This window comes from Methylobacterium sp. WL119 (assembly GCF_008039875.1).
Taxonomy (GTDB): Bacteria; Pseudomonadota; Alphaproteobacteria; order Rhizobiales; family Beijerinckiaceae; genus Methylobacterium.
Window position 1 is genome coordinate 169,331 of the sequence record NZ_VRUU01000002.1, and the last position, 51,516, is coordinate 220,846.

The 51,516-nt window shown below is 70.6% G+C and carries 51 protein-coding genes, 1 tRNA gene and 1 pseudogene (1 of these 53 running past the window's edge); 28 read left to right on the forward strand and 25 right to left on the reverse strand.

Going from position 1 to position 51,516, the window contains the following annotated elements:
• The 5 genes from FV227_RS01920 to FV227_RS01940 form a co-directional block, all read right to left on the reverse strand.
• Window positions 1–1,119 carry the 5' portion of a DUF4167 domain-containing protein gene (locus tag FV227_RS01920; protein ID WP_147858187.1) on the reverse strand. It extends 114 nt beyond the left edge of the window, so 1,119 of the gene's 1,233 nt are visible here — the first part of the coding sequence; the start codon lies at window positions 1,117–1,119; its stop codon lies beyond the left edge, outside the window.
• A 442-nt stretch (window positions 1,120–1,561) separates the two neighbouring features.
• Complete coding sequence (gene prmC / locus FV227_RS01925; protein ID WP_246686570.1) at window positions 1,562–2,404, reverse strand: peptide chain release factor N(5)-glutamine methyltransferase; 843 nt, start codon at window positions 2,402–2,404, stop codon at window positions 1,562–1,564.
• 53 nt (window positions 2,405–2,457) lie between these two features.
• Window positions 2,458–3,543 carry a peptide chain release factor 1 gene (gene prfA, locus FV227_RS01930; RefSeq protein ID WP_147726318.1) on the reverse strand — a complete coding sequence of 362 codons (1,086 nt, stop codon included), beginning with the start codon at window positions 3,541–3,543 and terminating at the stop codon, window positions 2,458–2,460.
• 60 nt (window positions 3,544–3,603) lie between these two features.
• The gene (gene ptsP, locus FV227_RS01935; protein WP_147726317.1) at window positions 3,604–5,868 is read right to left on the reverse strand and encodes a phosphoenolpyruvate--protein phosphotransferase; all 2,265 of its coding nucleotides are present in this window, start codon (window positions 5,866–5,868) and stop codon (window positions 3,604–3,606) included.
• Between the two features lie 85 nt (window positions 5,869–5,953).
• On the reverse strand, window positions 5,954–7,189 hold the full coding sequence (locus tag FV227_RS01940; RefSeq protein ID WP_147726316.1) for an aspartate kinase: 1,236 nt from the start codon (window positions 7,187–7,189) through the stop codon (window positions 5,954–5,956).
• A 280-nt stretch (window positions 7,190–7,469) separates the two neighbouring features.
• Between FV227_RS01940 and ubiG the strand changes: the two genes are divergently transcribed.
• Genes ubiG through FV227_RS01955 form a run of 3 tightly spaced genes read left to right on the forward strand, consistent with a single transcriptional unit; the run spans window position 7,470 to window position 9,888 of the window.
• Window positions 7,470–8,258, forward strand: coding sequence for a bifunctional 2-polyprenyl-6-hydroxyphenol methylase/3-demethylubiquinol 3-O-methyltransferase UbiG (gene ubiG / locus FV227_RS01945; RefSeq protein ID WP_147726315.1), 789 nt, complete (start codon window positions 7,470–7,472; stop codon window positions 8,256–8,258).
• A gap of 45 nt (window positions 8,259–8,303) precedes the next feature.
• Entirely contained in the window at window positions 8,304–8,864 is a 561-nt protein-coding gene (locus tag FV227_RS01950; RefSeq protein ID WP_147726314.1) for a YbhB/YbcL family Raf kinase inhibitor-like protein, read from the forward strand.
• 49 nt (window positions 8,865–8,913) lie between these two features.
• On the forward strand, window positions 8,914–9,888 hold the full coding sequence (locus FV227_RS01955) for an NADPH:quinone oxidoreductase family protein (protein WP_147726313.1): 975 nt from the start codon (window positions 8,914–8,916) through the stop codon (window positions 9,886–9,888).
• Window positions 9,889–9,892: 4 nt separating this feature from the next.
• On the opposite strand, the gene FV227_RS01960 is transcribed toward FV227_RS01955, so the two are convergent.
• The 4 genes from FV227_RS01960 to FV227_RS01975 all read right to left on the reverse strand — a co-directional run bounded on the left by FV227_RS01960 (window position 9,893) and on the right by FV227_RS01975 (window position 12,851).
• Complete coding sequence (locus tag FV227_RS01960; RefSeq protein ID WP_147726312.1) at window positions 9,893–10,906, reverse strand: adenosine kinase; 1,014 nt, start codon at window positions 10,904–10,906, stop codon at window positions 9,893–9,895.
• 67 nt (window positions 10,907–10,973) lie between these two features.
• Entirely contained in the window at window positions 10,974–11,528 is a 555-nt protein-coding gene (locus tag FV227_RS01965) for a Uma2 family endonuclease (RefSeq protein WP_147726311.1), read from the reverse strand.
• Window positions 11,529–11,571: 43 nt separating this feature from the next.
• A complete protein-coding gene (locus FV227_RS01970; protein ID WP_147726310.1) occupies window positions 11,572–11,892 on the reverse strand; it encodes a hypothetical protein in 321 nt (106 codons plus the stop codon).
• 77 nt (window positions 11,893–11,969) lie between these two features.
• Window positions 11,970–12,851 carry a protein-methionine-sulfoxide reductase heme-binding subunit MsrQ gene (locus FV227_RS01975; protein ID WP_147858188.1) on the reverse strand — a complete coding sequence of 294 codons (882 nt, stop codon included), beginning with the start codon at window positions 12,849–12,851 and terminating at the stop codon, window positions 11,970–11,972.
• Window positions 12,852–13,054: 203 nt separating this feature from the next.
• On the opposite strand from FV227_RS01975, the gene FV227_RS01980 reads away from it, so the two are divergent.
• Complete coding sequence (locus FV227_RS01980; protein WP_147726309.1) at window positions 13,055–14,074, forward strand: aldo/keto reductase; 1,020 nt, start codon at window positions 13,055–13,057, stop codon at window positions 14,072–14,074.
• A 131-nt stretch (window positions 14,075–14,205) separates the two neighbouring features.
• Complete coding sequence (locus FV227_RS01985) at window positions 14,206–15,327, forward strand: DUF2336 domain-containing protein (RefSeq protein WP_147858189.1); 1,122 nt, start codon at window positions 14,206–14,208, stop codon at window positions 15,325–15,327.
• Between the two features lie 70 nt (window positions 15,328–15,397).
• On the opposite strand, the gene FV227_RS01990 is transcribed toward FV227_RS01985, so the two are convergent.
• Window positions 15,398–15,736: a hypothetical protein gene (locus FV227_RS01990; RefSeq protein WP_147858190.1), complete on the reverse strand. Its 339-nt coding sequence runs from the start codon at window positions 15,734–15,736 to the stop codon at window positions 15,398–15,400.
• Window positions 15,737–16,058: 322 nt separating this feature from the next.
• On the opposite strand from FV227_RS01990, the gene FV227_RS01995 reads away from it, so the two are divergent.
• From FV227_RS01995 to FV227_RS02005, 3 genes are read left to right on the forward strand one after another with little or no spacing between them, the layout of a single operon-like run.
• Window positions 16,059–17,954, forward strand: a complete 1,896-nt coding sequence (locus tag FV227_RS01995) for a PAS domain-containing sensor histidine kinase (protein ID WP_147858191.1) — start codon at window positions 16,059–16,061, stop codon at window positions 17,952–17,954.
• A gap of 32 nt (window positions 17,955–17,986) precedes the next feature.
• On the forward strand, window positions 17,987–18,706 hold the full coding sequence (locus tag FV227_RS02000) for a peptidoglycan-binding domain-containing protein (protein WP_147858205.1): 720 nt from the start codon (window positions 17,987–17,989) through the stop codon (window positions 18,704–18,706).
• Window positions 18,707–18,762: 56 nt separating this feature from the next.
• Complete coding sequence (locus tag FV227_RS02005) at window positions 18,763–19,104, forward strand: DUF1491 family protein (protein WP_147728606.1); 342 nt, start codon at window positions 18,763–18,765, stop codon at window positions 19,102–19,104.
• A gap of 43 nt (window positions 19,105–19,147) precedes the next feature.
• Here the strand turns inward: FV227_RS02005 and gltX are convergent, their stop codons facing one another.
• Window positions 19,148–20,491, reverse strand: a complete 1,344-nt coding sequence (gene gltX / locus FV227_RS02010) for a glutamate--tRNA ligase (protein ID WP_147858192.1) — start codon at window positions 20,489–20,491, stop codon at window positions 19,148–19,150.
• 173 nt (window positions 20,492–20,664) lie between these two features.
• On the opposite strand from gltX, the gene FV227_RS02015 reads away from it, so the two are divergent.
• On the forward strand, window positions 20,665–20,973 hold the full coding sequence (locus tag FV227_RS02015) for a hypothetical protein (RefSeq protein ID WP_147728608.1): 309 nt from the start codon (window positions 20,665–20,667) through the stop codon (window positions 20,971–20,973).
• 176 nt (window positions 20,974–21,149) lie between these two features.
• A tRNA-Val gene (locus FV227_RS02020) sits at window positions 21,150–21,224 on the forward strand.
• 129 nt (window positions 21,225–21,353) lie between these two features.
• Here the strand turns inward: FV227_RS02020 and FV227_RS02025 are convergent.
• Window positions 21,354–22,265, reverse strand: a complete 912-nt coding sequence (locus FV227_RS02025; RefSeq protein WP_147728610.1) for a neutral zinc metallopeptidase — start codon at window positions 22,263–22,265, stop codon at window positions 21,354–21,356.
• Window positions 22,266–22,352: 87 nt separating this feature from the next.
• Window positions 22,353–23,249 (reverse strand): uracil-DNA glycosylase, encoded by an 897-nt coding sequence (locus FV227_RS02030; protein WP_147858206.1) that lies wholly within the window; start codon window positions 23,247–23,249, stop codon window positions 22,353–22,355.
• 228 nt (window positions 23,250–23,477) lie between these two features.
• Here FV227_RS02030 and FV227_RS02035 point away from each other — a divergent pair, with 228 nt between their 5' ends.
• Both FV227_RS02035 and FV227_RS02040 read left to right on the forward strand, forming a co-directional pair.
• Window positions 23,478–25,151, forward strand: a complete 1,674-nt coding sequence (locus FV227_RS02035) for an electron transfer flavoprotein-ubiquinone oxidoreductase (protein WP_147725416.1) — start codon at window positions 23,478–23,480, stop codon at window positions 25,149–25,151.
• A 277-nt stretch (window positions 25,152–25,428) separates the two neighbouring features.
• Entirely contained in the window at window positions 25,429–27,297 is a 1,869-nt protein-coding gene (locus tag FV227_RS02040) for a tetratricopeptide repeat protein (protein ID WP_147725415.1), read from the forward strand.
• A gap of 7 nt (window positions 27,298–27,304) precedes the next feature.
• Here FV227_RS02040 and FV227_RS02045 read toward each other — a convergent pair whose 3' ends face one another.
• Entirely contained in the window at window positions 27,305–27,745 is a 441-nt protein-coding gene (locus FV227_RS02045; protein ID WP_187274647.1) for a HEPN domain-containing protein, read from the reverse strand.
• Window positions 27,729–28,073 (reverse strand): nucleotidyltransferase domain-containing protein, encoded by a 345-nt coding sequence (locus FV227_RS02050; RefSeq protein WP_210246688.1) that lies wholly within the window; start codon window positions 28,071–28,073, stop codon window positions 27,729–27,731. Before FV227_RS02050 ends, FV227_RS02045 begins: the two co-directional genes overlap by 17 nt.
• 119 nt (window positions 28,074–28,192) lie before the next feature.
• On the opposite strand from FV227_RS02050, the gene FV227_RS02055 reads away from it, so the two are divergent.
• Window positions 28,193–29,068 carry a 4-(cytidine 5'-diphospho)-2-C-methyl-D-erythritol kinase gene (locus tag FV227_RS02055; RefSeq protein WP_147725413.1) on the forward strand — a complete coding sequence of 292 codons (876 nt, stop codon included), beginning with the start codon at window positions 28,193–28,195 and terminating at the stop codon, window positions 29,066–29,068.
• A gap of 59 nt (window positions 29,069–29,127) precedes the next feature.
• Here FV227_RS02055 and FV227_RS02060 read toward each other — a convergent pair whose 3' ends face one another.
• The gene (locus tag FV227_RS02060; RefSeq protein ID WP_147858193.1) at window positions 29,128–30,150 is read right to left on the reverse strand and encodes a polyprenyl synthetase family protein; all 1,023 of its coding nucleotides are present in this window, start codon (window positions 30,148–30,150) and stop codon (window positions 29,128–29,130) included.
• Between the two features lie 161 nt (window positions 30,151–30,311).
• On the opposite strand from FV227_RS02060, the gene FV227_RS02065 reads away from it, so the two are divergent.
• Window positions 30,312–30,542 carry a DUF2007 domain-containing protein gene (locus tag FV227_RS02065; RefSeq protein WP_147725411.1) on the forward strand — a complete coding sequence of 77 codons (231 nt, stop codon included), beginning with the start codon at window positions 30,312–30,314 and terminating at the stop codon, window positions 30,540–30,542.
• 2 nt (window positions 30,543–30,544) lie between these two features.
• Window positions 30,545–31,294 carry a methyltransferase gene (locus FV227_RS02070; RefSeq protein WP_147858194.1) on the forward strand — a complete coding sequence of 250 codons (750 nt, stop codon included), beginning with the start codon at window positions 30,545–30,547 and terminating at the stop codon, window positions 31,292–31,294.
• A 73-nt stretch (window positions 31,295–31,367) separates the two neighbouring features.
• Here the strand turns inward: FV227_RS02070 and FV227_RS02075 are convergent, their stop codons facing one another.
• Window positions 31,368–31,622, reverse strand: coding sequence for a hypothetical protein (locus FV227_RS02075; RefSeq protein ID WP_187274648.1), 255 nt, complete (start codon window positions 31,620–31,622; stop codon window positions 31,368–31,370).
• A gap of 228 nt (window positions 31,623–31,850) precedes the next feature.
• Between FV227_RS02075 and FV227_RS02080 the strand changes: the two genes are divergently transcribed.
• Entirely contained in the window at window positions 31,851–32,705 is an 855-nt protein-coding gene (locus FV227_RS02080) for a S49 family peptidase (protein ID WP_147725408.1), read from the forward strand.
• Window positions 32,706–32,750: 45 nt separating this feature from the next.
• On the opposite strand, the gene FV227_RS02085 is transcribed toward FV227_RS02080, so the two are convergent.
• Window positions 32,751–33,014 carry a hypothetical protein gene (locus FV227_RS02085; protein ID WP_147725407.1) on the reverse strand — a complete coding sequence of 88 codons (264 nt, stop codon included), beginning with the start codon at window positions 33,012–33,014 and terminating at the stop codon, window positions 32,751–32,753.
• 211 nt (window positions 33,015–33,225) lie between these two features.
• On the opposite strand from FV227_RS02085, the gene FV227_RS02090 reads away from it, so the two are divergent.
• The 5 genes and pseudogenes from FV227_RS02090 (at window position 33,226) to FV227_RS02105 (ending at window position 37,482) form a co-directional block, all read left to right on the forward strand.
• Complete coding sequence (locus FV227_RS02090; RefSeq protein WP_147725406.1) at window positions 33,226–34,164, forward strand: glycine--tRNA ligase subunit alpha; 939 nt, start codon at window positions 33,226–33,228, stop codon at window positions 34,162–34,164.
• The gene (locus tag FV227_RS29610; protein WP_246686516.1) at window positions 34,161–34,325 is read left to right on the forward strand and encodes a hypothetical protein; all 165 of its coding nucleotides are present in this window, start codon (window positions 34,161–34,163) and stop codon (window positions 34,323–34,325) included. Before FV227_RS02090 ends, FV227_RS29610 begins: the two co-directional genes overlap by 4 nt.
• A gap of 30 nt (window positions 34,326–34,355) precedes the next feature.
• Window positions 34,356–34,607 (forward strand): annotated as a pseudogene (locus FV227_RS29615) (DUF3828 domain-containing protein); the annotation flags it as partial.
• A gap of 93 nt (window positions 34,608–34,700) precedes the next feature.
• Entirely contained in the window at window positions 34,701–36,911 is a 2,211-nt protein-coding gene (gene glyS / locus FV227_RS02100) for a glycine--tRNA ligase subunit beta (protein ID WP_147858195.1), read from the forward strand.
• A gap of 217 nt (window positions 36,912–37,128) precedes the next feature.
• On the forward strand, window positions 37,129–37,482 hold the full coding sequence (locus FV227_RS02105; RefSeq protein WP_147725403.1) for a DUF559 domain-containing protein: 354 nt from the start codon (window positions 37,129–37,131) through the stop codon (window positions 37,480–37,482).
• Between the two features lie 9 nt (window positions 37,483–37,491).
• On the opposite strand, the gene FV227_RS02110 is transcribed toward FV227_RS02105, so the two are convergent.
• Complete coding sequence (locus tag FV227_RS02110) at window positions 37,492–38,493, reverse strand: magnesium transporter CorA family protein (RefSeq protein ID WP_147725402.1); 1,002 nt, start codon at window positions 38,491–38,493, stop codon at window positions 37,492–37,494.
• 209 nt (window positions 38,494–38,702) lie between these two features.
• On the opposite strand from FV227_RS02110, the gene groES reads away from it, so the two are divergent.
• Window positions 38,703–38,990, forward strand: coding sequence for a co-chaperone GroES (gene groES / locus FV227_RS02115; RefSeq protein WP_055886789.1), 288 nt, complete (start codon window positions 38,703–38,705; stop codon window positions 38,988–38,990).
• Between the two features lie 83 nt (window positions 38,991–39,073).
• Entirely contained in the window at window positions 39,074–40,726 is a 1,653-nt protein-coding gene (gene groL, locus FV227_RS02120) for a chaperonin GroEL (RefSeq protein ID WP_147725401.1), read from the forward strand.
• A 328-nt stretch (window positions 40,727–41,054) separates the two neighbouring features.
• Here the strand turns inward: groL and FV227_RS02125 are convergent, their stop codons facing one another.
• On the reverse strand, window positions 41,055–41,738 hold the full coding sequence (locus FV227_RS02125; RefSeq protein ID WP_246687867.1) for a peptidase inhibitor family I36 protein: 684 nt from the start codon (window positions 41,736–41,738) through the stop codon (window positions 41,055–41,057).
• A gap of 318 nt (window positions 41,739–42,056) precedes the next feature.
• Between FV227_RS02125 and FV227_RS02130 the strand changes: the two genes are divergently transcribed.
• The 3 genes from FV227_RS02130 to FV227_RS02140 all read left to right on the forward strand — a co-directional run bounded on the left by FV227_RS02130 (window position 42,057) and on the right by FV227_RS02140 (window position 45,068).
• Window positions 42,057–42,350, forward strand: coding sequence for a hypothetical protein (locus tag FV227_RS02130; RefSeq protein ID WP_147725400.1), 294 nt, complete (start codon window positions 42,057–42,059; stop codon window positions 42,348–42,350).
• A gap of 129 nt (window positions 42,351–42,479) precedes the next feature.
• Entirely contained in the window at window positions 42,480–44,594 is a 2,115-nt protein-coding gene (locus FV227_RS02135) for an ABC transporter ATP-binding protein/permease (RefSeq protein ID WP_147858196.1), read from the forward strand.
• 174 nt (window positions 44,595–44,768) lie between these two features.
• Window positions 44,769–45,068 carry a hypothetical protein gene (locus FV227_RS02140; protein ID WP_147725398.1) on the forward strand — a complete coding sequence of 100 codons (300 nt, stop codon included), beginning with the start codon at window positions 44,769–44,771 and terminating at the stop codon, window positions 45,066–45,068.
• Between the two features lie 80 nt (window positions 45,069–45,148).
• Here the strand turns inward: FV227_RS02140 and eda are convergent, their stop codons facing one another.
• The 3 genes from eda to FV227_RS02155 all read right to left on the reverse strand — a co-directional run bounded on the left by eda (window position 45,149) and on the right by FV227_RS02155 (window position 48,879).
• Complete coding sequence (gene eda, locus FV227_RS02145) at window positions 45,149–45,763, reverse strand: bifunctional 4-hydroxy-2-oxoglutarate aldolase/2-dehydro-3-deoxy-phosphogluconate aldolase (RefSeq protein WP_147858197.1); 615 nt, start codon at window positions 45,761–45,763, stop codon at window positions 45,149–45,151.
• Between the two features lie 22 nt (window positions 45,764–45,785).
• On the reverse strand, window positions 45,786–47,609 hold the full coding sequence (gene edd, locus FV227_RS02150; protein WP_147725396.1) for a phosphogluconate dehydratase: 1,824 nt from the start codon (window positions 47,607–47,609) through the stop codon (window positions 45,786–45,788).
• A gap of 160 nt (window positions 47,610–47,769) precedes the next feature.
• The gene (locus FV227_RS02155; protein WP_147725395.1) at window positions 47,770–48,879 is read right to left on the reverse strand and encodes a type II asparaginase; all 1,110 of its coding nucleotides are present in this window, start codon (window positions 48,877–48,879) and stop codon (window positions 47,770–47,772) included.
• A gap of 178 nt (window positions 48,880–49,057) precedes the next feature.
• On the opposite strand from FV227_RS02155, the gene FV227_RS02160 reads away from it, so the two are divergent.
• Window positions 49,058–49,273, forward strand: a complete 216-nt coding sequence (locus FV227_RS02160; protein ID WP_147725394.1) for a hypothetical protein — start codon at window positions 49,058–49,060, stop codon at window positions 49,271–49,273.
• Window positions 49,274–49,412: 139 nt separating this feature from the next.
• Window positions 49,413–49,661 (forward strand): hypothetical protein, encoded by a 249-nt coding sequence (locus tag FV227_RS02165; RefSeq protein WP_147725393.1) that lies wholly within the window; start codon window positions 49,413–49,415, stop codon window positions 49,659–49,661.
• Between the two features lie 21 nt (window positions 49,662–49,682).
• Here FV227_RS02165 and FV227_RS02170 read toward each other — a convergent pair whose 3' ends face one another.
• On the reverse strand, window positions 49,683–49,958 hold the full coding sequence (locus FV227_RS02170) for a hypothetical protein (RefSeq protein WP_147725392.1): 276 nt from the start codon (window positions 49,956–49,958) through the stop codon (window positions 49,683–49,685).
• Between the two features lie 9 nt (window positions 49,959–49,967).
• The gene (locus FV227_RS02175) at window positions 49,968–50,852 is read right to left on the reverse strand and encodes a DNA/RNA non-specific endonuclease (RefSeq protein ID WP_246686519.1); all 885 of its coding nucleotides are present in this window, start codon (window positions 50,850–50,852) and stop codon (window positions 49,968–49,970) included.
• Window positions 50,853–51,516: the final 664 nt, after the last annotated feature.

Consider the following 51,516-nt stretch of genomic DNA (forward strand, 5'->3'; position numbering starts at 1 on the left):
GCCTTCGGCCGTGGGCGGTCTCGGCGGCTGCGCCTCCGCCACGGGCGCTTCGGCGGCCGGCGGCAGGCGGGGCGGCGTCATCAGGAAGGCCGGGAGGCCGGCCGCATCCTCGGCGACGGGCCCCGGCTCCTCGCGGCGACGCTCGCGCCGGGCCGGAGCCTCGGCCCGGGCCGGCGCTTCCGCACGCACCGGCGCCTCGGCGCGGGCCGGCATCTCGGTCCGGGCCTCCTGGCGCGGCTCGCGGCGCGGCTGCTCCGTGCGTCCGTTCTCGTTACGGTTCTCGCGGGGCGCTTCGGCGCGCGGCTGCTCCTGACGAGACGGATCCTGGCGCGAAAGGTCCTGGCGCGGAAACTCGTCCCGCGACTGATCGCGGCGGTTGAACTCGGCGCGGTTCTCCTGCCGATTGTCCTGGCGCGGATACTCCTGCCGCCCGTTCTCCTGCCGCCCGCTGTCCTGGCGGTTGAAGGTCTGCCGGGGCGCGTCCTGGCGATCGTAATCGGCGCGCTGGCCGTGCTCCTGGCGGCCCTGATCCTGCCGGCCGCCGTCCTGGCGGTTGCCGTCGGGACGCTGGTTGTCGAAGCGGGCGCCGTTGTCGAAGCGCGGCCGGTCGTTGCGGTTGTTCTGGAACCGGTCGCGGCGCTCCTGGCGGTCGCCGCGGTTCTGGTTCTGGCCGAACCTGTCCTGCTGGTTGCGATCCTGGCCGCGATCCTGGCGCCCGTCCTGCTGGCCGCCCTCGCTGCGGTTGTCGTAGGGCTGCGGCTGTTGGCCCGGATCGCCGTATTCGGGCGCGTAGCCGGCATAGCCCTGGCCGTTGGCCTCGCCGCCCTGCTCTTCGTCGCCGTCCTCCATGTCGTCGTCGTACGACCGCGAGGCGTAGCCGGCGCCGGCCTGCGGGCGGCCCTGCTCCTGCGCGCCGGAGATGATCCGGAAATAGTGCTCGCCGTGCTGGAAGTAGTTCTCCGCCGCCACCGGGTCGCCCGCCGCCTGCGCGTCCCGCGCGAGCTGAGCGTACTTGTCGGCGATGTGCTGGGCGGTGCCGCGGACTTTGACGTCGGGTCCGTTGGATTCGTAGGACCGGGTTAGCGGGTTCGGGCCCTTCGGCCGGTTCCGGCCGCGCACCCGTCGGTTCTGGTTTGGTCTCATCGGTCTCAGATGACCCTCGTTACTGCGAAAGGCGCGTCTGGTCGGGGGGAAGGCTGGGGGCCGGGCTCCCGAGGCGCCGCAGTGCGGGTCCTCGCCGGCGCCCGCGGACGGATCATCGGAATTGATCCACGAACCGCTCGCCTACCAGCCGTCTGTCCCGATCCCTCGGGGCCTACGCTTGCGTCCAAGACGCCCGTCGATTGTCAGGTTCGAAAACCGCCGCGCCGCTGCTCGAACCCGAGCCTGCGTCTGATCGACGGTGGAGCGATCGGCCGCCACCCCGTAAAGGATGCGCTATACCGAACCTACGGCTTTCCGTCTTAACGGATCGTCCGCGAACCGCAAGTCGAGACGGGGGATCCAGCGCGAAGTTGATGGGGATTCCGGCGAATTTTGCGTGATCGGTGCCATAAATCCCCTATGCGGGCGCCTTGTCGGGCCGACCGACGAACGACGCGACCCGCGTATGCCCGGCGAGATCGCGCGTGATGCCGCTCTGTCGAAGGCCCGCCTTCCGGCCCAGCTCCGTCACGGCGTCCGCCTGATCGTAGCCGATCTCGAGGTGGAGCGAGCCGCCCGGCGCGAGCAACCCGCCTGCCGTCGCATCGACGATCCGTCGATAGGCCGCAAGCCCGTCGCCGCCGCCGTCGAGCGCGGCCATCGGATCGTGCTCGCGCACCTCGCGATCGAGGCCGGCGATCACGGCGCTGGCGATGTAGGGCGGGTTCGAGACCACCCGGTCGAACCGGCCCACGAGCGCCTCGCACCAATCGCCGGCGACGAACAGGGTGCGATGAGCGACGCCATTGTCGAGCGCGTTCGCGCGCGCCGTGCGCAGGGCATTCCAGGAGCGATCGAGGCCGATGCCGGTCGCGTTCGGCAACGCGCTCAACAGCGCGACCAAGATGCAGCCGCTGCCGGTGCCGAGGTCGAGGATGCGGAGGGGGGCCGCCGTGTCCGAAACCGTTTCCAGCGTGGCGTCGACCAACGTTTCGGTGTCGGACCGCGGCACCAGCGTTTCCGGGGACAGCCGGAACGGCAGGCCCCAGAACTCCCACGTTCCGAGAATGCGGGCCACCGGTTCTCCGGCAACGCGCCGGCGCGCGGCGGCCTCCAACCTGTCCGCGCCCTCCGATCCGAGGGCTCGGCCGCCGTGCAGCGCGAGGTCGACGGCGCGGAGATCGAGCACGCCGAGCATCAGGAAGCGGGCATCGCCCTCGGGTATGCCTTCCGCGGCGAAGCATTCGGCGAGGCGCCGCAGGGCAAGGCTGCGCGTATGATCCGGGCGGACGATGCGCGCGTCGGCCCGTCCGCTCACGCCATGCCTTCCGCGGCGAGCAGCTCGGCCTGATGCTCCGTCACGAGCGCGTCGACCAGCTCGTCGAGGGCGGTGCCGGCGAGCATCTCCTCCAGCTTGTACAGGGTGAGGTTGATTCGGTGGTCGGTCACCCGGCCCTGCGGGAAGTTGTAGGTTCGGATGCGCTCCGAGCGGTCGCCGGTGCCGACCTGCGACTTGCGGTCGGCGGCGCGGACCGCATCCTTGGCCGAGCGCTCGGCATCGTAGAGCTTGGCCCGCAGCAGCGACATCGCGCGGGCGCGGTTCTTGTGCTGGGAGCGCTCCTCCTGGACGAAGATCACGATCCCCGACGGCAGGTGGGTGATGCGGATCGCCGATTCGGTCTTGTTGACGTGCTGGCCGCCGGCCCCCTGCGAGCGCATGGTGTCGATCTTCAGGTCGGCGTCGTTGACGACGATGTCGACCTCCTCGGCCTCGGGCAGGACCGCGACGGTGGCGGCGGAGGTGTGGATCCGCCCCTGCGCCTCGGTGTCGGGCACGCGCTGGACCCGGTGGGCGCCGCTCTCGAACTTCAGGCGGGCGAAGACGCCGCGGCCCTTCACCTCCGCCACGACCTCGCGATAGCCGCCGACGGTGCCCTCGCTCTCGGAGATGACCTCGACCTTCCAGCCCTTGGTGTCGGCGTACTTGGCGTACATCCGGAACAGGTCTCCGGCGAACAGCGCGGCTTCGTCGCCACCGGTGCCGGCGCGGATTTCGAGGATCGCGCTCTTCTCGTCGGCCGCGTCCTTGGGCAGCAGCATCAGCTGCAGGTCGCGGTGCGCCTTGATCAGCGCGTCCTCGGCGTCGGGCTTCTCGGCGGCGGCGAGCGCACGCATCTCCGGGTCGCCGCCGGGCTCGTCGATCAGCGCCTCGACCTCGGCCAGGTTGGCGGCCGCGGCGCGATAGGCGTGGATGCCGGCGACCACGGGATCGAGATCCGACAGCTCGCGGGAGAGCTGGACGATGCTCTCCGAGCTCGCATCGCCGGCGGCGAGGGTGCCGGTGACGATGTCGTGGCGCACGAGGATGGCGTCGAGGCGGTCGGGGGGAAAGGGGATCATCGACCGGGGTCTACTCTGGGACGCTGACGGAAACGAGCCTGGTCTTCACGCTGGGCGGGGTCAGACCGGGATGCCGTGGGCCTTGGCGAAGGCGGCGAGCGCCGGGCGGATCGAGGCGCCGTCATGGGCGCGGGCCATCTCGGCGTCGATCACGTCGGCGATCGCCCGCGCATCGAGGCTCAGCACCATCGCCTTGATCGGGCCGATCGAGGCGGGCGACATCGAGAGGTCGCGGAAGCCCATGCCGATCAGCGCCATCGCCTCGAGCGGCCGTCCGCCGATCTCGCCGCACACCGTCACCGGGCATCCGGCCGCGTTCGCGCGCTCGGCGATCAACCGGAAGGCGCGGATCGCCGCGGCGCAGAGCGGATCGAACCGGTCCGCGACGCGGCGGTTCTCGCGGTCGACCGCAAACAGGAACTGCATCAGGTCGTTCGAGCCGACCGACAGGAAGTCGGCCACCTGCGCGATCTCGTCGATCTGGAACAAGAGCGAGGGCACCTCGACCATCGCGCCGAGGCGGCAATCGCTCGGCAGCGGATGGCCGTGGCGGCGCAGATGCGCCTTCTCGCGATCGACGATCGCCTTGGCCCGGACGAACTCGTCGACCGTGGCGACCATCGGGAACATGATCTTGAGCGGGCGCCCGGCCGCCGCCCTCAGCAGCGCGCGCAGCTGCACACGAAGCAGCGCCGGTCGGTCGAGGCCGATCCGGATCGCGCGCCAGCCCAGCGCCGGGTTCTCCTCCTCGAGCTTGGGCATGTACGGCAGGATCTTGTCGCCGCCGATGTCGAGCGTGCGGATCGTCACCGGCCGGTCGCCGGTGGCGGCGAACACCGCCTCGTACAGCGCCTGCTGCTCGGCCGCCGAGGGCATCCGCTGCGCCACCATGAACTGCAGCTCGGTGCGGAACAGGCCGATGCCCTCCGCGCCGGTCTCGTTGAGGTGGCCGAGGTCGACGAGCAGGCCGGCATTGAGGTGCAGGCCGATGCGGATGCCGTCCCGGGTGATCGCGGGGACGTCGCGCAGCGCCCGGTACTGCTCCTGCCGCTTGGCGCGCAGGCGCACCATCTCGGCATAGGCCGCCTCGATCTCCGGCCCCGGGCGGACCTGGACCTCGCCGGAGACGCCGTCGACGATGATCGCGTCGCCCGAATCGCACAGCGCCGTCGCGTTCTCGACCTCGCCGACGGCAGGGATGCCGAGCGCCCGCGCGACGATCGCGATGTGGCTCGTCGGACCGCCCTCCTCCAGCACGACGCCGCGCAGGCGCGATGGATCGTAGTCGAGCAGCGCCGCCGGGCCCATCGAGCGGGCGACCAGGATCGCGTTGTCGGGCAGGTAGGCGCCCGCGCCCGCGCCCTCCTGCCCGGTCAAGCGGCGCAGCAGGCGGTTGGCGAGGTCGTCGAGGTCGTGCAGGCGATCGCGCAGGTACGGGTCGCTCTGGCGCATCATCCGGGCGCGGTTGTCCGACTGGACGCGCTCGACCGCCGCCTCCGCGGTCAAGCCCGAGACCACTGCCTCGCGCATCCGGCGCAGCCAGCCCTTGTCGTGGGCGAACATGCGCACCGTTTCCAGCACCTCGCGAGATTCGCCGGTGCCGATCTTGTCGCCGCGCTCGACCAGGTCGTCGATCGCCGAGCGCACCGCCTCGATCGCGGCCTCGAGCCGGGCGATCTCGGCCTCGACGTTCTCGGCGATCAGCGTCTTCACGACGATGCGCGGCTCGTGCAGCACCACGTGGCCGAGGCCGATGCCGTCGGCGAGCACGACGCCGCGGGCGTTGACGGCGCGGCGCGCCGCGGTGCCGGCGTCGGGAGCCAGCCCCTGCAGCTCGCCAGACGCGATCATCTCCGAGAGCACCATCGCGGTGGTCTGGAGCGCCTCGATCTCCTCGTCGGAATAGACGCGGTAGGTCTTGTTCTGGACGGTGAGCACGCCGAGCGTGTTGCCGGCCCGGAGCAGCGGCACGCCGAGGAAGGCGTGATACGCCTCCTCGCCCGTCTCTGGGCGGTAGGAGAAGGCCGGGTGGGTCTGCGCGTCGGAGAGCGACAACGGCTCGGCCGTCTGCGCGATCAGGCCGACGAGGCCCTCGTCGGCGCGCATCCGGGTCAGGTGGACCGCCTCGCGGTTCAGGCCCTCGGTGGCGAACAGCTCGAGCGTGTTGTCGTCGCGCAGGACGTAGACCGAGCACACCTCGGCGATGACGTTGGCGGCGATGACCACGACGATGCGGTCCAGGCGCGCCTGGGGGCTGACCGGCTCCGCCATGGCTTCGCGGAGGCGGCGCAGCAGCAGGCGCGGGCCTCCGGGCGCAGCGGGCATCGTCTGGTCAATCCCCTGTCAGCGCGACGCCGGGTGTCGGCGCCGGGCAATCTCAGGTCGCACCCGTCGGACGGGCCTGCAAGCCTCAGGCCTGATCCAGGCCGTATAGCGAGTGGAGCGTGCGGACGGCAAGCTCGGTATAGGCCGCGTCGATCAGGACGGAGAACTTGATCTCGGAGGTGGTGATCGCCCGGATGTTGATGCCCTTGTCGGCCAGCGCCCGGAACGCCTTGGCCGCCACGCCGGCATGGCTGCGCATCCCGACGCCGATCGCCGAAACCTTCACCACGTCGGTGGCGCCCTCGATCTGCGCGAACCCGATCGTGTCGTGCGCCCGGTCGAGCACCGTGCGCGCCCGGTCGTAGTCGGCGGCCGGCACCGTGAAGGTCATGTCGGTGGTCGACTGGTCGCCCGACACCGTCTGGATGATCATGTCGACGTTGATGTTGGCGTCGGCCAGCGGCCCGAAGATCGCGGCGGCGACGCCGGGGCTGTCCTTGACGCGGCGAAGCGTGATCTGCGCCTCGTCCCGCGCGAAGGCGATCCCGGTGATGATCTGCTGTTCCACGTCTGTGTCCTCGTCGCAGATGAGGGTGCCGGGGCGCGCGGCGTCCGGCGGATCGAAGGAGGAGCGGACCGTGGTCGGCACCCGATGCACCATGGCGAGCTCGACGGAGCGGACCTGCAGCACCTTGGCGCCGAGCGAGGCCATCTCCAGCATCTCCTCGAAGGTGACGCGCTCCATGCGCCGCGCCTTCGGCACGACGCGTGGGTCGGTGGTGTAGACCCCGTCCACGTCGGTGTAGATGTCGCAGCGCTCGGCGCCGATGGCGGCGGCGACGGCCACCGCGCTGGTATCCGACCCGCCGCGGCCCAACGTCGTGATCCGGCCGGTCTCGGCATGGATGCCCTGGAAGCCGGCGATCACCGCGACCTCGCCGCGCTTGAACCCTGCGTCGAGCCGGGTGCCGTCGATCTCCTCGATGCGGGCCGAGCCGTGCGCGTCGGACGTCAGGATCGGCACCTGCCAGCCCTGCCAGGAGCGGGCCGGGATCCCGGCTTTGCGCAGCGCGATCGCCAGGAGGCCCGAGGTCACCTGCTCGCCCGAGGCGACCACGGAATCGTACTCGGCGGCCTCGTATTCGGGGTCGGCGTCCTTGACCCAGCCGACGAGCTCGTTGGTCTTGCCCGACATCGCCGAGACCACGACCGCGACCTCGTAGCCGGCCGCGACCTCGCGTGCGACGTGGGCGGCCACGTTGCGGATGCGCTCGACGTTGGCGACCGAGGTGCCGCCGAATTTCATCACCAGACGGGGCATGCAGCGTCCGCGTTTCTCAAACTTCGTCGAACGACCGATCCGGGCTCAGATGTCCGGGCGTGTTCGGCGGCCTCCAACGATTCGCGAACGGCCGCGCCGCCGGCTGTACCGGACCGGCGTCCGGCGGGTACAAGCGGGGTCGGGGGCTGTCAACACGCCGCCAAGCTCCACTTACCCGGAATGCAGGGTCGGCAGCACCCGCTCGGCCGGTCGCCCGTGCGCGGTCGGCGCGGGACTGCGACCACCGAGCGCGCGCCGTCCCCGAATGGAAAGAGATCGGATGACCATCGACGAGACCGCCGCCGGGATCGAGGCAGGTGCGAGCAGCAGCGCGGGCCTCGGCTTCGTCGACCCCGGCGAGGTCGCCCGGTTCGATGCGCTCGCCGCGACGTGGTGGGATCCGCGCGGTCCGATGCGGGTGCTGCACCGCTTCAACCCCGTCCGCCTCGCCTACATCCGCGACGCGGTCTGCCGTCATCACGGGCGGTCGGTCGAGACGCCGTTCGCGCTGCAGGGCCTCTCGATCGTCGATGTCGGCTGCGGCGGCGGCGTGCTGTCGGAGCCGCTCGCGCGCCTGGGCGCCGACGTCACCGGCCTCGACCCGGCGGCGCAGAACATCGCCGCCGCGCGACGCCACGCGGAGGCCGAGGGCGTGCCCGTCGACTATCGCGCCGAGACCATCGAGTCTGTGGTCGCCGCGGGCGAGACCTTCGACGTGGTGCTGATCATGGAGGTGATCGAGCACGTGACCGACATGCCGGCCTTCGTCCGCACGGCGGCGTCGGCGGTGAAGCCCGGCGGCCTGCTCTTCGCCGCGACGCTCAACCGGACGATGCGCTCCTTCGCGCTCGCCATCGTCGGCGCCGAGTACGTCCTCGGCTGGCTCCCCAAGGGCACCCACGACTGGGAGAAGTTCGTGACGCCGTCCGAGCTGTCGGCGGCGCTCGGCGGCGGCGGCCTGTCGGTCACCGACACCACGGGCGTCGTCTACAATCCGCTCACCGACGGCTGGCGGCTGGGCCGCGATACGGCGGTGAACTACATGCTGGCGGCCGAGCGCCCGGCCTAGCACGCAGGGCACTGTTCGACCGGCGTCAGAATCGAAGGAGACCCGATGCTCGAGAAGATCCCCGCAGCGGTCGGCCAGGCCCTGTCCGGCCTCAAGGCCGGCCTCGAGAAGACCGTCTTCCACGCCGATTTCGCCGATGCCCCGGAGACGATCGCGCTGACGAGCCCGGCCTTCGCCGACGGCGCCGGCATGCCGGTCCGCTTCACCGCGGATGGCGACGGGACGTCGCCGCCGCTCGCCTGGAGCGGCCTTTCCGCGAGCACGGCGAGCGTCGCGATCCTCGCCGAGGATGCCGGCAGCCCGACGCCGCAGCCGCTGGTGCACCTCATCGTCTGGAACCTCGCGCCGGACGTTTCGGATCTGGCCGAGGGGGCGGCCTCTGCGAACGCGCGCGTCGATCTCGGCAAGAACAGCTTCCTCAAGGACGGCTGGCTTCCGCCCGACCCGCCCACCGGCCACGGCCCGCACCGCTACCTGTTCCAGGTCTACGCCCTCGACCGCCTCCTCGACCTGCCGGCCTCGCCGGGCCGCGGCGCCCTGGTCGATGCGATGCGCGGCCACGTCCTGGCCAAGGGATCGCTGGCGGGAATCTACGAGCGGCGCTGAGGCGATCGGCTGGCCTTGGGCAACTGGTGAAACGAACGGAAGGCGCGCGATGAAGGCTCTCCTGTGCACCCGGCTCGGCGGCCCGGACGACCTGTCGATCGCGACGCTGCCCGATCCCGTCCCCGGCCCGGGCGAGGCCCTGGTGCGGGTCACCGTCGCCGCGCTCAACTTCTTCGACACGCTGATCATCGCCGGGCGCTATCAGGTGAAGCCCGAGCTGCCGTTCTCGCCCGGGGGCGAGGCCTGCGGCGTGGTCGAGGCCCTGGGACCGGGCGCGGACGGCGTGCGGGTCGGCGATCGGGTGATCGTGCATGCCAAGCACGGCACCTGCCGCGAACGGCTCGCGGTGCCCGCACGCATGCTGACGCCGGTTCCGGCCGGGGTGAGCGACGAGCAGGCTGCCGGCCTCACGATCACCTACGGCACGTCCCTCCATGCCCTGCGCAACCGCGCGAAGATCCGGCCCGGCGAATGGCTCGCGGTGCTCGGGGCGTCGGGCGGGGTCGGTCTCGCGGCGGTCGAGCTCGGGGCGCTGCTCGGGGCCCGGGTGATCGCCTGCGCCTCCTCGGAGGACAAGCTCGCCATCGCCCGGCAGCACGGGGCGGAGGTGGGCCTCGTCTACGATCCGGCCACCCTGCGCGACACCCTGAAGGACGCGACCGGGGGCAAGGGCGTCGACGTGGTCTACGACGCGGTCGGCGACGCCTTCTCGGAACCGGCCTTCCGCGCGCTGACCTGGCGCGGCCGCTTCCTCGTCGTGGGTTTCGCCGCGGGCGAGATTCCCCGCCTGCCCCTCAACATCATGCTGCTGAAGGAGCTCGACGTGATGGGCGTCCACTGGGGCGTCTTCACCGAGCGCGAGCCGGAGGTGCACCGCGAGAACCAGCGCCAAATGCTCGCATGGGTCGCCGAGGGGCGGCTGACCGCGCGGGTGCACGGCGCCTACCCCCTCGAGGACTACGCCGCGGCCCTCGGCATCCTCAGCCGGCGCGAGGCGGTGGGCAAGGTGCTGCTCCGGCCCTGATCCTTCAGATCAGCCCCTGCGCCTTGGCGAGCGCGACGAGGTCGCCCTGCGGCCGGGCGCCGATGTGCTGGATCACCTCCGCCGCCGCGAGCGCGCCGAGGCGGGCCGAGGTGACGTAGTCGAGGCCGCGGGCGTGACCGGCCAGGAAGCCGGCGGCGAAGAGGTCGCCCGCGCCGGTGGTGTCGATCACCTCGCGCACCGGCGAGGCCTCGACCGAGCGGATCTCGCCGCCCTTCACCACCATCGCGCCCTCGGACGAGCGCGTGACGAGGCCGAGCAGGTGCCGCCCGCGGGCGTCGCGCTCGTCGCGGAGCGCCTTCAGCGCCACGTCCGCGTCGTCGGTCTGGTAGAGGCTCTGCAACTCGCCGATGTTGGCGAACAGGATGTCGACGCTGCCGTCGCGGATCAGCCCGAGGAACTCGTCGCGGTAGCGGCCGACGCAGAACGCGTCCGACAGGGTCAGCGCCACCGCGTTGCCGGCGCCGTGGGCGATCGTCACCGCCTTGCGGAACGCGTCCTTGGCGGCCGGCGGGTCCCAGAGGTAGCCCTCGAGGTAGACGACGCGGGCGCTCGCGACCGTCGCCTCGTCGAGGTCGGCCGGCGACAGGCCCTGGCAGGCGCCGAGATAGGTGTTCATCGTGCGCTCGCCGTCGGGCGTCACGAGGACGAAGCAGCGGGCGGTGGCCGGCCCGTCGGTCGCCACCGGCACGTCGAACGCGACGCCGGTCGCCTTCAGGTCGTGGCTGAACAGGCCGCCGAGCTCGTCGTCGCGGACCTTGCCGACGAAGCCGGTCTTGGCGCCGAGCAGCGCCGCGCCGACCGCCGTGTTGGCGCCCGACCCACCCGACACGATCGTCGCCGGCCCCATCGCGGAGAACAGCGCCTCGGCGCGCGGCTCGTCGATCAGCGCCATCGCGCCCTTCGGCACGCCCTGGTCGGCGAGGAAACCCTCGTCCGTGCGGGCGATGACGTCGACGATGGCGTTGCCGAGCACCAGTAGGTCGAGGCGAGCGGTCATGCGGGCGTCCCTTCGGAAATTCGCTCGCGCTCTCGCACCGGCGCCCGGCAGGGTCAAGCGAGGCGGCTCAGGCGTCGTCGTAGAGTTCGGCGAGCGGGACGGTGATGCCGGGAGGATCGAAGGTCAGCACGCCGTCCGAGACGATACGCGTCTCGATGACGTCGTCGGCGCGACGATGATGGTGGACGGCGAGGCGTTTGACCGTGTCGATGAGGAGGTAATGCATCACGCTCGGGATGCCGAAGTAGCCTGCGAATTTCGCGCCCGTATCGATCGATCGCGTGCTCGGCGAGAGGACTTCGACCACGATGACCGGATCCGTCACTTCCACCGTGTCCGGATCGAGACGAGGTCCGCAACGCACGAGGGCGTCAGGCTCGAAAGCCGTGGTGCGTTCGATCCGAATCGTCATTCCGTCCGGGAGCACCTGGCAGGGCAAGCCCTCCCGCCGAATGGCAGCCCGCAACGCGAGTTGAGCGGCGAATTTCGTCTCGGCATGCCGGACCCGTTCCGGCGACATCGCGAAGACCTCGCCGTCGAGCAACTCATGCCGCCCCGGTCGTCCCTCGCCCCAGGCCAGGAACTCGTCGACGGTCATGCGCGGTTTCGGCTTCACGCTCATGCGGCGAGCGTAACATGTCCCGATCGGGCCGCGAAGGCGGCCGCTACTGCATCGACTTCACTTCGCACTGCGCGTAATCGGCGCTCGCCTTCACGTAGGCGTTGAGCTTCTGCACGTAGCCTTCCGCGATCGGCCGGAACGCCTGGAGCTGCAGGTTGTAGGCCTTGATCGCGTCGTTGTAGCTGTAGGCCTCCCAGCCCGGGCACCCGCCCTTGGCATCGAGGCAGGCGGGTTTCGCCGGCAGGGCCGGCTTCTCCGGCTTGGCCGAGGCGGGCGGCGGCTCCGGAAGCGGGCAGGCGGCGAGTGCCGCGCCGGGGCAGACCAGCGCAAGGACGAGCGAGGATCGGCTCAGGAAACCGCGCATGGACAGGTCGAGCTCCGTTCGGCCCGCCGCGGGGCCGCGCCGGGTTGTGCGTCAGCGTGCCGGCGGGAGCAAGGCGCCTATGCGGCCGGCTGGACGCGCTGCGGACGGCCCGCACGCGGCGCCGGCGCCTTCGCACCCAGCGGCACGCGCACGAGGGCGACGACGGGCAGCGTCAGGCCGACCGCGAGGACCCACCAGGCCGGGCGGATCACGTCGGAAAAGTCGAGGTTGGCGCCGAGCACGAGGTCGGCCGGGATGCCGCTCTTGATCCTGTACCAGGCCGCCTCGATGCCCGCGGTCGCGAGGGCGGCGGCAACGGCGAGCAGCGCGAGCGACCACGGCCGCATCGGCAGCCTGAACCGTTGCATCAGGCGCCAGCCCATCAGCAGCACGAACAGCCCGGTCCAGAACACCGGATCGGAGACGTCGATCTTCGATTGCAGGAAGTAGTGCAGCAGCCCGAGGATGCCGATCGCGTAGGCCGCCTTGTGGAGGCGCGACCAGCTCGCGCCCATCCGCCGGATCGCGGCGTCCGTCGACGTCGCCCCGAGGGCGATGAGGCCGACGAGCGCGACGAAGCCGATCGTGAGGTAGAACCGCAGCGCGATCTCGGAGACAACCTTGGCGAGGTCGAAGTTCTGGTCGACCACGTACAGCGCGAGATGCGCCAGCGCGTAGGCCGCCGTGGTCACGCCGAGCAGGCGCCGGACGTTGATCAGCTTCGGCCAGTTCGCCACCCGCCGCAGCGGCGTGACCGCGAGGGAGGCCAGCAGGAAGCGGATCGTCCACTCGCCGGTGCCGTGGATCAGCGCCGTGATCGGCTTCGGCCCGAGCGCGTTCGTCGCGTAGGCGCCGGCGAGGTAGACGGCCGGGGCGACGGCGAGCAGGAACGCGACGAGCTTCAGGAGCGAGAGGCGTCCGGCGCGGTCGAGCCAGGGCAGCGGCAGGGCGTGGGACATCTCGGCTCTTCGCATGCGGTGTCGATGATGGTTGGCGGCCTGGTCGGCCGGCACGGCGCGGGGAGCGCACGCGACCCATTCGCCGCGCTGTGCCTCCGGTTACGGGCACGGGCCATTCCCGGTTCCGAACCTGCGACGACGGTTGACCCTCCGCGATCCCGGCCGAGATACCCCCGCAACCCCACGACGCAGGACCGCCTCCGATGGATTACCGCACGCTCGGCCGCTCGGGCCTCAAGGTCTCGCCGATCTGCCTCGGCACGATGATGTTCGGCGGTGCCACCGACGAGGCCGATTCCGCGCGCATCGTCGCGAGCGCCCGGGATGCGGGCGTGAACTTCATTGACACCGCCGACGTCTACAATTCCGGCGCCTCGGAAGCGATCACCGGCCGCGCGATCGCGACGGATCGGCATGCCTGGGTGCTGGCCACCAAGGTCGCGAACCCGATGGGCGACGGGCCGAACGATCGCGGCCTGTCGCGCGTCCACGTCCTCCGCGCCGCCGAGGAGAGCCTGCGCCGGCTCGGGACCGACTTCATCGACATCTACTACCTCCACAAGGAGGACCACGCGACGCCGCTCGACGAGACCGTGCGGGCGATGGAGACCCTGGTCCGCCAGGGCAAGATCCGGCACTTCGGCGTCTCGAACCACCGTTCCTGGCGGATCGCCGAGATCTGCCGCCTGTGCGACGCCTACGGCATCGACCGGCCGGTGGTGAGCCAGCCGTACTACAACGCGCTCAACCGCATGCCCGAGACCGAGCACCTGCCGGCCTGCGCGCATTTCGGCCTCGGCGTGGTGCCGTACTCGCCGCTCGCCCGCGGCGTGCTGACCGGCAAGTACGATCCCGACGCCCCGCCGCCGGCCGACACCCGAGCCGGCCGCCAGGACACGCGGATGATGCAGACGGAATGGCGCCCGGAATCGCTGCGCATCGCCCGCACCCTGAAGGACCATGCCGAGGCGCGCGGCATCACCGCCGGGCAGTTCGCCTTCGCCTGGGTGATGAACAACCGCGCCGTGACCGCGGTGATCGCCGGCCCGCGGACCATGGAACAATGGACCGACTACCTCGGCGGGCTCGACTATCGCCTCACGCCCGAGGACGAGGCCCTGGTCGACGGCCTCGTCGTGACCGGCCATCCCTCGACGCCCGGCTACAACGATCCGGCGTACCCGATCGAGGGCCGGGTGACGGTGAGCGGCACGAAGGTCTGAGGCGGATCGGCCTCGTGCCGATCCGATCTTGGCGCAGGACGACACGTCGCTTCGGCGAGCGGCTTAAAGGTCGATTCACGCAAACGACCCTAGCGTGATGGTCGATCCAGTTCCTGCGTATCCGAAGTGCCATGCCCCCATCCGTCGAGGTCGCGCCCGACCTGTCCGGGCTGATCGAACTGTCGCGCATCGCGCATCTCGACCTGAAGCCCGTCATCCTGCGGGTCCAGACCGATCTGTTCGTGCAGGCGGCCAACCGCGACAAGTCGGAGCTCGAATCCTTCGCCTCGCTCGCCGGCGGTCTGATCCCGATCGTCGACGAGGAGACGGCGGCGATCGTCGCGGAGAAGCTCGCGCCCTTCGCCGACACGCCGCAATCCGTCCTCGCCACGCTGGCCGCCCGCGGCGGACGCGTCCGCGACATCGTGCTGGGGTCGGCGGTGACGCTTTCGCCCGCCCTGATCGATGCCGCGCTCCTCGACGGCGCCGATCTCGGCTCGGCGATGGCCGGCCGACCCGGCCTCCCCCGCGCGGTGATCGCCGAGCTGGCGCAGCGCGGCGATCCGGCGATCGACCGGGCGCTCGCCGGCAATCTCGGGATCACGCTCCGCGGCGGCGACGTCCGGCACCTCGTCGGCCGCGGCCGGACCGACCCGGACCTCGCCGGCTTCCTGCTCGCCCGCCCGGATCTCGCCGCCGGCGAGCTCGCTCCGCTCTACCTGCACGCCGACCCGATCCGGCGCGACGCGATCCGCGAGGCGATCGCCGCCACGGCCGCGCTTCGCCCCTGCCCGCCCCCGCCGCGCGACCTTGGCGGCATGCTGCTCGGCCTCTCGGCCGCCCACGACGTCCCGGGCTTCCTCGCCGCCCTGTCGGACGGGCTCGGGCTTCCGGCGAATTTCCTGCGCAGCGCGCCCGACGCCGGCTCGCGCTACGACCTGCTCACGCTGTGCCTGCGCGCCGCCGACCTCCACGAGGAGGAGGCGGTCTACGTCTTCCTGACCCTCGACGAGGCGGTCTCGCGCTCGGCCGAGCGGGTGTTCGAGCTCGTCCGCCTGTTTCGAACCACCGATCGTCCCGCCGCCCGCGACCTGCTCTCGGCGATCCTCGACCGGCCGCTGCGCGAGCGCACCGGCGCGTCCGACGCCTACCAGCCGCACCATGCGCCGGACACGGGCAAGATCCGGCAGGCTGCGGCCGAGCGGCCGGCGAACCGGACGCCCCTGCCGATGCGGGCTCGGAAGTCGTCCTGAGATCGGCCGCGCCGGCCGCCGGCTGGGGCTCACGCATTCCGCGTCGTCGTATCGTCCAGCACGAACGGCCTCAGCGCCCCTCCGATCCCCGCCACGGAGCCTTGCGATCGGCATCCGCGAGGGTGTCGCGCGAGGCGGCCTGCGGACCGACGTGCCGGCCGAGCTCGGCCATGGCCTCCTGCGCCAGGCGCTGCCGGGACTCCGCCGGCATCGCGCTCCAGGCGGCTGTCGCGGACCCGACCGTGGCGAGCAACGTCGATCCCGTCGCGGGCGCCGGGGACGCCGCGTCGCGCGGACCGGCCATCTCGGGTGCGGACGGAACGCTCGCGCGTGTCCCCGGCTGGTCGCGGGTGGCCGCGAGGTACGACAACGCGCCGATCACCAGGGCGGCTCGCAGCAGGAACGACATGGACGGTGATCCGGGAAGCGTGCGGGTCGAAGACGCCCGAGGGTGGGGCCGTTTTCCTGAATCCAACGTCAACCGATCGCCTAAAAGGCATTCGATGGTGAACGAGCCCCGACGGGGACACCCTGCGCGTAGTCACGGTTACGTTGTGGAAAGCATCCCGGCCATCGCGGGCCGACGCGCAACACTCGTTTAAGCCGGGTCTGCGAGGGTCGGGATCTAGTCGTTCGTCACCGAACCGGGGGGCGCGAAGGCCGAGTATTACCAGGCATGCCGCGTTGTTGGCCGTCCTGGTCTTGGGTCTTGTGCGTTGCGCGTATCTGCCTTGCGTATTCAACACCGGCTGCCCGCGCTGCTCGACGCCCGCCTCGCGAGCTTCGTGCATGAATCAGCGATCGAGGATGCCAGCGTGCGCTTCCGCCACGAGCGCTTCCTCGTGTCGCGCCTCGCCACCGGCGCGGTGATGATGGCCGGCCTGCCGCCCTACCTGCTGTGGCGCGGCGTGCCGTCGGGCATCGAGGTCCTGGCGATCGCCAGCCTGTTCCTGCCCGTGCTCGCCGCCGTCCTGCTCTCGCGCACCGGCTCGCTGTGGATCGCGCACGCCGTCTCGTCGGCCGGCCTCACCGGCCTCGTCGTGTGCCTCGCCAGCCTCACCGGCGGCGTGCAGTCGGCCGCCGCGATCTGGCTCGTGGCGATCCCGCTCGAGGCGGTGGTCTCCGGCTCGAAGCGCGCCACCGTCGCGGCGTCGCTGCTCGCGATGGTCGGCGTCCTCTGCGTGGCGTTCACCGGATCGTGGATCATCACGAGCCCGACCATGGCGCTGTCGGCCTCCGTCGCGATGCCGGTCTTCGCCATCACCGCGATCGGCCACGTCGCCGCGCAGGTGCTGGAGCAGATGCGCAACGAGGGCCAGTGGCGCAAGCGCATGCGGGACAACGAGGCCCGCGACCGGATGCTGCTCGCGGCCATCGACGACCTCGTGACCTGGCACGACGTCAACGGCCGGGTGATCGAGGCGTCGGCCTCGGCCGAGACGCTCGTCGGCACTGATGCGATGCGCCTGCGCGGCCATGGCCTGCTCGAGCGGGTGCACGTGGCCGACCGCCCCGCCTTCCTCCAGGCGATCAGCGATGTCGCGGCTCTGGGCAAGCCGGCGACGGTGCAGCTGCGCCTCAACGTCGACCCGACCGCCCGGCGACAGGACGGCGCGCGGCTGATCCATGTCGAGATGCGCGCCCACCGGATCGCGCAGTCGCCGTCGGGCCCGGTCGGCGTCGTCGCGGTGACCCGCGACGTGACCGAGCATCGCCGCCACGCCGAGGAGCTCGAGCGCGCCCGCGCCGAGGCGGAGCGCGCCGACGAGGTCAAGAGCCGGTTCCTGGCCAACGTCACCCACGAGCTGCGCACGCCCCTGAACGCTATCATTGGCTTCTCCGAGGTCCTGGCCGGCGAAGGCGCGGTCGTGCTCGCACCGGAGCGGGCGCGGGAATATGCCGGCATCATCGGCGCCTCGGGCCAGCACCTGCTCAGCGTCGTCAACACGCTGCTCGACATGAGCCGGATCCAAAGCGGCAACTTCGACTACGCGCCCGAGCTGGTCGACGCGGCGGCGCTGACGCGCAGCTGCTGCGACCTGATGAAGCTCAAGGCCGATGCGGTCGGCGTCGTGCTCGCGCAGGTCGCCGAGCCCGGCCCGATCGAGATCACCGCCGATTCGCGCGCCTGCCGCCAGGTGCTGATCAACCTGATCTCGAACGCGGTGAAGTTCACGCCGGCCGGCGGCCGCGTCGAGGTGGCGCTGCGCCGGACCGCGGCCGGCCTCGACCTGATCGTGTCGGATACCGGCATCGGCATCCGCGAGGCCGACCTGCCGCGACTCGGAACGCCGTTCTTCCAGGCCGGCTCCGGCGGCTACAAGCGCACCCACGAGGGCACCGGCCTCGGCCTCTCGGTGGTGCAGGGCCTCGTCGGCCTGCACGGCGGCACGATCGCGATCGAGAGCGCGCCGGATGCCGGGACCACGGTCACCGTCAGCCTGCCGAGGGCCTGCCGGTCGGCCGAGAGCCCGGTCGGCACCGCGCCGCTCACCGCCCGGGTTCGCCCGGCCGGCAGGGCTTCGGCCCACGGCGCCGTGGTGCGGCTGCCGCTCGGCCTGTTCGACACCGGGCCGACGGTGGTGCGGGAGATCGACGATCCCGCGCGCCTGCGCCGCGTCGGCTGATCGAAACGCAACGGGGAGACAGAATGTCCGAGATGCGCGACCATCGCGAGATCACCGTCGCCGGAGACGCCCGCAGCGCCCGCCCGGCCAAGGCCCCCCGCCGCCCGGCGCAGCGCCGGCCCGCCGCCGACGTGTCGGAATGGCGGATGATGCTCGGCGCCGTCGCCAGCGGGACGTTCCAGATGTGCCGGCGCAATCCCGGCGCGCTGTTCGGCGGCGTGGTCGCGTTCGGCGCAGTGGTGGTCGTCTCGATGAACGCCCTCGGCTACCAGAACGGGCGCCACCCGGCCCCGATCCTGCCAAAGATCGTGATCCGCCAAGATGCGATGAGCAAGGATGCGGTGAGCAAGGATGCCGCGAGAAAGGACCCCGCCGCGAGGTCGGTACCTGAGAAGGTCGCCGATGCCGACCGGCCGGCCGAGACGGCGCGCACGCCTCTCAAGGCAGCAGAGGCCGCCAGGCCCGCCGCCCGCGATCCGATCGCCGACCTGATCCGATCCGACGAGACGACCGCTTCGGTGACGCCCAAGAGTGCCGTCGCGCCGCCCAAGCCGCAGCCGGCGGTGATGCAGGCGCAGAAGGCCTTGTCGAAGCTCGGCTACGGCCCGCTCAAGGCCGACGGGCTGATGGGAGCGACCACCCGCGCGGCGATCGAGAAGTTCGAGCGCGACCGCAAGCTGCCGGTGAAGGGCGAGGCCGCTGGCCGCACGCTTCGCGAGCTCGCCGCCCGCGCGGCCCTGCCCCCGGCCTGATTGCATCGTGGTCCGGCGCTGCGCATGCCCGGCGCGCATCCGCACCGGGAGGGTCCATGCCGCGCCTGCGCTCCGATTTCTGGGTTTCGGCCCATCTGCGGCGACTGGCCGTCGAGGGGATCTCCGCGGTGCAGCGCCGCCGGGGCGCGGCGGAGGCCGGCGCGATCTTCGTCAAGGTCGATCGCCTCGACGGCCGCGCCGACCTCTACGGGCCGGCGCCGCAAGCGCTGTTCGAGGACGAGGATACCGGCGGGCGTCGCTTCGTGGCGATGGTCTCGGAGGGCACGCCGCTCGATGCGGAGGAGCGCCTGACCAAGGAGATCCGGTTCGATTCCGACCTGTGGATCATCGAGATCGACGATCGCGAGGGCCGCCATCTCCTCGATCTCGCCGAGTAGAGCCGGCCGACGTTTTTCCAGGATCCGCCCGGGAGGCGGCGTCTCAGGCGGTCTCTCCGGCGAGCCGTCGCCCGGCGCGGTCCCGGCCGATCAGCGGCAGCAGGCCCGCAAGGTCGGGCCCGTGCTCCAGCCCCGTGAGCGCCAGGCGCAGCGGCATGAACAGCGCCTTGCCCTTGGCGCCGGTCCGCTCGCGGATCGTCGTCGTCCAGGCCTTCCAGGTTTCGGGTCCGTAGGGTTCGGGCGGAAGGGTGTCGAGGGCCGCCGCCGTCACGGCGGCGTCTGCGATCACCGGTGTCACCGGCCCGGCCACCACCCCCCACCAGTCCCGGACCTCGTCGATCCTGTGCAGGTTGGCCCGCACCGCGAGCCACAGCGGCTCGGCGACCGCGGCCGGGATGCCGAGCGCGTCCAGGCGCTCGGCGGCGTCGGCGAAGGGCATAGCGTGCAGGATGCGGGCGTTGAGCCCGTCGAGCTCGTGCGGGTCGAACTTTGCCGGCGCCCGCGAGATGTGGGCGAGGTCGACGAGGCCGGCGAGCTCGTCCAGCGTCGCGACGGCGCGGACCGCCTCCGCCGATCCGGTCAGCACGGCGAGCGAGCGGACGGCGGCCGGCTCGTAGCCCGCCTCGCGCAAGGACCGCAGCGAGAGGTGGCCGAGGCGCTTGGAAAGCCCCTCCCCGTCCGCCGTGGTCAGCAGGTTGTGGTGGCCGAAGATCGGCAGCGTCGCCGCCAGCGCCTCGAAGATCTGCACCTGAACGCCGGTGTTGGTGACGTGGTCTTCGCCGCGGATCACGTGGGTGACGCCGAGGTCGTCGTCGTCGACCACCGAGGGCAGCGTGTAGAGGTAGCTGCCGTCGGCCCGCACCAGCACCGGGTCCGAGAGCGAGGCGCAGTCGACATGGGCCTCGCCGCGGACGAGGTCGTCCCAGGCGACGACGCGCGGCTCGAGCTTGAAGCGCCAATGCGGGATGCGGCCCTCGGCCTCCATCGCCGCCCGCTCGTTGGCGGTGAGGGCGAGCGCGGCGCGGTCGTAGATCGGCGGCAGGCCGCGGCCGAGCTGGCGCTTGCGCCGCCGCTCCAGCTCCTCCGACGTCTCGTAGCAGGGATAGAGTCGGCCGAACGCCTTCAACCTGTCGGCGGCCGCGTCGTAGATCGCGGTCCGGTCGGATTGGCGGGCGCGTAGATCCGGCACGATGCCGAGCCAGGCGAGGTCGGTCTCGATCGCCTCGGCGAAGGCCTCGGTCGAGCGTTCGCGGTCGGTGTCGTCCAGCCGGAGCAGGAAGCGGCCGCCGCGCGCGCGGGCGAACAGCGCGTTCAGCAGCGCCGGGCGCGCATTGCCGATGTGGAGGAAGCCGGTCGGAGACGGCGCGAAGCGGACGAGAGGAGCCATGCTGGGCTCATAACCCCCAATCGACCCGCTCGGCCACAGCCCGTCGGACGGAGGGAGCCGCACGCCCCGCGAGGACCGATGGAAACGCGCGTCGGGTTTCGCGGTTGAAGACCTGTGTCGTTCGACCGGCTGCGCGCAGCGCGGCGTCCACTATCCAGGGAGATCACCCTCCGATGCGATCGATTCTCCTCGCCACCGTCGTCGCCGCGGCGACGCCGGCCTTCGCCCAGAGCAACGCACCGGCACCGATCCGCCAGCCGAACCCGCCTCAGCAGGTCGCGCCGGGCACGCCGCCGGGCACCGTCGCGGTTCCGGGTGGCGCCACCAACAGCGGCTCCGGGGCCGGCGCCGTGGTCGCGCCGACCGGCACCGGCGCGGCGACGGTCACGACGGATTCCGCGGCGGGCGGCAACGCCGACCAGCCCGAGCGCGGCGTTCCCCAGATGGGCCGCGGCGGCGGCGGCAACGCCGGCGGCCAGTAGGGCCCGAGGCGGTTTTCCGATCGGAGCCGGCGCGGCCGTCGACATTGGTGGGCGGTCGCGCCGGTTCTGCAGCTTGACGCCGCCGCCTACCCCGCCCTAGAAGGCCCTCGTCCCGGGATCGAAGGCGCCAGCGCCAGTCGCCCCGGTCGCGGCGACAGCGTGTCGCCGCGCGGTACGGACGGTTAGCACAGCGGTAGTGCGTTCCCTTCACACGGGAAAGGTCGCAGGTTCGATCCCTGCACCGTCCACCATTCTCCCCCGCATTGCCGTCACGGCATGGTTCGACGCGCGGCGAGCGCTCGTGCGTGCCAGCCCGAGCGCTCGGAATCGTCGGGAGCCGCATCGCTTCCCCCGCAGAGGAGGGAGCAAGCTGGCGAGGGTCAGTTGTTCGCGGTCCGGAACGTGTCGCAGGACTTCGTCTGGCCGCTCTTGTAGCCGTTCATGAACCAGCGCTGGCGCTGCTCGGACGAGCCGTGGGTGAACGAATCCGGCACGGCGTAGCCTTGGCTCTGCTTCTGCAGCTTGTCGTCGCCGATCGCGCTCGCCGCGTTCATCGCCTCGTCGATGTCGCCCTGCTCGAGCGCGTTGTACTTGTCGTTGGAGTTCTTGGCCCAGACGCCGGCGAGGCAGTCGGCCATCAGCTCGATCCGCACGGAGAGCGCGTTGGCGTCTCGCTTCGAGGACGCCTGCTGCTGCCGGGCCTGCACCTTGCCGAGGATGCCGAGGACGTCCTGCACGTGGTGGCCGACCTCGTGGGCGATGACGTAGGCGTAGGCGAAGTCGCCCTTCACGCCGAACTTCTGCTCCATCTCCTTGAAGAAGCCCGTGTCGAGATAGACCTTCTTGTCGAGCGGGCAGTAGAACGGGCCCATCGCGGCCTGGGCCGAGCCGCAGCCGCTGCGGGTGCCGCCGGTGTAGAGCACCATCGTCGTCGGGGTGTACTGCTTGCCGGTCTGGTTCGGCAGGATCTGGCTCCATACGTCCTCGGTGTTGCCGAGGATCTTGGAGGCGAAGCGGCCGCTGTCGTCGGTCGGCGCGGTCTTGCGGCGCGTCTGGGTCTGCGGATCGGCCGGCTCCTCGCGCTGGCTGCCGCCGCCACGGGTGATCTGCTCGGCGCCCCCCATCAGGATCGCCGGGTTGATGCCCGTGACCCAGCTGATGATCAGGATGACGACGATCGCGCCGATGCCGAGGCCGCCGGCGCCGCCGCCCGGAAAGCCCATCCCGCCACCGCCGCCCTCGCCGCGACGATCCTCGACGTTGTCCGAACTCCGAAAATCGTCCCAGCGCATGGTCTCGACCGCCACTCGTTCTCACGACGCCGTTATCGCGAGTCGCAGGGTAATGACACAGGCCGAAGGACGGTTCCGCCGGAACGGTCAAGCTTTTCCGTCGAGCGCGGTGCGCAGCAGCCGGAAATCGCGCCAGGCGAGCCGCTTCTGCATCGGCTGCCGCAGCAGGTAGGCCGGGTGCAGGGTGGCGAGGGCCCGCACGGTGCGGTGAGGCATCGCGTAGGGGTAGAACCGCCCGCGCGCCTTCAGGATGCCGTCCTTGGTGCCGGTGATCGCCTTCGTCGCCGGGCTGCCGAGGCAGACGATGATGTCGGGGTCGGCCAGCTCGATCTGGCGCTCCAGGAACGGCCGGCACACGGCCAATTCCTGGATCGTCGGCTCGCGGTTGCCCGGCGGCCGCCAGGGCACCACGTTGGCGACGTAGGCCTTGGTCCGGTCGAGGCCGATCGCCGCCATCATCCGGTCGAGCAGCTGGCCCGAGCGGCCCATAAACGGCTTGCCGATGCGGTCCTCGTCGGCGCCGGGCGCCTCGCCGATGAACATCAGCTTCGCGGCCGGATTGCCGTCGGCGAAGACGAGGTTCTTCGCGGTGAACTTCAGCGGGCAGGCGTCGAAGGTCGCCATCAACGCCTCGAGCTCCTCGAGCGTCCCGACATCCTTCGCCCGTGCCCGCGCATCGATCGCCGCATCCTCGGGCTTCGCCGATGCCGACTGCCCGTAGGTGCGCGGCGCAGCCTTCTCGGGCGCCGGCGGCGGATCGCCTCGCGGCGGCAGCTCGCGGCGCGGCGCTTCCGGCTGTTCCCGGCGCGGCGCGTCCACCTGCGCCTCGCGCACGGGCGCGCTGTGACGCAGGGTCGGCGCCGGGGTGTCGGCTTCCCGGAAGCGGTCGTGGGGCGCCTCGTCGAGGGCGAGGTCGACGCCGCTCTCCACATGGAAATCGAGGTACGCGATCAGGTCGCGCTGTGCGTCCGCCGACGAGGTCATGAACATCATGTGGGGCTTCGCACGCCTGTGGACAACGCGGCATTCCGGTCGGCGTCAGGCCGCGACGCTGCGCAACTTGGCCGCTCCCGCGCCCGATCCCCTGCCAGCAGCGGCTTGCCAACCTACATTGGAACGGGTTCAGAACGACGGCAACGGCGCATCGAACGATCGGACGGCGGGGACGCACGGTCCGCGCGCACGAACGAGACACGGCAGGAGACGACAGGCATGGCGCATCCCGAACGCGAGGGCATGGATTTCGACGTGGTCGTCGTCGGCGCGGGGCCGGCCGGGCTCGCCGCCGCCATCCGCCTGAAGCAGCACGCGCTCGAAAGCGGCGACGAGGTCAACGTGGTCGTCGTGGAGAAGGGCTCCGAGGTCGGCGCCCACATCCTGTCGGGCGCCGTGATCGACCCGTCGGGCCTCGACGTCCTCGTGCCGGACTGGCGCGACGATCCCGAGCGGCCGCTGAAGACCGCGGTGGAGCGCGACGAGTTCCTGTTCCTGACCAAGAACAGCGGCGTCACCCTGCCGAACCTGTTCTTCCCGAAGTTCATGTCGAACCACGGCAACTTCGTCGGCTCGCTGTCGAACGTGACCAAGTACCTCGGCGCGAAGGCCGAGGCGCTCGGCGTCGAGATCTATCCCGGCTTCCCGGCCTCCGAGGTGCTCTACGACGACCGGGGCGTCGTCGTCGGCGTCGCCACCGGCGACCTCGGCATCGCCAAGTCGGGCGAGCCGCGCGACGACTACACCCGCGGCATGGAGCTGCGCGGCAAGTACGTGATCTTCGGCGAGGGCGCACGCGGCTCGCTGACCAAGACGGTGATCGACCGGTTTCAGCTCAACCGGCACAGCGACCACCAGAAGTACGGGCTCGGCGTGAAGGAGCTGTGGCAGCTCGCCCCCGGCAAGTTCGAGCCGGGCCTGGTGCGGCACTCGATGGGCTGGCCGCTGCCGAACAAGGCCGGCGGCGGCTCGTGGCTCTACCACTTCGACGACCACCTGCTCTCGGTCGGCTTCGTCACGCACCTGAACTACGAGAACCCGACCCTGTCGCCGTTCGAGGAGTTCCAGCGCTTCAAGACCCACCCGATGATCCGCGAGGTGTTCGAGGGCGCCAAGCGCATCGGCTACGGCGCCCGCGCGATCATGGAAGGCGGCTGGCAATCGGTGCCGAAGCTCGTCTTCCCCGGCGGTTGCCTCGTCGGCGATTCCGCCGGCTTCGTGAACGTGCCGCGCATCAAGGGCTCGCACAATGCGGTGCTCTCCGGGATGCAGGCGGCCGACGCCATCGCCGCCGCGCTGAAGGCCGGGCGCCAGGGCGACGAGCTCACCGCCTACGATGCCGGCTGGCGCGACAGCGCGATCGGCACCGACCTCAAGGCGGTCCGCAACGTGAAGCCGCTGTGGTCGCGCTACGGCACGCTCGCGGGCGTGGGCTTGGGCGGCCTCGACATGTGGTCCAACACCCTGCTGAACGCCTCGATCTTCGGCACGCTGAAGCACGGCAAGCCCGACCACGCCTGCACCAAGCCGATCTCCGAGGTGACGCCGATCGTCTACCCGAAGCCCGACGGCAAGCTCACCTTCGACCGGCTGTCCTCAGTTTACCTCTCGAACACCAACCACGAGGAGGACCAGCCGGCCCACCTTCAGGTCAAGGACATGGGCCTGCAGAAGACCTCCGAGCACGACGTGTTCGGCGGGCCCTCCGCGCGCTACTGCCCGGCGGGCGTCTACGAGTGGGTCGAGGATGCGGCCGCCGGCGACGGCGTGCGCTACCAGATCAACGCGCAGAACTGCGTCCACTGCAAGACCTGCGATATCAAGGACCCCAACCAGAACATCAACTGGGTGACGCCGGAGGGACCTGGCGGGCCGAACTACCCCAACATGTGATCGGATCAATCCGCCTCGTCCGCTCCGCGCGATCCACGTCGCGGGGAGTGGATTCGCTCGGCGAACCCGCTTCGCGGGAACCGGACGCGCGAGCCGAAAGGGTCGTCCGTCGGGGCCTGGAACGATCGAATCGCGGCGGGTCCGGCGGCGTCCGGCGGTCGGGCCCGCGCCATCCTTTCGCCTTGCGGGCATGGCGGGAAGAGTCCAGTGTCCCCGCCGAATTCGGCGCCGCCTGGCCGCGATGGGCAGGCGCCCGCAGGAGCCGTGAACGGTGCCCATGACCGATGTCCGTCCCCGCCGCACCCGCACGGTGCTCGCCCTGACGCTCGCCGCGAGCGTGTCGCTCGGCGGGCAAGCGTTCGCGATGCAGCCGCGCGAATCCAGCCCGATGTCGGAGTACGAGCCGGCGGAGTCGCTCGAGGGCAATTTCCTCTCGGCCTACATCGCCGGGGCCTCCCGCGACACCGCGGCGGCGGCGAGCTTCTACCGCGAGGCGGTGAAGGCCGACCCGCGCAACACCGATCTGCTGGAGCGAGCCTTCGTCTCGCTGCTCGCCGACGGCGCCCTGCCCGACGCGTTCCGCGCGGCCGAACGCCTCGTCAACCGCGACTCGACCAACGGGCTGGCGCAGCTGTCGCTCGGCGTGCGCCAGATCAAGGCCGGCCAGTGGGCCGCCGCCCGCCAGAACTTTTCGCGCAGCGGACGCGGGGCTGCCGCCGACCTCACCGCGACACTCCTCACCGCTTGGGCCTATGCGGGTGCCGGCGACGGCAAGCGCGCGCTCGAGACCGTGAGCAAGCTCAAGGGCGAGCGCTACTACAACACCTTCCGCGATTATCATGCCGGCCTGATCGCCAGCGTCACCAGCGACCAGGCCGAGGCCGAGCGCCGCCTCAAGGCGGCCTACGACGCCGACAAGAACACCCTGCGCATCGTCGACGCCTACGCGCGGTTCGAGGCCAATGCCGGCCGCACCGACCTCGCGATCCAGGCCTATACCGACTTCGACGCGCTGATGCCGCGCCACCCGATCGTGCGCGACGCCCTCGACAAGCTGAAGGCCGGCAAGCCGCTCGCCCGCCTCGTCACCACGGCGCAGGAAGGCGCCGGCGAGGTCCTGTACGGGCTCGGCTCGGCCGGATCGACGCAGGGCGACGAGCTGCCGGCGGTGGTCTACCTCCGGCTCGCCCTCTACCTCGCCCCCGAGCATGCGCTGGCGCGCCTGACGCTCGCCGACACCCTCGACCGGATGAAGCAGCCGGAGAAGGCGAACGAGGCCTACGCCCAGATCCCGGCGACCTCGCCGCTGAAGCTCAACGCCGACATCCAGATCGGCCTCAACCTCGAGCAGGCCGGCAAGGGCGATGAGGCGCTGCAGTACCTCGACGCCGCGATGAAGGCGCATCCCGACGACATCGACATCATCACCGCGCTCGGCAACGTGCAGCGCTCGCGCAAGAAGTACGAGGAGGCGGCCGAGACCTACAGCCGCGCGATCGCGCTCATCGGCGACCGGCCGCAGGCGAACTTCTGGACGACCTACTATTTCCGCGGCACCGCCTACGAGCGGGCCAAGCAATGGCCGAAGGCCGAGGCCGACCTGAAGAAGGCTCTGGAGCTCGTGCCGGCGAGCCAGCCGGCGGCGAAGGCGCAGGTGCTGAACTATCTCGGCTATTCCTGGGTCGACCAGAAGATCAACATCGACGACGCCTTCAAGCTGCTGAAGCAGGCGGCCGACGCCAGCCCGCGCGACGGCATGATCGTCGACAGCCTCGGCTGGGCCTATTTCCGCCTCGGGCGCTGGGACGACGCGGTGCGCGAGCTCGAGAAGGCCGTGGAGCTGAAGCCGGGCGACCCGACCATCAACGACCACCTCGGCGACGCCTACTGGCGCTCCGGCCGGCGCCTCGAAGGCAAGTTCCAGTGGCAGCACGCCAAGGACCTGAACCCCGAGCCCGACGACCTCGTGCAGATCAACGAGAAGCTGAAGAACGGCCTGCCCGATACTGACAAGCCGACCGCCACGGCGGAGAACCCGCCGGCTCCGGTGGCCGCGCCGCACAACGCCGAGAACCCGGAACTGCCGAAGGGCGCCCCGGCCCCGAGCGAGGCGCCGGGCTCGGCCGACAAGAAGAGCGGCGGCTGAAGCAGGCTTATCGACGCGGGACCGGGTTCGACGCGGTCCCGCCGACTTCGGCTTCGACCGCGAAATGCTTTTCGAGGGATACGATCAGCCCATCGATCGCTGCAAGTGCGTCCTCGACGCGGTCGGATGACGGGGTAGCCGGAACACGCCCTGTCGGTGTCCCGTAGCGATAGCTGGTCGCGTAGGCTTCCAGGAACGTGATCGCTGCGAGCGCCCGGCGGTCCGGGTTTTCCTCCGGGATCTTCCGAACGATGGTATCGAGCTGGTGGGCGTCCTTTCGCTCGATGTGGATGCCCTCGGCCGTGGCGACGGCCGTGATCAGGTGTTCGGCGGCCTGCGACGCCAAGTAGGCAGCGTTCCGCGACTCGGCCTTCAGCAGGATGCGAGCATCCTTCGCACAATCGCGGGCAAGCTCGAGGCAGGTCGCGATCCTACGCCCCTTGGACATCGAGTCTCTGGCCTTCGCGGGCGAGGGCATAGCTCAGCGTATTCGGGACGCCCCAGCTTTCGGCCAGCTCGCTTTCGCGGGCGGCCAGGATCGTGGCGGAGATGCCGGCTTCGCGGCCGATCGACCACCCGATGATGGGATCGAGCGCATCGTCGGAAACATCGTCCGGCACCGCGACGACGAGGTCCCAATCGCTGTCAGCACGATGATCGCCGCGGGCCCTGCTCCCGAACAGCCAGATCGCCCGCGGTCGCATGCGGGTGCGGATCGCCGCGATTAACGTGGCGAGGTCGTCCGGCAGCGGATCGGCGTAGTTGGATCGGGACACCGTGCGATCCTAGGCCGGCCTTGGCGGGCCGACAATGCCGGGCGTACGCCTGCGGGTTGCCGCGCTGGCGCCCGCCTCGTATGGCCTGCCGCTCCAAGTCATCGCCCCGACGAGAGCCCGTGCCCCTGCTCACCACCCGCGCCCCGGCGAAGATCAACCTGACCCTGCACGTGCTCGGGCGTCGCCCCGGCGACGGCTATCACATGCTGGAAAGCCTGGTGGCGTTCGCCGGCGTCGGCGATGCGCTGACGCTTGATCCCGGCCCGGAGCTGTCGCTCTCGGTGAGCGGCCCCACCGCGGGACCGGCCGGCCCGACCGGCGACAACCTCGTCGTGCGGGCGGCCCGGCACCTCGCGGAGGCGTTGCCCGATCTCAGGCTCGGCGCGTTCGATCTCGTCAAGCGGCTGCCGGTGGCGGCGGGGATCGGCGGAGGGTCGTCGGATGCGGCCGCGGCGCTGCGCCTGCTCGCGGAGCTGAACGGCCTGCCCCTCAACCATCCGGCGGTGGTCGCTGCCGCGCGGGCCACCGGGGCCGACGTGCCGGTCTGCCTCGATCCGCGGGCCCGCATGATGCGCGGCGCCGGCGAGGAGATCGGCCCGGCGCTCGGAATGCAGCCGTTCCCGGCGGTGCTGATCAACCCCGGCGTGCCGGTGCCGACGGCACCGGTGTTCAAGGCGCTCGGCCTCCGGGTCGGCGATGCCTTGAACGGCGTGCCCCATCCTGAGATCGGCCCGGGATCCGGGGTCGAGGCTCTGGTCGCGGCGATCGGGCCGGCGCGCAACGACCTCGAAGCCCCGGCGCTGACCGTGGCGCCGGCGATCGGCACCGCGCTCGCGGCGCTCCGCACCCAGGCGGGCTGCCGGCTTGCGCGGATGTCGGGTTCGGGCGCGACGGTGTTCGCGGTCTTCGCCGATCGTCATTCGGCGTCGCGGGCCGCGCGCGCGATCGGTTCGACGCAGCCGACGTGGTGGACGGTCGCGACCTACCTGCGCTGACGGACGGGCGGAAGCGTCGAGAGGATCTGTGGAGTGGTTCGAGGGCCGCCGCGTGCGGATCAGTGGACGCGCGAAACGCAGAAATCCACGACCTGCAGCAGCGCCGACTTCATCGGGCTTTCGGGGAAGGGATCGAGCGCATCCCGTGCCAGCGTGCCGTAGTCGCGCGCGCGGGCGACCGTCTCCTCGAGGGCGTGGTGGCGCCGCAGGATCGCGTGCGCGGTCTCGAGATCGCCGTCTTCCAGCGCACCCTGCTCCAGAGTCCGGCGCCAGAAGGCGCGCTCCTCCTCGGTGCCGCGGCGGACGGCGAGCACGATCGGCAGGGTGATCTTGCCTTCGCGAAAATCGTCGCCGACGTTCTTGCCGAGCACTGCGCTGGTGCCGCCGTAGTCGAGCACGTCGTCGATGAGCTGAAAGGCGATGCCGAGGTTCATGCCGTAGGCGCGGCAGGCCTCCTGCTCGGCGACCGGGCGCCCGGCGAGCACCGGACCGACCTCGCAGGCGGCGGCGAACAGCTCCGCGGTCTTGGCACGGATCACCGCGAGGTACGCGTCCTCCGAGGTGCCGGTGTTCTTGGCGGCGGTGAGCTGCATGACCTCGCCCTCGGCGATCACCGTGGCGGCGGCCGAGAGGATGTCGAGGGCGCGCAGGGAGCCGACCTCAACCATCATCCGGAACGCTTGCCCAAGCAGGAAGTCGCCGACGAGCACGCTCGCCTCGTTGCCCCACTTGATCCGCGCCGCGACCCGGCCGCGGCGCATGTCGCTGCCGTCCACCACGTCGTCGTGCAGCAGGGTCGCGGTGTGCATGAACTCGACGCTGGCGGCGAGCTTCACGTCCCCGTCGTGGCCGGAATAGCCGCAGAGGTCGGCGCTCGCCAGGGTGAGGATCGGGCGCAGGCGCTTGCCACCGGAATCGATCAGGTGGTTGGCGACCTCGGGGATCATCGCCACGTCGGAACCGGTGCGCGACAGGATCTGGGCGTTCACCCGCTCCATGCCGCCCGACACCAGGGCCACGAGGTCGGCGAGGCTCGCTTCCGCGTCGGGGCGGCCTTCTTCGATGGAAACGACGACACCCAAGGTCCGATGCCTCCAGACCGATTTCGACTGCAGCGCGCGATGCGCCACCCCTTCGCATGCGCTTGAGGGCACCGCAACATGCGTCCGCGAAACCGGATATGGTGCCGGCGCACGCCAGCGCGCACGCGACGAAAGCGCCCTCCATCGCGAACAGGGTTGTGATGACCGAGCTGATCCGCACCAACGACATCGTCCTGATCGGCTTCGCGCAATCGCTGCTCGAAGGCGCCGACATTCCGGTGCTCGTTGCCGACAACCACATGAGCCTGATGGAGGGCTCGATCGGCGCCTTCCCCCGGCGCCTGCTGGTGCCCGGCGATCATGCCGCGCAGGCGCGCCGGCTCCTGCGCGACGCCGGGCTCGCGCACGAGCTTCGCGACGCGAACCCCTGATCATGGCCGAGGTGCCGGACGACTTTCTCGGCGGAACCCTGCGCCTGCTGCAGCCGCCGAGCGGCAGCCATCGAGCCGGGACCGACGCGGTCCTGCTGGCGCGGTGGATCGAGCCGAAGCCGGGCGACGTCGTCTGCGACGTCGGGGCCGGGACGGGGGCGGTCGGGCTCGCCGTCGGCATCCGCGAATCCGGCAGCCGCATCGTGCTGGTCGAGCGCGCGCCCGAGATCGCCGCGCTGGCGCGCCGGAACGCCGAGCTGAACGCGATGGCCGACCGGGTGACGGTGGTCGAGGCCGACGTGCTCGCCTCCGGTGCCGATCGCCGCAGCGCCGGCCTCGCAACGGGCTGCGCCAACATCGTGCTCACCAACCCGCCGTTCTTCGAGGCGGGACGTCACCGCCCGTCGCCGGACGCGGGCAAGGCCGCCGCCCACGACTTCCCTGTGGGCGGGTTGGAGCGCTGGATCCGGACCTGCACCGACCTGCTTCGACCGGACGGTCGGCTCGGGTTGATCCATCGGGCCGACGCCCTGCCGCTTTGCCTCGAAGCCCTGCGCAACCGGTTCGGCGGCGTCGCGATCCGTCCGGTCCACGCCCGCGCCGAGCGTCCGGCGATCCGCATCCTCGTCCGCGCGACCAAGGGAAGCCGTGCCGCGCTCGAATTGCATCCGCCGCTCGTCCTGCAGGGGGCGGACGGCGGCTTCACCGCCGAGGCGGACGCCCTGCACCGTGGCCGGCCCTGGCCGGCGTGAAGGTGTATGCGGGGCAAATCATCCGCGACGCATGAAAAGAGGGGGGCGTCCCGGACGCCCCCCTCGCAAAACCTCAGTAGAACCGCAGCCGGCGATGATGACCGTGATGGTGGTGGTGATGATGCCGGCGCCAGTGATGGTGACGGTGCCAGCGGTGATGCCGGTGCCAGCGATGGTGGCGGTGCCAATGGCGGCGGCCGTGCCAGCGGGCATTCTGCACCAGCGGCGCGGCATCGTTCTGCGCGGCGGTGATCGGCACCGTCATCGGGGCGGCCTTCGCCGAGAGGCTCAGGCCCGGCGCGCCGCCGAGCAGCGCGAGCACGACCATCACAAATCTCCAGGATCGCATCGAGACGTCCTCTCCTTGCCTGTGCGACGGGCGATGGGTCGGGCCCCGCCCGGGCGGAGAACGCTCCGCCGCGCCGGAAACGGCGGCCGGCGCGATTCGGTTCGATCGGCAGGCCGCGAAACGACGCGCCCTGCTCCGCAAGCCTTGCCGCGGAGCCGGCGATCACCACCTCCCCCGACGCGGGCCTTCTCCCACTATCGGATCTTCATGTCCTTCGCCGTTCCGAATTTTGTGCGTGCGCTCCTGCCGGCGCGCTTTCGCAAGACGCGGCCGCGCGTCGCCGTGGTGCGCCTGAACGGCGCCATCGGCGCGGTCTCGCCGCTGCGCCCGGGCCTCTCGATCGCCACGGTGGCGGGCAGCCTGGAGCGCGCCTTCGCTGTGCCGGGCGCGGTCGCCGTGGCGATCGTGATCAACTCGCCGGGCGGCGCGCCGGCGCAATCCCACCTGATCCACCGGCGCATCCGAGATCTCGCCGTGGAGAAGAACCTGCCGGTCTACGCCTTCGTCGAGGACGTGGCGGCGTCGGGCGGCTACATGATCGCCTGCGCGGCCGACACCATCGTCGCCGACCCGACCTCGGTGGTCGGCTCGATCGGTGTCGTCTCGGCCGGCTTCGGGTTCGACAAGCTGCTCGCACGCATCGGCGTCGAGCGCCGCGTCCACACCCAGGGCGACGCCAAGGCGATGCTCGATCCGTTCCGGCCGGAGGACCCGGCCGACGTCGAGCGCCTGCTGCGCATCCAGGCCGACGTGCAGGACCTGTTCACCGGTCTCGTCACGACGCGTCGCCCGACGTTGAGGTCCGGCGAGAACCTGTTCACGGGGGCGATCTGGACGGGACGGCAGGCTCTCGAGCTCGGGCTCGTTGACGCGATCGGCGACATCCGCTCGACGCTGCGCGCCCGATTCGGGGAGGGCGTCGACCTGAGGCTGATCGCCGAGGCGAAGGGGTCGTTCGTCGCCCGCCTGCTGCGCCGCGGGGCGCCGGGCGGGATCGGCTTGACCGACGAGGCCATCGCCGCGATCGAGGAGCGTGCTGCCTGGGCGCGTTACGGCCTGTGAGGCGACGTCGCGCGCAGGCCGCAAGGCCGTCACACGACGGCGCGCTCAGCGTGCGAGGCAGGCGGCGTCCGGCGTGCCGTACCCGCTGTAGACCACCCGCACCTTGCGGGTGCAGCCCTCGGCCTTGACGGCCGGCGCGGCGACGGGCGCCACCTCGACCGGCACCACCGCGACCGGCACGGCCACCGCCGAGACATCGTCCACGGTGGCCAGCGCGCTGCTGGCGCTCATCACCAGCGGTGTCGCGACGAGCGAGGCGGCGACGAGGACCGCGAAGACGGTGACGTTCTTCTTGGCGAGGCTGCGCATGACTGTTGTTCCGTCGCGTTCGGCCGGGGCGGGCGGCCGATATCCCAGTGTTGGGCAATAAACTTGGCCGTCGCGATACGGTTCCGCTTGTCTGCCGAAATTGCGCCGCATTCGGTGTGCGCCCGCACCCGCGCCGGCGTCGCGGTTGCCCAATGCGGTCGCCCGCGCTTAAACGCTGCCGCCTCCCCTGCCCGACGACGAAGAAGCGCCCATGCCGAGCGATGCCGATCTCAGCCCGAAAACGTCGTTCCAGGGCCTGATCCTGACCCTGCAGCGCTTCTGGGCCGCCAAGGGCTGCGTGATCCTGCAGCCCTACGACATGGAGGTCGGGGCGGGCACGTTCCACCCGGCGACGACGCTGCGCGCGCTCGGCCCGAAGCCGTGGAAGGCCGCCTACGTCCAGCCCTCGCGTCGGCCGAAGGACGGGCGCTACGGCGAGAACCCGAACCGGCTGCAGCACTACTACCAATTCCAGGTCATCCTGAAGCCGAACCCCGAGAACCTGCAGGAGCTCTACCTCGAATCGCTCGCCGCGATCGGCGTCGATCTCGCCCTGCACGACATCCGCTTCGTCGAGGACGACTGGGAAAGCCCCACGCTGGGTGCCTGGGGTCTCGGCTGGGAATGCTGGTGCGACGGCATGGAGGTGAGCCAGTTCACCTACTTCCAGCAGGTCGCCGGCCTCGAATGCGCACCGGTCGCGGGCGAGCTGACCTACGGGCTGGAGCGCCTGGCGATGTACGTGCAGGGCGTGGAGAACGTCTACGATCTGAACTTCAACGGTGGGGCGGGCGCGGAAAAGGTCACCTATGGCGACGTGTTCCTGCAGGCCGAGCAGGAGTATTCGCGGCACAACTTCGAGGCGGCCGACACGGCGATGCTGTTCCGCCAGTTCGCCGACTCCGAGAAGGCCTGCCGCCTCTACCTCGACGCCGGCGCTCCCGAGCGCGCTGGCGCGCGCCACCGCATGGTTCAGCCGGCCTACGACCAGTGCATCAAGGCGAGCCACGTCTTCAACCTGCTCGACGCCCGCGGCGTGATCTCGGTGACCGAGCGCCAGAGCTACATCCTGCGGGTGCGCGAGCTGGCCAAGGCCTGCGGCGCGGCCTGGCTGCTCACGGAGGCCGGCGGCGCGCCGGCGGCGGCATGAACCGGTTCGCGTTCGCCACCCTGACCTTGTTCGCCCTCGGCGCTGCTCCGGCCTTCGCCCAGTCCGCCACCGACCCGGTCGAGACCGTGCGCGCGTTCTACGCCAAGGACGATATCGGCGCGGTCGGCTTCTATGCGGCGCGCCTGCGCTCGCTCTACTAGCGGGACCGGCGCGAGGCCGGAAACGAGGTCGGCCGACTGGATTTCGCCTTCTACGTGAACGGACAGGACACGGAGGCGAACTGGGAGAAGACCCTGAAGCTCACCATGCTCGCATCCAACGACGCGCGTGCGGAGGTGCAGGCGACCTTCCACAACGGCACGCCGCAGGACCTGCGCTACGATCTCGTGCGCGAGAACGGGCGCTGGCTGATCGCCGACGTGCGCTCGACGACGGCGCAAACCTGGGATCTCGTGACGATCCTTTCTGCGAAGCTGCCCTAGCCCGAGCGCGACGCGCAGATCAGCGGCGGCATCCCGCGCCTCTCCGCATGCTCCGTCTCGACGGACGCGGAGCGGGCGTCTATTCCCGCGGCCATGCCCGATTTGCTGCTCGAACTCCGCTCCGAAGAAATCCCGGCCCGCATGCAGCGGCGCGCGGCCGAGGACCTGAAGAAGCTCGTCACCGACGCGCTGGTCGAGCGCGGCTTCCTCTACGACGGCGCGAAGGCCTTAGCGACACCGCGCCGGTTGGCGCTCCACGTCGCCGGCTTGCCCGCGCGCGGCGAGGCTTTGCGCGAGGAGCGGCGCGGACCGAAGGTCGGCGCGCCGGACGCCGCGGTGCAGGGCTTCCTGCGCGGCGCCGGGCTGACGAGCCTCGACCAGGCGCGGACGATTATCGACCCGAAGAAGGGCGAGTTCTACCTCGCGGTGATCGAAAAGCCCGGCCGCGAGACGCTGGACGTGCTGGCCGAGATCCTGCCGGCGATCATCAAGAGCTTCCCCTGGCCGAAATCCATGCGCTGGGGGGCGGCCTCGGCGCAGGCGGGCGCCCTGCGCTGGGTGCGCCCGCTGCAATCGATCGTCGCGACCTTCGGCCCGGAGACCGAGACGCCGGACCTGGTGCCGTTCGAGGTCGGCGGCATCACGTCGGGCACCACCACCTACGGCCACCGCTTCTTGGCGCCCGGCGCGATCGAGGTCCGTCGCTTCGACGACTACGTCCGGAGCCTGGAGCGCGCCAAGGTCGTGCTCGATGCGGATCGCCGCAAGGACATCATCCTGCACGACGCCCGCGACCTCGCCTTCGCCCGCGGCCTCGAGCTCGTGGAGGACGAGGGCCTGCTGGAGGAGGTCGCAGGCCTCGTCGAATGGCCGGTGGTGCTGATGGGGACCTTCGACCAAAGCTTCCTCGACATCCCGGGCGAGGCGGTGCGCGCCACCATCCGCGCCAACCAGAAATGCTTCGTCGTGCGCGACGCCGGCGGCGCGCTGGCACCGGCCTTCATCCTGGTCTCGAACCTCGTCGCCACGGACGGCGGCGCCGCGATCACCGCGGGCAACGAGCGCGTGGTCCGCGCCCGGCTCTCGGACGCGAAATTCTTCTGGGAGACCGACAAAGCGATCCGCCTCGCGGACCGCCTGCCGAAGCTCGACACCATCGTGTTCCACGAAAAGCTCGGGACGCAGGGCGAGCGGGTGCAGCGCATCGCGGCGCTCGCGCGTGAGCTTGCCTCCCTCGTCGGCGCCGATGCCGACCTCGCCGAGCGCGCCGCGCGGCTCGCCAAGGCGGACCTTGTCACCGAGATGGTCGGCGAGTTTCCCGAGCTGCAGGGCTTGATGGGCGCCCGCTACGCCGCGCTCCAGGGCGAGAACCCGAGCGTCTGTGCCGCGATCGAGGAGCACTACAAGCCGGTCGGGCCGAGCGACCGCGTGCCGACCGATCCGGTCTCGGTGGCGGTGGCGCTCGCCGACAAGCTCGACACGCTGGTGGGCTTCTGGGCGATCGACGAGAAGCCCACCGGGAGCAAGGACCCGTACGCGCTGCGGCGGGCGGCTTTGGGGGTGATCCGGACCACGCTGGAGCGGTCCCTGCGGCTGCCGCTTTCGAGCGTCGCCAACCGACAGTTCGCCATCGCGGAAACCCGTGGCGCGCCGGCCGCCTCCGCCGAGCCCGCAAGCATCCGCGAGGACGATCTCGGCTCGGCCGGCTTCCATTTCTCAGCAATCGTCGAGACCGAAGGCGAGGCCGACCGAAGCCCGTCGGCCCAGCGCGTCGCCGACCTGCTGGCCTTCTTCGCCGATCGCCTCAAGGTCTACCTGCGCGACAAGGGCGCCCGCCACGACCTGATCGATGCGGTCTTCGCGCTGCCCGGCCAGGACGACCTGCTGATGGTGGTCCGCCGGGTCGAGGCGCTCGGCGCCTTCCTCGACACCGAGGACGGCAGGAACCTGCTCGCCGGCGTGAAGCGCGCCTCGAACATCCTGCGCATCGAGGAAAAGAAAGACGGCCGCGCCTACGATGCCGAGCCCGATGCCGTGCTCGCCGACGCCGGCCAGCCCGAGGAGCGGGCGCTGGCCGAGGCTTTGGCGACGGCGCGGGCCGAGGCCTCGGCGGCGGTCGCGAAGGAGGATTTTGCCGGCGCGATGCGGGCGCTCTCGCACCTGCGCGCCCCGGTGGACGCCTTCTTCGAGCACGTCACCGTCAACGCCGACGACGCGGCGCTTCGCGAGAACCGCCTCGCCCTCCTCAATGCGCTGCGCGCCGCAACCCGCGAAGTCGCAGACTTCTCAGCGATCGTGGGGTGAACCGCGGGTCCCTTCTCCCAGGGGGAGAAGGGCAGGACGATCTACACTTCCTATAGGGGGAAGCGCGGGTCCCCTCTCCCGTCCGGGAGAGGGACAGGGTGAGGGTTGCGACTTCTCCGGATGAACCTGTCCCCTCACCCCAACCCTCTCCCGAACGGGAAAGGGAGTGCGTCGCGCATCCGCGAGGTCGCGTCGGCGTGTGAGGTCAGGTCATGGCATGCCGAACCCGACGCAGCGTGCGACGAATTTGCGGGCGGCGGAGACCGGTGCGGAGGCACGGCTCTGGCGCGTCCTCCGCAATCGGCAGCTGAACGGGCGCAAGTTCCGGCGGCAATGGCCGATCGATCGCTACGTCGTCGATTTCGCCTGCATCGAGGCGAAGCGCGTCGTCGAGGTCGTGGGTGCGACGCATAGATCGCAGGCCGCGATCGCGTCCGATGCCGATCGGACCGAATGGCTCGGACGATGCGGGTTCGAGGTCGTCCGCATCGCCAACGCCGAGATCGACGAAAACCTCGACGGCGTCCGCGAGACGATCCTCGCCGTGATCGAGCGGCGCGATGTCCTCTGACGCGCCGCCTCAGAACCAACCCTTGATACGGAACACCACGATCGGGATGATCGCGCTCGCGAGGATCAGGCTGAACGCGTAGGGGTAGCCGTAGGCCCAATCCAGCTCGGGCATGTGCTTGAAGTTCATCCCGTACATCGAGGCGATCAGCGTCGGCGGGACGCCGACCACCGAGACGACGGTGAGGACGCGGAAGACGTTGTTCTGCTCGATGTTGATCAGGCCCAAGGCCGCGTCGAGGAGGAACTGGACGTTCTCCGAGAGCCGGGTCTCGAACTCGTCGAGGGATTCGATGTCCCGGCGGATCGTCTCGAAGCGCGCATCGGTCTCCTCCTGGGCCAGCACCTGCTCGCAGGCTCCGGCGACGAAGGGCACGATGCGCTCGAGGCCGAGCAGGCTCGCCCGGATCTTGCCGAGCACCTTCCCGCGGCGGGCGATGCCCCGCAGGATGCGTTTCAGCGCCAGGTCGCGGCGGCGCGGCGGAGCCTTCTCGTCGGATTTCGACGGTCGGGCGCGCACGTCGAAGTCGAAGATCCGCGTCGAGAGGCCGTCGAGCTCGGCGCCCATGTCCTCGAGCGCATCGGCGAGGCTGTCGACCAGCTCCTCCATCAGCAGCAGGAAGACCTCGATCCCGGTCTTGGCGACCTCCCCCTCGTCGATCCGCTTGCGCACCTCGGTGAAGGCGCGGAGCTCGTGGAAGCGCACGGTGACGAGGTGGTCCGGCGTCAGGACGAAGCCGAGCGGCTTGAGCAGCGAGTCGGTGCTCTCGAAGGTCACCATCGGCGTCGAGAGGGACAGGCCGTTCTTCAGCCGGCGCAGGCGGCTGGAGCTCTCGACCTCGGACAGCGCCTTGCGCGAGGGCACGCGGATGCCGGTGGCCTCCTCCACCGCCCGGGCCTCCTCGGGGGTCGGATCGTTGAGGTCGATCCACACGGTCTGGGTCGGGACGGCCGCGCGGCCGCCGGTGTCGCTCGGCGCGAGCGCGCCCTCGGGGCCGTGCAGGCTGAGCATGAAAAGGAATTCCGTCGGCGCTTGTGATGAGGGGAGAAACCCGGCGCGCGACGGCCGCCGCGGGTTCTACAGACTTGACTCGCTAAGGGGCCGCCGCTATCTCGCCCGCAGCCTTGGCACTCATCTTCCACGAGTGCTAACGGCCAGGGTTGGACGCGGGTCTCCGCGGCATCAACGCCGATTTGCGAATTCAAACAAGAGGGCAGCTCATGAAGTTCCGTCCGCTGCACGACCGGGTCGTCGTCCGCCGCATCGAAGGCGAAGAGAAGACCAAGGGCGGCATCATCATCCCCGACACCGCCAAGGAGAAGCCGCAGGAAGGCGAGATCGTCGCCGTCGGCCCGGGCGCCCGCGACGAGGCCGGCCGCATCAACGCGCTCGACGTCAAGGCCGGCGACCGCGTCCTGTTCGGCAAGTGGTCGGGCACCGAGGTCAAGATCGACGGTCAGGATCTCCTGATCATGAAGGAATCCGACATCATGGGCGTCGTCGCCTGAGGTCTTCGGACACCTGACGTAATCGCCCTTCGAGGCCCGCCCGGGTCTTGGGGCTTTTCCACCAACGAAAAGGAATCCTGCACATGGCAGCGAAAGACGTTCGTTTCTCCTCCGACGCGCGCGACAAGATGCTCCGCGGCGTCGACATCCTCGCGGATGCCGTCAAGGTGACGCTCGGCCCGAAGGGCCGCAACGTCGTGATCGAGAAGAGCTTCGGCGCGCCGCGCATCACCAAGGACGGCGTCACCGTCGCCAAGGAGATCGAGCTCTCCGACAAGTTCGAGAACATGGGCGCCCAGATGGTGCGCGAAGTGGCCTCGAAGACCAACGACATCGCCGGTGACGGCACCACCACCGCGACCGTGCTCGCCCAGGCGATCGTCCGCGAAGGCGCCAAGTACGTCGCCGCCGGCATGAACCCGATGGACCTGAAGCGCGGCATCGACCTCGCCACGGCCGCCGCGGTCAAGGACATCATCGCGCGCTCCAAGAAGGTCGCCTCGTCCGAGGAGGTCGCCCAGGTCGGCACGATCTCGTCGAACGGCGACAAGGAAATCGGCGAGATGATCGCCCACGCGATGCAGAAGGTCGGCAACGAGGGTGTCATCACCGTCGAGGAGGCCAAGACCGCTGAGACCGAGCTCGACGTCGTCGAGGGCATGCAGTTCGACCGCGGCTACCTGTCCCCGTACTTCATCACGAACGCGGAGAAGATGGTCGCCGAGCTCGAGGACCCCTACATCCTCATCCACGAGAAGAAGCTGTCGTCGCTCCAGGCGATGCTGCCGGTGCTCGAGGCCGTGGTGCAGACCGGCAAGCCGCTGGTCATCATCGCCGAGGACATCGAGGGCGAGGCGCTCGCCACCCTCGTGGTCAACAAGCTGCGCGGCGGCCTGAAGGTCGCGGCCGTGAAGGCGCCGGGCTTCGGCGATCGCCGCAAGGCGATGCTTGAGGACATCGCGATCCTCACGCAGGGCCAGATGATCGCCGAGGATCTCGGCATCAAGCTCGAGAACGTCACCCTGCCGATGCTCGGCCGCGCCAAGCGGATCCGCATCGAGAAGGAGACCACGACGATCATCGACGGTTCGGGCGAGAAGGCCGACATCGAGGCGCGCGTTGGGCAGATCAAGGCGCAGATCGAGGAGACCACCTCGGACTACGACCGTGAGAAGCTCCAGGAGCGCCTGGCCAAGCTCGCCGGCGGCGTCGCGGTCATCCGCGTCGGCGGCGCGACCGAGGTCGAGGTCAAGGAGAAGAAGGACCGCGTCGACGACGCGCTCAACGCCACCCGCGCTGCGGTGGAAGAGGGCATCGTCCCCGGCGGCGGCACCGCCCTGCTCCGCGCCAAGAAGGCGGTCGCCGCCCTCTCGAGCGACAACCCCGACGTCCAGGCCGGCATCAAGATCGTGCTGAAGGCGCTCGAGGCCCCGATCCGTCAGATCGCCCAGAACTCTGGCGTCGAGGGCTCCATCGTCGTCGGCAAGATCACCGATAACACCAGCTCCGAGTCCTACGGCTTCAACGCCCAGACGGAAGAGTACGTCGACATGATCCAGGCCGGCATCATCGACCCGGCCAAGGTCGTGCGCACCGCGCTGCAGGACGCGGCCTCGGTCGCCGGCCTGCTCGTCACCACCGAAGCCATGATCGCCGACTCTCCGAAGAAGGACAGCGGCGCCCCCATGGGCGGCGGCGGCGGCATGGGCGGCATGGGCGGCGGGATGGACTTCTAAGTCCGAGCCACCATTGCAACGTCGGAAGGGGGTCGCCGCGAGGCGGCCCCTTTTTTCGTTGCGCTTGGGCCTGGGTCGGCGCCGTCTTCCCGACGCTGTGAAACGATCGGCGAGCGGACGCTTGGACGACGAGGGGGCTCGGGCGGCTTCGGGGAAGCCTGCAGCAGATCTGTCTCGACCATTGGCCGCGCGCGCGCGGCCTCCCGCGGACATCCTGAGCGGGAGGCTCTGACGCGACGCGCTTCAAGCCTTTCAACCGGGAAGTCGACGAGAGCCGCGGCGGCGATTCTGCGAAAAGGACGACAGGAGCGATCGACGACGCGCCGTGTCAGCCCGCCCGCTTTCCGCAGCGGACGTAGGATGCGGTGCCCTTGCCGCTCGTCCAGGTCAGGCGGTCGCCGTCGACGACGAGGCGGACCTGGGAGGACCAGCGCCGGCCGCGCTCGGCGCAGTCCGCGGCCATGGTCCAGGCGTTCCCGACGCGTCGGCCGTCGTGGAAGCTGCAGATCGTCCGCCCGGCACTGGCGCGCTCGGGCGTGATCGTCGCGGGGATGTAGCCGCGTCGGCGCGAGCGCTTGCCGCAGGCGGCCTCGGTCGGCCCCCAGGTTCCGACGTACTCGGCGCGCTCCACGCGCGGCGGCGGTGCGGGCACCGGAGCAGCGGCCGGTGCCGAGACCGCCGCGACGACCGGAGCCGGCGCTTCGACGACGCGCGGCACCTGTACCTCGGGCACCGGCGTCGCGGCCGCGACCGCGATGGTTTGCGGCAAGGGGGGGAAGCCGAAGGCGGGCACCTCCGGCGGGGCGGCGGCGGCCGGCCTGAACGGGAGATCTTCGCTGAGGAACGTCACGCTGTACCCGAACAGGGTGCCCCAGCCGGCGGCGAGCGCGACGAACAGCGCGACCCAGCGCTTCGAAACGGGACGGCCCGCTCCGCTGCTCTGTTCCGTCGGGTACGCCTCGAGCCCCGCCGCCATCGTCATCCCGCCCTCCCCTTCGTGGGCCGCACGCATCCGACGCCGAAATCTTCCGTGCGCCCGTCCGTCGCGACGCGGGAGCGATGGAGATGCCGAAGGTCCGCCGGGACGCCGCCTCGAAGATCCAGCGATTCGCAGACTGCGCACCGCGGGCGACGAAATCTTAACAAGTCTTGCGCGGCGCGAAATCCCTAAACGCGCGAATACGGCGCTGCGGCGGCGACGGATCGCAGGTGGGTCTTCGACGCGACACTTCCGGCGTTGCATCGGTGCAATGGCGGGTGCGCCAATTCACTGCCATGCTCGCGCGCCGCTCCCTTCAGGGCGAGCCAACGAGGCGCCCGATTCCCAGCGATGAGATGCTTCGCCACGGCTCTTGTGATCGCCCTCGTGTCGGGGCCGGCCTCGGCGCAGACGCGGCAGGCGACACCGCGCATCGCCTGCGCGGACGCGATGGAGATGGTCAAGCGCGGCGGCGACGTGACGATCGCGGTCGGCGGCGCGCAGCCCGAGCGCATCGTGCGCGACCGCAGCTTCTGCGACCTGTCCGAAATCGCCGAGCTTCGCCTCGTGCCCACCCGCGACAACCCGCAATGCCCGATCGGCTATCGCTGTCGCGAGCCGGGCTTCGAGGAATGGAACTGGTAGGCGGCCGGCTCACGCGCGGTTGAGCGTCGCGCCCGGGCCGGTGCCACGATCTCGCCACGACCCGCGGTCACTGCCGCCGGGAAGGGCTTCGCGAACGGAGCCGATCGCCAAGATTTCCGGGAGACGCGCGTGGCCGCACTTCGAAGCGGGCTCGGCCTGCAGGCCGTCCTCACGGCGCTCGCCGCCCTCGCGCTGCTGGCGGCACCCGGCGTCCCCGCCCCGCCGCTCTACGTCTCGCTCGCGGGCTTCGCCATGGCCGGCATCCTGCTCGCCTCGGCCAACCTCTCCGCCTACCTGAAGGTCTTCGTCTCGGTCTACGGGATCGGCTACCTCGTGCTCGCCGGCGGCAAGACGCTGGCCGCGATGGGAGCGCTGCCGCCGACGCTCGCCGCCCTGCTCCCGCCGCACTTCGCGGCCACGGGCGCCGTGGTGTTCGGCGGGTTGGTCCTGGCGATCTCCTACCTGAAGCCGATCCGCGCGATCACCCTGATCGCCGATCCGTACTTCGCCAGCCGCGAGGCGCCGACCCGGGAGATCGGCCCGTTCCGCTTCTTCGGCAACACCGAGGGCAAGGTCGGGCAGCGGCTGGTGGCGCTGTCGATCTTCATCACCTTCGCCCAGGTGGCGCTGCAGCTGCGCCTGAACTTCTGGTTCCGCGACCTGTTCAATGCGCTGCAGGAGTACAATGCCGACGCGTTCTGGTACCAGCTCGTCTGGATCTTCGCCCCGCTCGCCACGATCTGGGTCGTGGTCGGCATGTTCGACACCTTCGTCGACGCGTCGCTCCACCTGCGCTGGCGGACCTGGCTGACCCGGAGCTTCTACGAGCGGTGGCTCGACGGCGGCACGCATTACCGCATCCCCTTCACCGGCGAGCACGCGGACAACCCGGACCAGCGCATCCAGAGTGACGTCAACCTGTTCATCTCGCAGACGACGACGCTCTCGATCCGCCTGCTGTCACAGGCGGCGACCCTGGTCTCGTTCATGGTCATCTTGTGGGGCCTGTCGCGCGATTTCGTCTTGCCGTTCACCGACACCGTGGTCCCGGGCTTCCTGGTCTGGCTCGTCGTCGGCTACGCGCTGGTCGGCACCTGGCTGACGCACCTGATCGGACGCCCGCTGATCGGGCTCGACTTCCGGCAGGAGAAGGTCGAGGCCGACTTCCGCTTCTCGCTCGCCCGCTCGCGAATCTACTCCGAGCAGATCGCGCTCCTGCGCGGCGAGCGCGCGGAGAACGTCAGGCTGAAGAGCCTGTTCGGCGAGATCATCGACAACTACCTCGGCATCATCTACCGGCGGATCAAGCTCGGCAGCTTCACGCTGTCCTACAGCCAGATCAGCGTGGTGTTTCCCTACATCCTCGCCGCGCCGAGCTACTTCCTCAAGAAGATCACCCTCGGACAGTTCCAGCAGACCGGCGACGCCTTCTCCAGCGTGCAGTCGTCGTTGTCGTTCTTCATCAACTCCTACGTCACGATCGCGGCCTACAAGGCCAACACCAACCGTCTCGCCTCGTTCAAGCGCGCGATGACGCTGGCCGAGGCCTATTCCGCCGCCTCCGACGGGCTCGGCCACGGCAACGCCACCGGGTCCGACGTGACCGCGACCGGACTGACGCTCGCCCTGCCCGACGGGCGGACGATCGTCACCGCCGACAGCCTTGCGATGACGAAGGGCGCGTCGACGCTCGTCACCGGCCCCTCGGGCTCCGGCAAGTCGACCCTGTTCCGCGCGATCGCCGGGATCTGGCCGTTCGGCAAGGGCCGGATCGACGTGCCCGCCGGCCAATCGGCCCTGGTGCTGCCGCAGCGGCCCTACATTCCCCTCGGCACGCTGCGCGGTGCCGTGTGCTACCCGAACACCACCGACCAGTTTCCGGACGCGGCGATCCGCGAGGCGCTGGTCGCGGCGCAACTGCCGGCTCTGGTCGATCGCCTGGACGAGGTCGACGCCTGGGACCAGCGCCTGTCCGGCGGCGAGCAGCAGCGCCTGGCGATCGCCCGCGCGGTGCTGGCCAAGCCCGAATGGCTGTTCCTCGACGAATCCACCGCCGCCCTCGATGAGCCGAGCGAGGCCGGCATCTACCAGATGCTGCGCGAGACCCTGCCCAACACCACGATCGTCTCGATCGGCCATCGCTCGACCCTGCACGAGCACCATCAGCGCCGGGTCGACATGCAGAGCACGGGGGACGGCCGGTTCAGCCCGCGCGAGTTTCGCGCCGTCGCGCCAGCGGAATAGTCCCGGCTGCAAAACGTAAGACACCGCCGTTAGACGGCTCATCGTCGTCGCTCGAAGTCGCCGTACAGCAATGCGGGAGGGTTCACCCGTCCGCATTGCCAGGTTGAAATAATAAAGGAACCCTCCGGCAGTCCTGACGTTTGATACCCGCCTCAAGAAACTGCGGAGAAACGCATGACCAAGATCACCACTTTCGCCGGTGCCGCCGCCCTCGTTCTGATGTCGTCGGCCGCGTTCGCCGCGCCGTGCTCGACCGGAACCACCGTCACCCCCGACAAGGACGCCAGCAAGGCCTCGACGGTCGATCCGAAGGCCACCGCCAACACCAGCCCCGGCGCCAAGGGCGAGTCGCCCGGCACCGTCGGCGCGATGAACAAGGCCGGTTCCGCCGCCGGAGCCACCTCGCCGGCGGACGTCAACGCTCAGGACAAGGGCAACCCGACCGCCGCGCAGGCTGCCAAGAACGATTGCTGATTCAGTATAGCGGATCGGCATCGATCCGATCCGAGACGTTGCGCCCGCTCCGGGAAACCGGGGCGGGCGTTTTCGTGCGCCTAGCGCCGCAGGCCGGTCGCCGCCAGGGCGGCCTTGCGGATCGCGTCCACGTCCGGCGCGCCGGGCTTCACGACCCAGCTTCCGCCGACGCAGAGAACGGCGTCGAGCGCGAGCCAGTCCGGCGCCGTCGCCTCGGAGATGCCGCCGGTCGGGCAGAACCGGACCTGCCCGAACGGGGCGGCCAGCGCCTTCAGCGCCTTGATCCCGCCGGACGCTTCCGCCGGGAAGAATTTGAACCGGTCGAGCCCGTGGTCGAGCCCGCGCATGATGTCGGCGGCATTCGCCACCCCCGGAAGGTAGGGGATGCCGCGCTTCAACGCCGCCTCGGTGAGCGGCGCGGTGAGGCCGGGGCTGACGATGAACGTCGCGCCGGCTTCGATCGCCGCGTCGAGGTCGCGATCGTTGAGGACCGTTCCCGCCCCCACCACCGCGCCCTCCACCCGCGACATCGCGCGGATCACTCCGAGGGCGGCCGGCGTGCGGAGCGTGACCTCGAGCGCGGTCAGGCCGCCCTCCACCAGGGCTCGGGCGATCGGCTCGGCATGCTCGATGTCCTCGATCACGAGGACGGGGATCACGGGGACGGAGCGCATCAGCGCGTCGATGCCGGTCATGGTTGGATCTCCCGTTTCGTGATCAGAGGCCGGCGGCCGCGAGCATCGCCGAGGCGCCCTGCTCGGCCCCGTCGGCGCCGTGGCGCATGAAGGCGAACAGCTCCCGCCCGGTCCCGGTGGCCGGCGGCGGCGCCGCAGCCTCGTCGCGGGCGGCGAGTTCCGCGTCGTCGACGAGCACCTGCAGCAGCCCTTCCTCCGCGCTGAGCCGCACGATGTCGCCATCGCGGATCTTCGCGATGAGGCCGCCGCCGAGCGCCTCCGGGCTGAGATGGATCGCCGCCGGCACCTTGCCCGACGCACCCGACATCCGGCCGTCCGTGACCAGGGCGACCTTGTGGCCGCGGTCCTGCAGCACGCCGAGCTGCGGCGTGAGCTTGTGCAGTTCCGGCATCCCGTTGGCGCGGGGGCCCTGGAAGCGAACCACAACGACGACATCGCGCTCGAGCTCGCCCGCCTTGAACGCCTTCAGCACGTCGTCCTGGTCGTCGAAGACGCGGGCCGGCGCCTCGATCGTGCGACGGTGCTCGTCCACGGCGCTGGTCTTGAAGGTGGCGCGGCCGAGGTTTCCCTTCACCAGGCGCATCCCGCCATCGGCCTGGAACGGCGCGGCGGGCTTGCGCAGCATCGTGTCGTCGAGGCTCTCGGGCACCGCCTCCTCAAAGGTCAGCGCGTCGCCCGACAGCTTCGGGTCGCGGGCGTGGTCGCGCAGGCGCGAACCGGACACGGTGAGGATGTCGTCGTGCAGCAGGCCGGCGTCGATCAGGCTCGCCATCACGAAGCTCATCCCGCCGGCGGCGTGGAAGTGGTTCACGTCGCCGGAGCCGTTCGGATAGACCCGGGCGATCAGCGGCACCACACCGGACAGCCGGTCGAAATCCTCCCAGTCGAGAACGATGCCGGCGGCACGCGCCATCGCCGGCAGGTGGATCGCGTGGTTGGTCGAGCCGCCGGTGGCGAGCAGCCCGACCACCGCGTTGACGATCGCCTTCTCGTCGATGCAGCGCCCGAGCGGCCGGTAGTCGTTGCCCGACGCGCCGATCTCCGACAGCCGGTGGATCGCGGCGCGGGTCACGGCCTGTCGCAGCTTGGTGCCCGGATTGATGAACGAGGCGCCGGGCATGTGCAGGCCCATCACGTCCATCATCATCTGATTGGAATTCGCGGTGCCGTAGAACGTGCAGGTGCCGGCCCCGTGATAGGAGGCGGATTCCGATTCCAGCAGCTCCTCGCGCCCGACCTTGCCCTCGGCATAGAGCTGGCGGATGCGCTGCTTCTCCTTGTTGGCGATCCCCGTCGGCATCGGCCCGGCCGGGATCAGGATCGTCGGCAGGTGGCCGAAGCGCAGCGCGCCGATGATCAGGCCCGGCACGATCTTGTCGCAGATGCCGAGCAGGGCTGCCCCGTCGAACATGCCGTGGCTGAGCGCGACCGCCGCCGACAGGGCGATGGCGTCGCGCGAGAACAGCGACAGCTCCATGCCGCGCTGGCCTTGGGTGACGCCGTCGCACATCGCCGGCGTGCCGCCCGCGACCTGCGCCGTCGCGCCGACCTCGCGGGCAAACAGCTTGATCTGCTCGGGGTAGCGTCCGTAGGGCTGATGCGCCGACAGCATGTCGTTGTAGGCGGTGACGATGCCGATGTTCATCGCGCGGCCGGAGCGGATCGCGGCCTTGTCCTCGCCGGAGGCCGCGAAGCCGTGGGCGAGGTTGCCGCAGGCCAGCGTCGGCCGGTGCACGCCCGAATCCCGCTCGCGCCGGATGAGGTCGAGATAGGCGGCCCGCGAGTCGCGCGAGCGCTCGACGATGCGGGCCGTCACCGCCGCGACCACCGGATGAATCTCTGTCATCGCATGCCCTCTCGACGGCTCGGAGCCGAAGCGCTCCGAGACCGTCCTGTCCGTGGTCGGGCTCGGGTGAGCCGACCGTGATGCGAACGTCTAGGCCCGCTGCCCGACCGTAAGATGGCGGCGACGGGCAAGACGGCAGGGGAAGCCGGAGCGTCGAGCCTCAGTACTGCCAGAAGATCCGCTGAAGTTCCTTGGTGTCGCTGGTCTTGGTCAGCGCGACCGCCGCGAGGATCTTCGCCTTCTGCGGGTTCAGGTCGTGCGCGACGACCCAATCGTAGGTGTCGTCGGGCTGCTCGGCGTTGCGCAGCACGAACCCGTCGGGCACCCGCGACGAGCGGATGATCAGCGTGCCCTTGGCGCGGATGTCCTTCAGCGTGTCGACGAGATAGCCCGGCACCGAGCCGTTTCCGGTGCCGGCATTGACGATCGCCTTGGCGCCGGCATCGACCGCGGCCTTGTAGGCGCCGGGGAACATGTTGCCCGAGCCGTAGACGATCGCCACCAGCGGCAGGCTGTCGATCGTGTCGATGTCGAACTCGGAGCTGGTGCCGTGGCGCTTGTCGAGGCTGCGGAAGAAGTAGGTCTTGCCCTCGACCACCATGCCGAGCGAGCCCCACTGGCTGAAGAACGCGCTCGGCACGATGTTGGTGCGCTTGGTGGCGTCGCGACCGGACTGGATCTGGTCGTTCATCGTCACCGTCACGCCCTTGCCGATCGCCTCCTTGCTGCCGGCGACCGCGACCGCGTCGAGCAGGTTGAGCGCGCCGTCGGCGGAGATGGCGGTGGACGGGCGCATCGAGCCGACGACGACGATCGGCTTGTCGGTCTTCACCACGAGGTTGAGGAACAGCGACGTCTCCTCCAACGTGTCCGTGCCGTGGGTGACGACCACGCCGTCCACGTCGCTCTGCTTGACGAGCTGCGAGACGCGCTTGGCCAGCTGCACCAGCTGCGCGTCGGTGAAGCTCTCGGAGGCGATCTGGAAGACCTGCTCGCCGCGGACGTTGGCGATGGCCGACATCTGCGGCACCGCCGCGATCAGCTTCTCGACGCCGACCTTGGCCGCCTGGTAGGTCGCGCTGTTGGCGGCATCCGCGCCGGCGCCGGCGATGGTGCCGCCGGTGGCCAGGATCACCACGTTGGGCTTGCCGACCTTCGCCTCGACCGCCGCGTCGGGCATCTCGCGCGCGATCGCCGCCCCCGGCAGCGACAGGCTCGCCAGGAGAACGGCCGCGACCGCGGCACACCGGCTGGATCTGACAGACAGCATCGACAATCCTTCGTCATGACCGCCGCGGCGCGGCGTGCCGGCCGCATGGTAGGCCGGCCGTCCTACGAGGCAAGAACGAAGCCGCTCGCCGAAGCGTCGCCCTCGCCGAACCGTCATGCCGGATCGTTCCCCGAGCTTGAGCGTTTCCTCGAAGCATTCGTCCGGGAGAGGCGCCCCCATGCTGACCTTCGCCAGCCTTCTGGAAGACGTGAAGGGCAACGCGCCCGCCCGTGCAGCGATGTCGCTTCTCGACGCGGCGCTCGCGCGTCGCACGTCGGACGAGCAGGGCGCCTTCTGGCGTGCGATCGACCTGTACTACGTGTCGCGCAAGGCGCCGGGCGCCGAGCCGCAAGCGACGGAGGCGGGTCCCTCTCCCACCACGCAGGCCCCGTGACGATCGGGTCTCGTCCGGCGAGACCGAGGGGTTGATCTCCGGCGAGGCTTGCGCGGCGGTCCCGCTCCGGCCGATCACGCGCACGGCGCGGCACTGCCGGGCCTTCGTGCCACCGCGATCCACAACAGTCAGGAACCCCATGTCCGAACCCGACGACGAGCCCCTCGACGCCGTCTCCCGCCTCTACGCGAAGATGCTGGCGATGGAGATCGTGATGGGCGTGCTGATCGGGCGCCTGTCGGAGGAGGACCCCGAGGTTCGAGAGGATGTGAAGCGCGACGTCGCGGTGCTCCTGGCAGACATGCCGATCGACGGGGCGAGCGAGGAGCTGATCGCCGCCGAGGTCCGTCGCGCTGCCGAGGCGCTGACGAGCGTGCGGATCGCCTGAGCGAGCGGATCGCCGTCGCCGTCAGGCGAAAGGGTTCTTCCCGATGGTCGGTTCCGTCGCCGATTCGGCGACCCTGCCCGGCAGGTCCGCCGCCTCGAGCGACGCGACGATCGCGTCGACCGTGGCCTTGAGCGCACGCGCCTGGGCTAGGCCCGCCGCGTCCCGCGTCAGGTCGAGGGAGCCGTGGAGCGCGATCGTCTCCGGGCCGTTCTCGAACGCGAGCGCCCCGATGGTCCTCACCGCGGCCCCGTCGGCGAAGGGCTCGAAGGCGGCCTCGCCGTCCTTGGATTTCTTCATGGCTGATCCTCAGAAGATCGCGCGGAGCAGTTGCCGCAGCGCACGGTGCAGCGCGCGCACGGCCTCGTGGCCGAGCCAGTCCTGCCAGGTCTGCTCCCGTCCGCGGGGACGATGGTTGGCGATGTCGTCGCGGGAATAGGCGCGCGGCTCCGGTAGGGTCATCGCCGAGGCCTTCTGGCCCGGCGGCAGCGACGGGAAGGCGTCGATCCCGGCGATGGTGCGGAGCGCAGCGAGGGACACCGACTGGAAGGTCCCGCTGCCGTCGTTCGGCGCGAGCCAGGCACCGCCCTCCCCGGCCACCGGATCGTAGATCGCCTTGAACATCTGCGTCGGCACCAGCACCCGGCCGTTGATCGAGGCGAGCTCGTCGCCCGCGTAGACCGGCCCGGTCACGACGAAGAGCTGCCCGCGCCGGGTCGCGAGCCGGCGGGTGCTCTCCTCGATCGCGGCCCACAGGCTCCGGTTCAGCACGCGATCCTGCGGCACGATGTTGGCGAGGCTGAAGGATTGCGCCTGCGCCTCGCCGGTCGGCATGTTGCCGGCCGGCGCGAGGTGGCCGCGGTCGAAGCCGCTGCGGACGTAGTCGTCGAGCCGCGCGCGGTCGTCCGGCGGGACGCGGTCCTCGTCGTGGAAGGCGTCGATCCGCTCCACCAGCCGCGCCGCCGCGACGCTCGCTCGCGTCAGGTGCTCCGCGGCGTAGAGCGGCGTTCGCGCCACGCCGGAATGCAGCACCGCGTAGGCATCGAAGCACAGGGCCAGCGTCCTGGGGGCGAGCTTCGGGTTGGTCAGCTCCGGCGCTCGGCCGTCGGCGAACAGCGCCGGGCAGGCGTCCGACGACCGCGCCGCGCCGCATCCGAGCAGGAGGACGACGGCGGCGAGGCGAGCCAGCTTCAGGAGCACGTGCGGACCCTTCGCGGGCCCGACGGCGTCGGGCGCTCGCGCCACGCGCACGGCCGCCCGAGCGTCCCCTCGAACGGGCGCACGTCTCGGTCGGGCCCACCCGGCACGGTCCGCGGCGGGCAATCCCCGAGATAGGCACACGCGAACGTGAAGTCCCCGTCGACCGGGCGGGGATCGGCCTCGGCTCCGGTGCTGAAAACGGTGGTGAGAATGGTCAGGATTCCGGGCAGCACAATGCGGAGCGACGCGGGCCTCATGTGGCAGTGAAGGCACGAAACCGGGAAAAGAGAGGGATGAAACATTGATCGGATCCCACAAGGTCCGTAATTGGCACTATCATGACAGCGGCCGTACCAACGTTCCCGCGAGCGGGCGACGGCGAATTCGGTCGAGGCGTGGTCGGAACGACCCCGTCGTCACACGAGAGGCGGACCGCGTGCCGGTCGCCTCGGATCGACGCGGCCTGCCACGGATGCCTTTCGGGCCGGACGTCATAAGCGAGCGAGTGGTTCATTGACACCTCAAGAAAACGCCCCCTCGATTTTGGACGGTTTGTCCGAGACGTCCGCGTTGCGGTTGCTTCCGGAGAGCGATCTCCGGGCGGTGGCGGACGCGGTTCGCTCGGAGATGATCGAGGCCGTGTCGGTGACGGGCGGTC

What these genes read in the sequence shown, in the direction of transcription:
- FV227_RS02045 (WP_187274647.1), bottom strand. Translation starts at nt 27,745, where the DNA reads ATGTCCAAGGGGCGTAGGATCGCGACCTGCCTCGAGCTTGCCCGCGAT.
- FV227_RS01960 (WP_147726312.1), bottom strand. Translation starts at nt 10,906, where the DNA reads ATGACCGCTCGCCTCGACCTACTGGTGCTCGGCAACGCCATCGTCGAC.
- glyS (WP_147858195.1), top strand. Translation starts at nt 34,701, where the DNA reads ATGCCCGATTTGCTGCTCGAACTCCGCTCCGAAGAAATCCCGGCCCGC.
- FV227_RS02105 (WP_147725403.1), top strand. Translation starts at nt 37,129, where the DNA reads ATGCCGAACCCGACGCAGCGTGCGACGAATTTGCGGGCGGCGGAGACC.
- FV227_RS02165 (WP_147725393.1), top strand. Translation starts at nt 49,413, where the DNA reads ATGTCCGAACCCGACGACGAGCCCCTCGACGCCGTCTCCCGCCTCTAC.
- FV227_RS02170 (WP_147725392.1), bottom strand. Translation starts at nt 49,958, where the DNA reads ATGAAGAAATCCAAGGACGGCGAGGCCGCCTTCGAGCCCTTCGCCGAC.
- FV227_RS29610 (WP_246686516.1), top strand. Translation starts at nt 34,161, where the DNA reads ATGAACCGGTTCGCGTTCGCCACCCTGACCTTGTTCGCCCTCGGCGCT.
- FV227_RS02075 (WP_187274648.1), bottom strand. Translation starts at nt 31,622, where the DNA reads ATGGTCGTGCTCGCGCTGCTCGGCGGCGCGCCGGGCCTGAGCCTCTCG.
- FV227_RS02035 (WP_147725416.1), top strand. Translation starts at nt 23,478, where the DNA reads ATGGCGCATCCCGAACGCGAGGGCATGGATTTCGACGTGGTCGTCGTC.
- FV227_RS02085 (WP_147725407.1), bottom strand. Translation starts at nt 33,014, where the DNA reads ATGCGCAGCCTCGCCAAGAAGAACGTCACCGTCTTCGCGGTCCTCGTC.
- FV227_RS01980 (WP_147726309.1), top strand. Translation starts at nt 13,055, where the DNA reads ATGGATTACCGCACGCTCGGCCGCTCGGGCCTCAAGGTCTCGCCGATC.
- FV227_RS01955 (WP_147726313.1), top strand. Translation starts at nt 8,914, where the DNA reads ATGAAGGCTCTCCTGTGCACCCGGCTCGGCGGCCCGGACGACCTGTCG.
- ubiG (WP_147726315.1), top strand. Translation starts at nt 7,470, where the DNA reads ATGACCATCGACGAGACCGCCGCCGGGATCGAGGCAGGTGCGAGCAGC.
- FV227_RS01970 (WP_147726310.1), bottom strand. Translation starts at nt 11,892, where the DNA reads ATGCGCGGTTTCCTGAGCCGATCCTCGCTCGTCCTTGCGCTGGTCTGC.
- FV227_RS02040 (WP_147725415.1), top strand. Translation starts at nt 25,429, where the DNA reads ATGACCGATGTCCGTCCCCGCCGCACCCGCACGGTGCTCGCCCTGACG.
- FV227_RS02065 (WP_147725411.1), top strand. Translation starts at nt 30,312, where the DNA reads ATGACCGAGCTGATCCGCACCAACGACATCGTCCTGATCGGCTTCGCG.
- FV227_RS01950 (WP_147726314.1), top strand. Translation starts at nt 8,304, where the DNA reads ATGCTCGAGAAGATCCCCGCAGCGGTCGGCCAGGCCCTGTCCGGCCTC.
- FV227_RS02155 (WP_147725395.1), bottom strand. Translation starts at nt 48,879, where the DNA reads ATGCTGTCTGTCAGATCCAGCCGGTGTGCCGCGGTCGCGGCCGTTCTC.
- FV227_RS01975 (WP_147858188.1), bottom strand. Translation starts at nt 12,851, where the DNA reads ATGTCCCACGCCCTGCCGCTGCCCTGGCTCGACCGCGCCGGACGCCTC.
- FV227_RS02005 (WP_147728606.1), top strand. Translation starts at nt 18,763, where the DNA reads ATGCCGCGCCTGCGCTCCGATTTCTGGGTTTCGGCCCATCTGCGGCGA.
- FV227_RS02000 (WP_147858205.1), top strand. Translation starts at nt 17,987, where the DNA reads ATGCGCGACCATCGCGAGATCACCGTCGCCGGAGACGCCCGCAGCGCC.
- FV227_RS02030 (WP_147858206.1), bottom strand. Translation starts at nt 23,249, where the DNA reads ATGACCTCGTCGGCGGACGCACAGCGCGACCTGATCGCGTACCTCGAT.
- FV227_RS01965 (WP_147726311.1), bottom strand. Translation starts at nt 11,528, where the DNA reads ATGAGCGTGAAGCCGAAACCGCGCATGACCGTCGACGAGTTCCTGGCC.
- FV227_RS02025 (WP_147728610.1), bottom strand. Translation starts at nt 22,265, where the DNA reads ATGCGCTGGGACGATTTTCGGAGTTCGGACAACGTCGAGGATCGTCGC.
- FV227_RS02160 (WP_147725394.1), top strand. Translation starts at nt 49,058, where the DNA reads ATGCTGACCTTCGCCAGCCTTCTGGAAGACGTGAAGGGCAACGCGCCC.
- prfA (WP_147726318.1), bottom strand. Translation starts at nt 3,543, where the DNA reads ATGATCCCCTTTCCCCCCGACCGCCTCGACGCCATCCTCGTGCGCCAC.
- FV227_RS02015 (WP_147728608.1), top strand. Translation starts at nt 20,665, where the DNA reads ATGCGATCGATTCTCCTCGCCACCGTCGTCGCCGCGGCGACGCCGGCC.
- FV227_RS02080 (WP_147725408.1), top strand. Translation starts at nt 31,851, where the DNA reads ATGTCCTTCGCCGTTCCGAATTTTGTGCGTGCGCTCCTGCCGGCGCGC.
- groES (WP_055886789.1), top strand. Translation starts at nt 38,703, where the DNA reads ATGAAGTTCCGTCCGCTGCACGACCGGGTCGTCGTCCGCCGCATCGAA.
- FV227_RS01985 (WP_147858189.1), top strand. Translation starts at nt 14,206, where the DNA reads ATGCCCCCATCCGTCGAGGTCGCGCCCGACCTGTCCGGGCTGATCGAA.
- FV227_RS02125 (WP_246687867.1), bottom strand. Translation starts at nt 41,738, where the DNA reads ATGCGTGCGGCCCACGAAGGGGAGGGCGGGATGACGATGGCGGCGGGG.
- ptsP (WP_147726317.1), bottom strand. Translation starts at nt 5,868, where the DNA reads ATGCCCGCTGCGCCCGGAGGCCCGCGCCTGCTGCTGCGCCGCCTCCGC.
- FV227_RS02090 (WP_147725406.1), top strand. Translation starts at nt 33,226, where the DNA reads ATGCCGAGCGATGCCGATCTCAGCCCGAAAACGTCGTTCCAGGGCCTG.
- FV227_RS01940 (WP_147726316.1), bottom strand. Translation starts at nt 7,189, where the DNA reads ATGCCCCGTCTGGTGATGAAATTCGGCGGCACCTCGGTCGCCAACGTC.
- FV227_RS02140 (WP_147725398.1), top strand. Translation starts at nt 44,769, where the DNA reads ATGACCAAGATCACCACTTTCGCCGGTGCCGCCGCCCTCGTTCTGATG.
- FV227_RS02070 (WP_147858194.1), top strand. Translation starts at nt 30,545, where the DNA reads ATGGCCGAGGTGCCGGACGACTTTCTCGGCGGAACCCTGCGCCTGCTG.
- edd (WP_147725396.1), bottom strand. Translation starts at nt 47,609, where the DNA reads ATGACAGAGATTCATCCGGTGGTCGCGGCGGTGACGGCCCGCATCGTC.
- FV227_RS02110 (WP_147725402.1), bottom strand. Translation starts at nt 38,493, where the DNA reads ATGCTCAGCCTGCACGGCCCCGAGGGCGCGCTCGCGCCGAGCGACACC.
- gltX (WP_147858192.1), bottom strand. Translation starts at nt 20,491, where the DNA reads ATGGCTCCTCTCGTCCGCTTCGCGCCGTCTCCGACCGGCTTCCTCCAC.
- eda (WP_147858197.1), bottom strand. Translation starts at nt 45,763, where the DNA reads ATGACCGGCATCGACGCGCTGATGCGCTCCGTCCCCGTGATCCCCGTC.
- groL (WP_147725401.1), top strand. Translation starts at nt 39,074, where the DNA reads ATGGCAGCGAAAGACGTTCGTTTCTCCTCCGACGCGCGCGACAAGATG.
- FV227_RS01990 (WP_147858190.1), bottom strand. Translation starts at nt 15,736, where the DNA reads ATGTCGTTCCTGCTGCGAGCCGCCCTGGTGATCGGCGCGTTGTCGTAC.
- FV227_RS02130 (WP_147725400.1), top strand. Translation starts at nt 42,057, where the DNA reads ATGAGATGCTTCGCCACGGCTCTTGTGATCGCCCTCGTGTCGGGGCCG.